This is a genomic window from Stenotrophomonas sp. Steno-Z10-HUANG (assembly GCF_056393075.1).
In genome coordinates this window covers 56,018-110,946 of record NZ_JBWJPA010000010.1, presented here as the reverse complement: position 1 = coordinate 110,946, position 54,929 = coordinate 56,018, and the positions used below count along the sequence as shown (strand labels likewise).

At 70.2% G+C, this 54,929-nt stretch carries 56 protein-coding genes (1 of these 56 cut by a window edge); 31 read left to right on the top strand and 25 right to left on the bottom strand.

Going from position 1 to position 54,929, the window contains the following annotated elements:
- Window positions 1–1,083: 1,083 nt before the first annotated feature.
- The gene (locus tag AC06E6_RS13585) at window positions 1,084–1,839 is read right to left on the bottom strand and encodes a helix-turn-helix domain-containing protein (RefSeq protein WP_104939804.1); all 756 of its coding nucleotides are present in this window, start codon (window positions 1,837–1,839) and stop codon (window positions 1,084–1,086) included.
- A gap of 19 nt (window positions 1,840–1,858) precedes the next feature.
- Window positions 1,859–3,256 (bottom strand): oxygen-independent coproporphyrinogen III oxidase, encoded by a 1,398-nt coding sequence (gene hemN / locus AC06E6_RS13580; protein WP_240212446.1) that lies wholly within the window; start codon window positions 3,254–3,256, stop codon window positions 1,859–1,861.
- Between the two features lie 206 nt (window positions 3,257–3,462).
- Here hemN and rocF point away from each other — a divergent pair, with 206 nt between their 5' ends.
- From rocF to AC06E6_RS13560, 4 genes are all read left to right on the top strand, one after another.
- Window positions 3,463–4,383, top strand: a complete 921-nt coding sequence (rocF, locus tag AC06E6_RS13575; RefSeq protein WP_104939802.1) for an arginase — start codon at window positions 3,463–3,465, stop codon at window positions 4,381–4,383.
- A gap of 127 nt (window positions 4,384–4,510) precedes the next feature.
- Window positions 4,511–4,663 carry an entericidin A/B family lipoprotein gene (locus AC06E6_RS13570; RefSeq protein ID WP_054667986.1) on the top strand — a complete coding sequence of 51 codons (153 nt, stop codon included), beginning with the start codon at window positions 4,511–4,513 and terminating at the stop codon, window positions 4,661–4,663.
- 55 nt (window positions 4,664–4,718) lie between these two features.
- Window positions 4,719–4,853, top strand: coding sequence for an entericidin A/B family lipoprotein (locus AC06E6_RS13565; RefSeq protein ID WP_054667984.1), 135 nt, complete (start codon window positions 4,719–4,721; stop codon window positions 4,851–4,853).
- A gap of 200 nt (window positions 4,854–5,053) precedes the next feature.
- Entirely contained in the window at window positions 5,054–5,275 is a 222-nt protein-coding gene (locus AC06E6_RS13560; protein ID WP_054667983.1) for a CsbD family protein, read from the top strand.
- A gap of 70 nt (window positions 5,276–5,345) precedes the next feature.
- Here AC06E6_RS13560 and AC06E6_RS13555 read toward each other — a convergent pair whose 3' ends face one another.
- A complete protein-coding gene (locus tag AC06E6_RS13555) occupies window positions 5,346–6,137 on the bottom strand; it encodes a hypothetical protein (RefSeq protein ID WP_478061686.1) in 792 nt (263 codons plus the stop codon).
- A gap of 109 nt (window positions 6,138–6,246) precedes the next feature.
- Between AC06E6_RS13555 and AC06E6_RS13550 the strand changes: the two genes are divergently transcribed.
- The 6 genes from AC06E6_RS13550 to rarD all read left to right on the top strand — a co-directional run bounded on the left by AC06E6_RS13550 (window position 6,247) and on the right by rarD (window position 12,845).
- Window positions 6,247–7,539 (top strand): tryptophan--tRNA ligase, encoded by a 1,293-nt coding sequence (locus AC06E6_RS13550; protein ID WP_161615356.1) that lies wholly within the window; start codon window positions 6,247–6,249, stop codon window positions 7,537–7,539.
- A gap of 79 nt (window positions 7,540–7,618) precedes the next feature.
- Complete coding sequence (locus AC06E6_RS13545) at window positions 7,619–7,918, top strand: hypothetical protein (protein ID WP_161615355.1); 300 nt, start codon at window positions 7,619–7,621, stop codon at window positions 7,916–7,918.
- Window positions 7,919–8,036: 118 nt separating this feature from the next.
- Window positions 8,037–8,969 carry an MBL fold metallo-hydrolase gene (locus AC06E6_RS13540; RefSeq protein WP_478061684.1) on the top strand — a complete coding sequence of 311 codons (933 nt, stop codon included), beginning with the start codon at window positions 8,037–8,039 and terminating at the stop codon, window positions 8,967–8,969.
- A gap of 114 nt (window positions 8,970–9,083) precedes the next feature.
- Complete coding sequence (locus AC06E6_RS13535; RefSeq protein ID WP_240212553.1) at window positions 9,084–10,736, top strand: M28 family metallopeptidase; 1,653 nt, start codon at window positions 9,084–9,086, stop codon at window positions 10,734–10,736.
- A 301-nt stretch (window positions 10,737–11,037) separates the two neighbouring features.
- The gene (gene yedA, locus AC06E6_RS13530; protein ID WP_240212442.1) at window positions 11,038–11,937 is read left to right on the top strand and encodes a drug/metabolite exporter YedA; all 900 of its coding nucleotides are present in this window, start codon (window positions 11,038–11,040) and stop codon (window positions 11,935–11,937) included.
- On the top strand, window positions 11,934–12,845 hold the full coding sequence (gene rarD, locus AC06E6_RS13525) for an EamA family transporter RarD (RefSeq protein ID WP_104939796.1): 912 nt from the start codon (window positions 11,934–11,936) through the stop codon (window positions 12,843–12,845). Before yedA ends, rarD begins: the two co-directional genes overlap by 4 nt.
- Here the strand turns inward: rarD and AC06E6_RS13520 are convergent.
- From AC06E6_RS13520 to AC06E6_RS13495, 6 genes are all read right to left on the bottom strand, one after another.
- Window positions 12,819–14,021: an alpha/beta fold hydrolase gene (locus AC06E6_RS13520; RefSeq protein WP_240212441.1), complete on the bottom strand. Its 1,203-nt coding sequence runs from the start codon at window positions 14,019–14,021 to the stop codon at window positions 12,819–12,821. The two genes, rarD and AC06E6_RS13520, sit on opposite strands and share 27 nt — an antisense overlap.
- Window positions 14,022–14,217: 196 nt before the next feature.
- The gene (locus tag AC06E6_RS13515) at window positions 14,218–17,073 is read right to left on the bottom strand and encodes a TonB-dependent receptor (RefSeq protein WP_240212440.1); all 2,856 of its coding nucleotides are present in this window, start codon (window positions 17,071–17,073) and stop codon (window positions 14,218–14,220) included.
- A 241-nt stretch (window positions 17,074–17,314) separates the two neighbouring features.
- Entirely contained in the window at window positions 17,315–18,796 is a 1,482-nt protein-coding gene (locus AC06E6_RS13510; RefSeq protein ID WP_240212439.1) for an ABC transporter permease, read from the bottom strand.
- 10 nt (window positions 18,797–18,806) lie between these two features.
- The gene (locus AC06E6_RS13505; RefSeq protein WP_478061680.1) at window positions 18,807–19,967 is read right to left on the bottom strand and encodes an ABC transporter permease; all 1,161 of its coding nucleotides are present in this window, start codon (window positions 19,965–19,967) and stop codon (window positions 18,807–18,809) included.
- Window positions 19,968–20,050: 83 nt separating this feature from the next.
- The gene (locus AC06E6_RS13500; RefSeq protein ID WP_478061679.1) at window positions 20,051–20,737 is read right to left on the bottom strand and encodes an ABC transporter ATP-binding protein; all 687 of its coding nucleotides are present in this window, start codon (window positions 20,735–20,737) and stop codon (window positions 20,051–20,053) included.
- 949 nt (window positions 20,738–21,686) lie between these two features.
- On the bottom strand, window positions 21,687–22,937 hold the full coding sequence (locus AC06E6_RS13495; protein ID WP_104939791.1) for an efflux RND transporter periplasmic adaptor subunit: 1,251 nt from the start codon (window positions 22,935–22,937) through the stop codon (window positions 21,687–21,689).
- A gap of 203 nt (window positions 22,938–23,140) precedes the next feature.
- Between AC06E6_RS13495 and AC06E6_RS13490 the strand changes: the two genes are divergently transcribed.
- From AC06E6_RS13490 to AC06E6_RS13475, 4 genes are read left to right on the top strand one after another with little or no spacing between them, the layout of a single operon-like run.
- Window positions 23,141–24,067 carry an ABC transporter ATP-binding protein gene (locus tag AC06E6_RS13490; RefSeq protein WP_478061676.1) on the top strand — a complete coding sequence of 309 codons (927 nt, stop codon included), beginning with the start codon at window positions 23,141–23,143 and terminating at the stop codon, window positions 24,065–24,067.
- Window positions 24,067–24,852: an ABC transporter permease gene (locus AC06E6_RS13485; protein ID WP_478061674.1), complete on the top strand. Its 786-nt coding sequence runs from the start codon at window positions 24,067–24,069 to the stop codon at window positions 24,850–24,852. Before AC06E6_RS13490 ends, AC06E6_RS13485 begins: the two co-directional genes overlap by 1 nt.
- A 36-nt stretch (window positions 24,853–24,888) precedes the next feature.
- Window positions 24,889–26,067, top strand: a complete 1,179-nt coding sequence (locus tag AC06E6_RS13480; protein ID WP_478061673.1) for a sensor histidine kinase — start codon at window positions 24,889–24,891, stop codon at window positions 26,065–26,067.
- On the top strand, window positions 26,064–26,666 hold the full coding sequence (locus tag AC06E6_RS13475) for a response regulator transcription factor (protein WP_104939788.1): 603 nt from the start codon (window positions 26,064–26,066) through the stop codon (window positions 26,664–26,666). The genes AC06E6_RS13480 and AC06E6_RS13475 overlap by 4 nt, the downstream gene beginning before the upstream one ends.
- Window positions 26,667–26,742: 76 nt before the next feature.
- Here the strand turns inward: AC06E6_RS13475 and AC06E6_RS13470 are convergent, their stop codons facing one another.
- The 10 genes from AC06E6_RS13470 to AC06E6_RS13425 form a co-directional block, all read right to left on the bottom strand.
- Complete coding sequence (locus tag AC06E6_RS13470) at window positions 26,743–27,279, bottom strand: cytochrome b (RefSeq protein WP_240212432.1); 537 nt, start codon at window positions 27,277–27,279, stop codon at window positions 26,743–26,745.
- On the bottom strand, window positions 27,276–28,382 hold the full coding sequence (locus tag AC06E6_RS13465; protein WP_478061671.1) for a catalase family peroxidase: 1,107 nt from the start codon (window positions 28,380–28,382) through the stop codon (window positions 27,276–27,278). The genes AC06E6_RS13470 and AC06E6_RS13465 overlap by 4 nt, the downstream gene beginning before the upstream one ends.
- Window positions 28,383–28,523: 141 nt before the next feature.
- Complete coding sequence (locus AC06E6_RS13460) at window positions 28,524–29,906, bottom strand: leucyl aminopeptidase family protein (RefSeq protein WP_104939785.1); 1,383 nt, start codon at window positions 29,904–29,906, stop codon at window positions 28,524–28,526.
- A 44-nt stretch (window positions 29,907–29,950) separates the two neighbouring features.
- The gene (locus tag AC06E6_RS13455; protein ID WP_478061669.1) at window positions 29,951–30,610 is read right to left on the bottom strand and encodes a DUF1294 domain-containing protein; all 660 of its coding nucleotides are present in this window, start codon (window positions 30,608–30,610) and stop codon (window positions 29,951–29,953) included.
- Window positions 30,611–30,614: 4 nt separating this feature from the next.
- On the bottom strand, window positions 30,615–31,310 hold the full coding sequence (locus tag AC06E6_RS13450) for an HAD family hydrolase (RefSeq protein WP_104939783.1): 696 nt from the start codon (window positions 31,308–31,310) through the stop codon (window positions 30,615–30,617).
- A 38-nt stretch (window positions 31,311–31,348) separates the two neighbouring features.
- Window positions 31,349–32,458: an AI-2E family transporter gene (locus AC06E6_RS13445; protein ID WP_478061667.1), complete on the bottom strand. Its 1,110-nt coding sequence runs from the start codon at window positions 32,456–32,458 to the stop codon at window positions 31,349–31,351.
- 47 nt (window positions 32,459–32,505) lie between these two features.
- Entirely contained in the window at window positions 32,506–32,937 is a 432-nt protein-coding gene (locus AC06E6_RS13440) for a protein sip-5 (protein ID WP_478061665.1), read from the bottom strand.
- Window positions 32,934–33,431: a phage holin family protein gene (locus tag AC06E6_RS13435; RefSeq protein ID WP_430543493.1), complete on the bottom strand. Its 498-nt coding sequence runs from the start codon at window positions 33,429–33,431 to the stop codon at window positions 32,934–32,936. The genes AC06E6_RS13440 and AC06E6_RS13435 overlap by 4 nt, the downstream gene beginning before the upstream one ends.
- Before the next feature lie 7 nt (window positions 33,432–33,438).
- On the bottom strand, window positions 33,439–33,798 hold the full coding sequence (locus AC06E6_RS13430) for a hypothetical protein (protein ID WP_104939780.1): 360 nt from the start codon (window positions 33,796–33,798) through the stop codon (window positions 33,439–33,441).
- A 97-nt stretch (window positions 33,799–33,895) separates the two neighbouring features.
- Window positions 33,896–35,320 (bottom strand): Do family serine endopeptidase, encoded by a 1,425-nt coding sequence (locus tag AC06E6_RS13425; RefSeq protein WP_104939779.1) that lies wholly within the window; start codon window positions 35,318–35,320, stop codon window positions 33,896–33,898.
- A gap of 461 nt (window positions 35,321–35,781) precedes the next feature.
- On the opposite strand from AC06E6_RS13425, the gene AC06E6_RS13420 reads away from it, so the two are divergent.
- From AC06E6_RS13420 to AC06E6_RS13365, 12 genes are all read left to right on the top strand, one after another.
- Window positions 35,782–37,935 carry an adenosylcobalamin-dependent ribonucleoside-diphosphate reductase gene (locus tag AC06E6_RS13420; RefSeq protein WP_161614906.1) on the top strand — a complete coding sequence of 718 codons (2,154 nt, stop codon included), beginning with the start codon at window positions 35,782–35,784 and terminating at the stop codon, window positions 37,933–37,935.
- Between the two features lie 142 nt (window positions 37,936–38,077).
- A complete protein-coding gene (locus tag AC06E6_RS13415; RefSeq protein WP_104939777.1) occupies window positions 38,078–38,764 on the top strand; it encodes a hypothetical protein in 687 nt (228 codons plus the stop codon).
- 76 nt (window positions 38,765–38,840) lie between these two features.
- Window positions 38,841–39,605 carry a TSCPD domain-containing protein gene (locus AC06E6_RS13410; RefSeq protein ID WP_054667934.1) on the top strand — a complete coding sequence of 255 codons (765 nt, stop codon included), beginning with the start codon at window positions 38,841–38,843 and terminating at the stop codon, window positions 39,603–39,605.
- Window positions 39,606–39,768: 163 nt separating this feature from the next.
- Window positions 39,769–40,485: a DUF429 domain-containing protein gene (locus AC06E6_RS13405; protein WP_240212425.1), complete on the top strand. Its 717-nt coding sequence runs from the start codon at window positions 39,769–39,771 to the stop codon at window positions 40,483–40,485.
- Window positions 40,486–40,681: 196 nt separating this feature from the next.
- Entirely contained in the window at window positions 40,682–41,392 is a 711-nt protein-coding gene (locus tag AC06E6_RS13400) for a hypothetical protein (protein ID WP_240212424.1), read from the top strand.
- Between the two features lie 151 nt (window positions 41,393–41,543).
- On the top strand, window positions 41,544–42,668 hold the full coding sequence (locus AC06E6_RS13395) for an alpha/beta fold hydrolase (protein WP_478061661.1): 1,125 nt from the start codon (window positions 41,544–41,546) through the stop codon (window positions 42,666–42,668).
- A 132-nt stretch (window positions 42,669–42,800) separates the two neighbouring features.
- Window positions 42,801–43,229, top strand: a complete 429-nt coding sequence (locus tag AC06E6_RS13390; protein WP_240212422.1) for a hypothetical protein — start codon at window positions 42,801–42,803, stop codon at window positions 43,227–43,229.
- 256 nt (window positions 43,230–43,485) lie between these two features.
- Window positions 43,486–43,755 (top strand): hypothetical protein, encoded by a 270-nt coding sequence (locus AC06E6_RS13385; protein ID WP_104939773.1) that lies wholly within the window; start codon window positions 43,486–43,488, stop codon window positions 43,753–43,755.
- Between the two features lie 49 nt (window positions 43,756–43,804).
- Complete coding sequence (locus tag AC06E6_RS13380; RefSeq protein WP_240212421.1) at window positions 43,805–44,368, top strand: DinB family protein; 564 nt, start codon at window positions 43,805–43,807, stop codon at window positions 44,366–44,368.
- Between the two features lie 47 nt (window positions 44,369–44,415).
- Window positions 44,416–45,708, top strand: coding sequence for an adenosylmethionine--8-amino-7-oxononanoate transaminase (gene bioA, locus AC06E6_RS13375; protein WP_240212420.1), 1,293 nt, complete (start codon window positions 44,416–44,418; stop codon window positions 45,706–45,708).
- Window positions 45,705–46,355: a dethiobiotin synthase gene (gene bioD, locus AC06E6_RS13370; RefSeq protein ID WP_240212419.1), complete on the top strand. Its 651-nt coding sequence runs from the start codon at window positions 45,705–45,707 to the stop codon at window positions 46,353–46,355. The genes bioA and bioD overlap by 4 nt, the downstream gene beginning before the upstream one ends.
- 124 nt (window positions 46,356–46,479) lie before the next feature.
- Entirely contained in the window at window positions 46,480–46,608 is a 129-nt protein-coding gene (locus AC06E6_RS13365) for a hypothetical protein (RefSeq protein ID WP_256363880.1), read from the top strand.
- Window positions 46,609–46,684: 76 nt separating this feature from the next.
- Here the strand turns inward: AC06E6_RS13365 and AC06E6_RS13360 are convergent, their stop codons facing one another.
- A complete protein-coding gene (locus AC06E6_RS13360; RefSeq protein ID WP_104940287.1) occupies window positions 46,685–47,074 on the bottom strand; it encodes a DUF6165 family protein in 390 nt (129 codons plus the stop codon).
- 143 nt (window positions 47,075–47,217) lie between these two features.
- On the opposite strand from AC06E6_RS13360, the gene AC06E6_RS13355 reads away from it, so the two are divergent.
- The gene (locus tag AC06E6_RS13355) at window positions 47,218–47,652 is read left to right on the top strand and encodes a hypothetical protein (RefSeq protein WP_240212418.1); all 435 of its coding nucleotides are present in this window, start codon (window positions 47,218–47,220) and stop codon (window positions 47,650–47,652) included.
- 93 nt (window positions 47,653–47,745) lie between these two features.
- Here the strand turns inward: AC06E6_RS13355 and AC06E6_RS13350 are convergent, their stop codons facing one another.
- Window positions 47,746–47,943 (bottom strand): heavy-metal-associated domain-containing protein, encoded by a 198-nt coding sequence (locus AC06E6_RS13350; RefSeq protein ID WP_104939768.1) that lies wholly within the window; start codon window positions 47,941–47,943, stop codon window positions 47,746–47,748.
- A 230-nt stretch (window positions 47,944–48,173) separates the two neighbouring features.
- Here AC06E6_RS13350 and AC06E6_RS13345 point away from each other — a divergent pair, with 230 nt between their 5' ends.
- From AC06E6_RS13345 to AC06E6_RS13335, 3 genes are all read left to right on the top strand, one after another.
- Window positions 48,174–50,648 (top strand): heavy metal translocating P-type ATPase, encoded by a 2,475-nt coding sequence (locus AC06E6_RS13345; protein ID WP_240212417.1) that lies wholly within the window; start codon window positions 48,174–48,176, stop codon window positions 50,646–50,648.
- A gap of 27 nt (window positions 50,649–50,675) precedes the next feature.
- Window positions 50,676–51,158: a Cu(I)-responsive transcriptional regulator gene (gene cueR, locus AC06E6_RS13340; RefSeq protein ID WP_428999407.1), complete on the top strand. Its 483-nt coding sequence runs from the start codon at window positions 50,676–50,678 to the stop codon at window positions 51,156–51,158.
- A gap of 135 nt (window positions 51,159–51,293) precedes the next feature.
- The gene (locus AC06E6_RS13335; RefSeq protein WP_240212416.1) at window positions 51,294–51,869 is read left to right on the top strand and encodes an OmpO family porin; all 576 of its coding nucleotides are present in this window, start codon (window positions 51,294–51,296) and stop codon (window positions 51,867–51,869) included.
- A gap of 104 nt (window positions 51,870–51,973) precedes the next feature.
- Here the strand turns inward: AC06E6_RS13335 and AC06E6_RS13330 are convergent, their stop codons facing one another.
- The gene (locus tag AC06E6_RS13330) at window positions 51,974–52,444 is read right to left on the bottom strand and encodes a YehS family protein (protein ID WP_104939764.1); all 471 of its coding nucleotides are present in this window, start codon (window positions 52,442–52,444) and stop codon (window positions 51,974–51,976) included.
- Between the two features lie 239 nt (window positions 52,445–52,683).
- Here AC06E6_RS13330 and AC06E6_RS13325 point away from each other — a divergent pair, with 239 nt between their 5' ends.
- Entirely contained in the window at window positions 52,684–53,007 is a 324-nt protein-coding gene (locus AC06E6_RS13325; protein WP_161614919.1) for a DUF6122 family protein, read from the top strand.
- Between the two features lie 33 nt (window positions 53,008–53,040).
- Here the strand turns inward: AC06E6_RS13325 and AC06E6_RS13320 are convergent, their stop codons facing one another.
- The 3 genes from AC06E6_RS13320 to AC06E6_RS13310 all read right to left on the bottom strand — a co-directional run.
- Window positions 53,041–53,475, bottom strand: coding sequence for a hypothetical protein (locus tag AC06E6_RS13320; protein WP_161614920.1), 435 nt, complete (start codon window positions 53,473–53,475; stop codon window positions 53,041–53,043).
- 97 nt (window positions 53,476–53,572) lie between these two features.
- Window positions 53,573–54,784, bottom strand: a complete 1,212-nt coding sequence (locus AC06E6_RS13315; RefSeq protein ID WP_240212414.1) for an NAD(P)/FAD-dependent oxidoreductase — start codon at window positions 54,782–54,784, stop codon at window positions 53,573–53,575.
- Window positions 54,785–54,805: 21 nt separating this feature from the next.
- Window positions 54,806–54,929, bottom strand: the 3' portion of a protein-coding gene (locus AC06E6_RS13310; protein ID WP_240212413.1) for a lipocalin family protein. Its footprint extends 368 nt past the window's final position; the window shows 124 of its 492 coding nt (coding positions 369–492); its start codon lies off the right edge, out of view; it ends in the stop codon at window positions 54,806–54,808.

Sequence of the window (54,929 nt, the reverse complement as noted above, 5' to 3'; positions counted from 1 at the left end):
ATGCCGGTGATTGCGGTCCGGACACCCTGGCGAGAGCTTCATGCCGTTGCCGTTGCCGTTGCCGTTGCAGTTGCAGTTGCAGTTGCAGTTGCCGTGATCTTGCTCTGCTCTTGGCTTTTGACTTTTCACGGCCGTAGAGCGAGCCGAGCACCGCAGCGGGGCAGGGGGCGAAGAGGCGCACGTGTCTGAGCGAAGCGAGTTGTGCGCCGTCCCCCTGATCCGCGAGGAGCACAGGGAACCGGCGGGTGCAGCCCGACGGATCGCGTCCCGGCCCGTGTTTCTCTTGGTTACTTCTCTTTGCACGAGCAAAGAGAAGTAACTCGCGCCCCGAAGGGGAGCGAAAGCTCTTGATTCTGCCCTTGCTGTTGCTTCAGCTTTCCAGAACTACACGACAACAGCCAAGACGCAGAGCCAAAGCGGGAGCCTGAAAGCAGAGCTTTCACTCCTTCTTCGCAGGAGCGAGCCACCTTGACCTGCCATTCGGCTGTTGAAGAGCTCTTCTTTGCTCGTGCAAAGAAACGTGGCCCAAAGAGGCGCTTTTCAACAGCCGGATGGCTGGTCAACACGCCCTGCCTACGCGCCCGACGCGCTACGCGCGCCGGGTCCACTCCGCCAGCGGGATTTTTCGACGAGACCCAGCTGCGATGCAGCTGGGGCCGGGGCAGTCGCCTCACGGCGCCAGCCCGCTCACCGGGGCGAAGCAGTGCTTCGCCTGTTTCCGGTTCGCCCCTGTCTCGTCGAAAAACGACGTGCTCGCCCGCTTCGCAGCCGAGTCCGGGGCAGGCGCCGTGCGGCGCCCGCCCGTCCGGCGGGGCGAAGCAGTGCTTCGCCTGTTTCCGCCGAACCCATGCTCGCCGCCCCTGCGGGGTCTTGTCCGTCGGCTCCGTCGCTGCGGAAGGGGATCCGGAAGTCAGAAGCCAAGGCAGAAGCCAAGGCAGAGGCAAACGCAGAGGCAAAGGCAGAGGCAAAGACAAAGGCAAAGGCAAAGGCAGAATCAACGGCAACGGCTGCAATGACAGGAGCCCGCACGGGGCGGGCTCCAGGGGGCTTCGGGATGCGCGGAAAGCGTAACGCCAGGCAGGCTCAGTCGCGCAGGACCGCCAGCGCCATCGCCTCCAGCCGCGGCAGGTCGAGGATCTCCACGTCGCGCTGCTTGATGTGCAGCAGCCCGTCCTGCTCGAACCGGCGCAGCACCCGGCTTACCGTTTCCGGCGCCTGGCGCAGGTAGTTGGCGATATCGGTGCGGGCCATCGTCAGCTGGAACCGGCGCGGCGAGAAGCCGCGCGCGGCCAGGCGTCGCGACAGGCCGATCAGGAATGCCGCCATGCGCTCATCGGCGCTGTTGTCGCGCGCGAACAGCGAGGCCACGCCGATGTCGCGGCTCATCAGTTTGAACAGGTGTTGCTGCAGGTTGGGCAGGCGCGTGGCCAGCAGCGCGATGCGCGGGAACGAGAAACGGCACAGCATCACCGTGTCCAGCGCCACCGCATTGCAGGGATAGCGGTCGCCGTGGATCGCGTTCAGGCCGATCACCTCGCCCGGCAGGTGGAAGCCCAGCACCTGCTCGTGGCCGTTGCGGTCGGTCTGGTAGGTCTTGACCGTGCCGGCGCGGACCGCGGCGATCGCGCCGAACGGGTCGCCCTCGCGGAATACGTGCTCGCCGGCGCGCAGCGGGCCGACATGCTCGACCAGCACGTGCAGGTCGGCCAGCGCGCCCTTGTCCATGCCCTCGGACAGGCACGCCTGCGAGAACGCGCAGGTGGAACAGAACGTCAGGGCGTCGCCGTCGTCGGCGACGATGCGCGCGTCGGTACGCGGAAAGACCAGCGGCGAACTCATTCGGGCACTCCCGTCGGGGTTACACCGTACGCGAGAAGCACGGCGTCGCTGCGGCGGCGGTGGGCAGGTGGCGGTCGAAGCACATGGCGATGATACGCAACAGCAGGCGCCCCCGCGAGGTCGCCGCCAGGCCGTTGGCGGACAGCTCCACCAGCCCGTCCTGCTGCAGCGCCTGCAGCCGCTGCAGCGCCGTTGCGAAATAATTCGGGAACTCGATCACATGCCGCCGCTCGATGTCGCCGAAGTCCAGGGTGCCGTGGCACATCAGCTGCTGGATCACATCGGCGCGGATCAGGTCGTCTTCTTCCAGGCGCAGGCCGCGCCAGACCGGCAGGTGGCCGCGGTCGATGGCCTGCTCCCAGCTGCCGAGGTCGCGCGGGTTCTGGCTGAAGCTGGGGCCGATGTGGCTGATGGCGCTGACCCCCAGGCCGATCAGGTCGCTTTCGGCATGGGTGGTGTAGCCCATGAAGTTGCGGTGCAGGCTGCCATTGCGCTGGGCCACCGCCAGGCTGTCGTCGGGCAGGGCGAAGTGGTCCATGCCGATGTAGACGTAGCCGGCCTGGCCGAGCCTGTCGATCGCGCACTGCAGCAGCGCAAGCCTGGCCTCTGGCGCGGGCAGCGCGCTGGCGTCGATGCGCTGCTGCGGGCGGAACATCGACGGCAGGTGCGCATAGCCGTAGATCGCCAGCCGCTCCGGGCGCGCCTGCAGGGTGATGTCCAGGGTGCGCGAGAAGCCTTCCAGGGTCTGCCGCGGCAAGCCGTAGATCAGGTCCACGTTGACCGAGCGCAGCCCATGCCGGCGGCAGGCGTCGATGACCGCCAGGGTCTGTTCCACGCCCTGGATGCGGTTGACCGCGCGCTGCACCTCGGGGTCGAAGTCCTGCACCCCGAGGCTGGCGCGGTTGAAGCCGGCCGCGGCCAGTTCGCCGATCTGTCCGGGGCTGATGAAGCGCGGGTCCAGTTCGATCGAGCAGTCCAGGCGCGCGGCCGGGGCGAAGGAGAAATGCCGGCGCAGCACGTCCATGGCCTCGGCGATCTGCGCCGGGGCGAGGAAGTTGGGGGTGCCGCCGCCGAAGTGGACCTGCTCGACGTCGCGGTCGCGGTCGAACAGCGTGGACATCATCGCCATCTCGCGGTACAGCCGGGTCAGGTAGGCGGCGCCGCGCGCGGTGTCGCGGGTGATGATGCGGTTGCAGCCGCAGTAGAAGCAGGGGCTGGTGCAGAACGGGATGTGCAGGTACAGCGACAGCGGGCGCGGGATCGGGTCGCCGTTGCTGGTCGCCGCCATCTCCAGCAGGTCGATTTCCTGGAACCCCGGGGTGAACTGCGGGGCGGTCGGATAGGAGGTGTAACGTGGCCCCGGTGCGTCGTAGCGCCGCAGCAGTTCGGGGTCGAACAGGGGAGACGGAGTGTCCATTGCGGCAGCCTAGGCAGGCACCGGCGGCTTGTCCTTGACGTGCGTCAACCGCGCCGCGCCGGGCCCCTGTCGCAGGCCACGGAGGGCGCCGGTTCGCCCCGGCCCGCACGGCGGGCGCGCCAGCCCCGGCGTGCAGGCTGCTGCGTTGCCGCAGGCGACGGTCACATGCGCCCGGTAAACTGCTTTCATTTGCAACCGGAGGAACCATGGCCACTCATCGTCCCGTTTCGCTGATCGGTGTGCCCACCGACGTCGGTGCCGGCCACCGCGGCGCGCGCCTGGGACCGGAGGCGCTGCGCATTGCCGGGCTGCCCGAGGCGCTGGCCGCGCGTGGCGTGGCCGTGCGCGACGTCGGCAACCTGCAGGGGCCGCGCAACCCATGGACCGAACCGGTGGGCGGGTACCGTCACCTGGACGAGGTGGTGGCGTGGAACCACGCGCTGATGGAGGCGACCCTGGTCGAACTGCGTGACGGGCGCCTGCCGATCATGCTCGGTGGCGACCACTGCCTGGGCATCGGTTCGATCACCGCGGTGGCGCGCTGGTGCCGCGAGCAGGGCAAGCAGCTGCGCGTGCTGTGGCTGGACGCGCATTCGGATTTCAACACCTCCGAAGTCACCCCATCGGGCAACATCCACGGCATGCCGGTGGCGTGCCTGTGCGGGCTCGGCCCGGAGGCGCTGACCCGGCTCGGCGGCGACGCACCGGCGATCTCGCCGCAGCAGGTGCGGCAGATCGGCATCCGCTCGGTGGACCAGGACGAGAAGCGCCTGATCAAACAGCACCAGGTGGACGTGTACGACATGCGCTACATCGACGAGAGCGGCATGAAGCGGGCGATGGAGGCCGCGCTCGAGGGCGTCGACGCCAATACCCACCTGCACGTCAGCTTCGACGTGGATTTCCTCGACCCGAGCATCGCCCCGGGCGTCGGCACCACGGTGCCCGGCGGGGTCAACTACCGCGAGGCGCAGCTGGTGATGGAGATGATCGCCGACACCGGATTGATGGGCTCGCTGGACATCGTCGAGCTCAACCCGTTGCTGGACCGCCGCAACCGTACCGCCAAGCTCGCGGTCGACCTGGTCGAGAGCCTGTTCGGGAAATCGACCCTGATGCGCGATTGACGGCGGCACGACGTCGCTGAACCCGCACCGGCGGCGTTCACGCCCGCTGCACGTGAATGCCGCCAGATTCCTCTCCACACGCGGCGTCGCCACCCGGCGGCCGCCAGTCGAGCAGAGGAGAAACCTGATGAAGCGAGTACTGATGCTGGCCCTGCTGGCAATGTTTTCGGCGGGAACGCTCAGCGCCTGCAACACCGTCGCCGGCGCCGGCAAGGACATGCAGAAGGCCGGTGAGAAGGTCGAGGACAAGGCCCACGACTGCAGCGACGGCAAGTGTTGATCCCCGCCGCGGTCCCTGCGGGCCGCGCCATCCAAGAGCCACCCAGGAGATAGACATGAAGCGCATGGTTGCCCTGATGATGCTGTCGCTGTTCTCGATCGCGGTGCTGTCCGGCTGCAATACCGTTGCCGGTGCCGGCAAGGACGTGCAGAAGGCCGGCGAGAAGGTGGAGGACGCAGCCAAGCGCTGACCCACGGCGATTGGTGTACGTGGAGAAGGCCGGCATCCTGCCGGCCTTTTTCGTTACCGGATCCGGTGCAAGCTGAAGCGCCGTTCAAGAACATCAGCGCTTGCACACAAATCGTCGATGCCCTGCCAACATTCGCGCCTGCATGCTGTCCGTGCGGCGGAGCTGCCGCCATTCCCCCGAAGAAAAGCAAGGAGACACGCATGAACAAAGACATCATTTCCGGCAAGTGGAGCCAGCTCAAGGGCAAGGCGCAGGCCAAGTGGGGCGATCTGACCGACGACGACTTCAAGGTGGCCGAGGGCAACGCCGAGTACCTCGCCGGGCGCCTGCAGGAGCGCTATGGCTGGGCCAAGGACCGCGCCGAGAAGGAAGTGCGCGACTTCCAGGACACGCTGCACCGGGATCATCCGGACTGGCGCTGAACCAGCGCGCCACCTCCCCCCGCAGCATCCGGACGGGCCGCATCACGCGGCCCGTCCGGCGTCTGTGCGATCAGCGCCAGCGCGGCGGCGGGTCGGGCACGAAGCCGCCCGGGAACGCTCGCGGCGTGGAATCCCGGCGCTGGCCCGGCACGATGCCCATCCGTGCCAGGCGCGCCCGCGTGTCGTAGCGGACCTGGGTGACCTGGATGGGCGCGTGGCTGGCGCGCTCGAAGACGGTGGCGTGGCTGGCCGATGCCTCGCGCCCGCCATGGCCGGTGCCCAGTTGCTGGCGTTCGCGGCCGGCGGCAGCGGCCGCCGATGCCGGTGCGTCCATCGCGCGCCCGGCCCGCGCGTCCTGGGCGCGCAGCGGCGCGGGCCGTGGCGCCGGCGCCGCGGCGATGGGCAGCGGCCGCGCTTCGGCGAACACCGCAATGCCGACCACACCGACATCGGCCGGTCGGCCGGTGCGGCTGGCGTAGCTGTCGCCGCGGTCGGTGAACACGAACTGCGCCACCTCCGCCGACGACTTGCGCCAGCCGGTGATTTCGCTGTCCTGCCAGGGCTCGAGCACGTAGCCGGCCTGGTCCGGCGCCGCGGTCTGGCCGCTGATGGCGTTGACCCCGTCCACCGACAGCACCACCAGCACGCGCTCGCCGCTGAGGTTGCGCAGGCGCACCGCATAGCGGTGCCCCGGGGTGCCGGCGACCCACTGCTGGCCGCGATGCAGGTACGGCGTGGCTTCATCGCCGCTGTCGCGGTCGACCAGCGACAGCGCCACCGGCATCGGCGGAGGCAGCGGTGGCGCCGGGCGGAAGCCGCACAGGGCGAGGATGGCAAGCAGGCAGACGGGGAAGCGGTACATGGCGGGCTCCGTTGGCGGGGACGCGGCCATGAACGGATGGGTGCGGGCGGCGGGGTTGGCGCGCGGCGGTTACACTGGGCCGGTTAATCCGTCCGTCACGTCTGCGTTCATGACTACCCGCGTCCTTACCGGCATCACCCCCTCCGGCACTCCCCACCTCGGCAACTACGTCGGCGCCATCCGCCCGGCCATCGCCGCCAGCCGCGCGCCGGGGATCGAAAGCTTCTTCTTCCTGGCCGACCTGCACAGCCTGATCAAGTCGCAGGAGCCCGAGCGCACCCAGCGCTCGACCCTGGAGATCGCCGCCAGCTGGCTGGCCTGCGGCCTGGACCCGGACTCGGTGTGGTTCTACCGGCAGAGCGACATCCCGGAAACCACCGAGCTGATGTGGTTCCTGACCGTGGTCGCCGGCAAGGGCATCCTCAACCGCGCCCACGCCTACAAGGCGGCCGTGGACAAGAACCGCGAGGAGCAGCTGGACGACGATGCCGGCATCACCGCCGGGCTGTTCATGTACCCGGTGCTGATGGCCGCCGACATCCTGATCTTCAATGCCCACAAGGTGCCGGTCGGCCGCGACCAGATCCAGCACATCGAGATGGCGCGCGATTTCGCCCAGCGCTTCAACCACATCTACGGCAAGGAGTATTTCACCCTGCCGGAAGTGATCATCGACGAGCAGGTGGCGACCCTGGCGGGCCTGGACGGCCGCAAGATGAGCAAGAGCTACCACAACACCATCCCGCTGTTCGTCCCGCGCGAGGAGCTGAGGAAGCTGGTGTTCTCGATCGTCACCGATTCGCGCGCGCCCGGCGAACCCAAGGACACCGAGGGCTCGGCGCTGTTCCAGATGTACCAGGCCTTCGCCACCCCGGAACAGACCGCCGCGTTCGCGCAGGCCTTTGCCGCCGGCATCGGCTGGGGCGATGCCAAGCAGCAGCTGTTCGAGCGCATCGACGGCGAACTGTCGCCGCTGCGCGAGCGCTACAACGCGCTGATGGCCGAGCCGGAGAAGATCGAGGCGATCCTGCGCCGCCGCGGCCAGCAGCTGCGCGAGCAGTTCGCCATCCCGCTGCTGAAGGAACTGCGCCACGCGGTGGGGCTGCGCGACCTGTCCAGCGCCGGCGACGCGCCGAAGGCCGTGGCCGCGGCCAAGGCCGCGCTGCCGCTGTTCAAGCAGTACCGCGAGAAGGACGGCCGGTTCTACTTCAAGCTGCTCGACGGCGAGGGCCAGCTGCTGGTGCAGAGCGAAGGCTTCGATTCGCCGCGCGACGCCGGCCAGCTGATCGCCGTGCTCAAGCAGGCCGAGCAGGGCGATGCGCTGCAGAGCGAGCTGTTCCGCCTGGAGGCCGGCGTCGAGCCGGTGCTGGCGGCATTGCGCCAGTTGCGCGAAGCGGACTGACACGGACACGGCGCCCCGCGCCGCCCACCACCCGCCATGGCGCGCGCCCGTCCGGCGTGCGCCGCACATGGAGCTGACGATGGCCTGGTTGTCGTTGTTGCTGTTCCTGCCCTGGTTCGCGGTGATGGCCGCGCTGTACTGGTGGTTCCCGCGGCATCCGCGGCACCGCGCGCGCACCGTGTACGACACCGCCATGCTGGTGCTGGCACTGCTGGTCAGCATCGGCCTGATGCATTGGGGCTACCGCATCGGCGCGGCCGAGATGGATGCCGACAGCCTGTGGCGGCAGATCCTGGCGGTGCTCTATGCCTATGGCGGTTTCCTTGCGGTGATGGTGCTGGCGCTGCTGCTGCGGCCGCGGGTGCTGCGCCACGCCTGACCTGGGGTGGCCACGGGCGCGACGACAGCCGTGGCCGCCGGCGCCCGCGCGACGAAAGCCGTATTGCGGTGCCCGCCATGCCGGTGACAGCATCGGCGTGCCACCCGGGAGCCGACACATGCCTGCCGCGCACGCCATCCACGTCATCGACACCGCCTTCCAGCGCGACCACTTCGATGCCGCCTATCTGCTGGTGAACAACGGCCGCGGCGCCTTCATCGACTGCGGCACCAGCCATGCGCTGCCGCGCCTGCTGGCGGCCATCGCCGACGCCGGGCTCGGCGTGGACGCCATCGACTGGGTGATCCTGACCCACGTCCACCTGGACCACGCCGGCGGCGCCGGTGCGCTGATGCGGCAGCTGCCCAACGCACGCCTGCTGGTGCACCCGCGCGGCGCGCCGCACATGATCGACCCGGCGCGGCTGGTGGCCGGCGCCACCGCGGTCTACGGCGAGGCGGAGATGGCGCGCAGCTACGGGCAGATCGTGCCGGTGGCGGCCGAGCGCGTGGTGGTGGCCGAAGACGGCCATCGCCTGTCGCTGGGCGGACGTGAACTGCTGTGCATCGACACCCCCGGCCATGCCCGCCACCACCTGTGCGTGTGGGATGCGGCCAGCCGCAGCTGGTTCACCGGCGACACCTTCGGCCTGTCCTACCGCGAACTGGACAGCGCCCGCGGCGCGTTCATCATCCCCACCACCTCGCCGGTGCAGTTCGAACCCGATGCGCTGCACGCCTCGATCGAGCGGCTGATGGCGCGGGCCCCGCAGGCGATGTACCTGACCCACTATGGCCGCGTGCAGGACGCCGCGCGGCTGGCCGCCGACCTGCACGCGCAGATCGACGCGATGACCGCCATCGCCCGCGCCTGCGATGGCCGCGGCGACCGCCACCGCGCGCTGGTGGCGGCGCTGGGCGCGCTGTACCTGGAGCGCGCCCGCGCGCATGGCTGCCGGCTCGACGACGCCGGCGTGCTGCGCGTGCTCGAGATGGACATCGAGCTCAACGCGCAGGGGCTGGCGTGCTGGCTGGACCGCGCGAAGCCGTAGCTGCCGGGCGCGCCCGGCACGGGGCATCGTCGTTGCAGCTTCATGCGCGGCAAGCCCCGCATCTACGGGTAAAATCCCGCAATCCTCCTGTTGTCTGGTGCCGCCGTGAATCCGATGCGCATGCTGTTGCTGTCGTCCTGCCTGTTCGTCGGCGGCATCGCCAGCGCCGCCAACGACCTGCCCGGCGGCGGCATCGACCCGGCGGCGCTGTCGCGGCATGTGCGCATGCTGGCCTCGGACGAGTTCGAAGGCCGCGCCCCGGCCACCGCCGGCGAGCAGCGCACCGTCGATTACCTGGTCGAGCAGTTCCGCCTGGCCGGCGTGCAGCCGGGCGGCAAGGACGGCAGCTGGGTGCAGGAGGTGCCGCTGGTGCGCGCGCAGGTCGACGGCGCGGTCGACGCCAGCCTGCGGCTGGCTGGCAAGCGCCTGCCGCTGGCCAACGGCGAGGACGTGACCCTGCAGAGCCTCAGCCCGCTCGGCGCGGTGGATCTGAAGGACGTGCCGATGGTGTTCGTCGGCTACGGCATCGACGCGCCGGAACGGCGCTGGAACGATTACAAGGACGTCGACCTGCGCGGCAAGATCGCGGTGGTGCTGATCAACGACGCCGATTTCGAGGCCGACGCACCGGGCGCGTTCGACGGCAGGGCGGTGACCTACTACGGCCGCTGGACCTACAAGTTCGAGGAAGCCGCGCGGCGTGGCGCCGAAGGCGTGCTGATCGTGCACGAGACCGCGCCGGCGGCGTATCCGTGGGCGACGGTGAAGGCGTCCGGCACCTCGCCGCTGTTCGACATCCAGCGCAGCGAGGCCGATGCGCGCGCGCTGCACACCCCGCTGCGTGGCTGGATGCAGCGCACGCTGGCCGAGCGCATCTTCGCCGCGGCCGGGCTGGATTTCGACGCGGAGAAGCGCAGGGCGATGCGCGCCGACTTCCACCCGGTGGAACTGGGCGACGCACGCCTGTCGGCGCGCTTCAAGGTCAAGCGCGAACCGGTGGTCACCCGCAACGTGGTGGCGAAGCTGGAAGGCGCGACGCATCCGGACGAATCGGTGATCTTCTCCGCGCACTGGGATGCGTTCGGCATCGGCCAGCCCGACGCCAGCGGTGACACCGTGCGCCATGGCGCCATCGACAACGCCACCGGCGTGGCCTCGGTGCTGGAACTGGCGCGGGTGTTCGCCGCCGGCCCGCGCCCGCAGCGCACGCTGTACTTCATCGCCCTGACCGCGGAGGAAAAGGGCCTGCTGGGTGCCAGCTACTACGCCGAGCATCCGCTGGCGCCGCTGGAGACCACGGCCGCGGTCCTGAACATCGAGATGTTCAGCCCCGACGGCGAGACCGCCGACATCGCCACCTGGGGCAAGGGCCGGGTTTCGCTGGAGGCGGACGTGGACCGCGTCGCGCGGGCGCGCGGCCGCCGCTGGTCGCCGGACCCGAACCTGGAAGCGGGCTTCTTCTACCGCGCCGACCATTTCGCCTTCGCCCGCAAGGGCGTGCCGGCGATCACCGTCGGCGCCGGCCTGGACAAGCGCGACGGCGGCGTCGCCGCCGGGCGCGCGCTGCGCGATGCCTATTTCGCCCGCTGCTACCACCAGGCCTGCGACGCATGGTCGCCGCAGTGGGACCCGCGTGGCCTGGCCGCCGACACGCTGCTGGTCTACGACCTGGGCCTGGAGCTGGCCAACAGCCGGCGCTGGCCGGCGTGGGACCAGGGCGCGGAGTTCGAGGCCGCGCGCGAAGCGAGCGACACCGCCAGGCGCTGACCGCAGGCATGCCGCGGCGCGTGCCTGCGCCTGCTCCGCGGTTGCGTCCACCCGGCGGAACGTGCGCCCGGCGGGCAGGCATCGCGCATGCACGCGGGCGCCTGCGGTTGCGCCTCGCTCCACTGGCCGGCGTGCCGCCGGGTGCGGCTGCGCAGGGGCCAATGCGCAGCCCGGAAAGTAGCGGCGTGGGCGACGCATGCCGGGGGCCGGCCGCGGCGGATACAGCATGCCGTTTTTCGGGCTGATCGGCGGCGTCGTGGTGCCCTAGAATCCGCATTCCCCGGATGGCGGTACCTGCCCCATGTCTGCGCCCCCCACCACATCGGCTGCTCCACGGAGCGGCCTTGTCGTACTGGCCCTGCTCCTCGTGTACGTGGTCTGGGGTTCGACCTATCTCGGCATCCACCTGGCGCTGGAAGGCGGCATGCCGCCGCTGTCGGTGATCTCCGGCACCCGCTTCGTGATCGCCGGCGGGGTGCTGTACGCGCTGCTGCGCTGGCGCGGCGTGCCCGCGCCGACGCGCGCGCAGTGGCCGACCCTGGCGGTGATGGGCTTCAGCCTGCTGTTCCTGGGCAACGGCATGGTGGTCATGGCCGAGCGCGACGTGTCCTCCGGGCTGGCCGCGGTGGCGGTGGCCTCGGTGCCGTTGTGGATGGCGCTGTTCTCCGCCTTCCGCGGACAGAAGGTGACCGCTGGCGAATGGCTGGGCATCGCGGTCGGTTTCGCCGGCGTGCTGTGGCTCAACGCCGGCAGCAGCCTGACCGCGACCCCGGCCGGACTGGTGTTCCTGCTGGTGGCACCGCTGGGCTGGGCGGCCGGCTCGATCTGGTCGCGCGGGCGCGACCTGCCGTCGCCGTTCATGACCGCCGCCGCGCAGATGCTGTGCGGTGGCGCGATTCTGGTGGTGGCCGGGCTGCTGCGCGGCGAGCGCATGGACGGGCCGCCATCGCTGCAGGGCATGCTGGCGGTGGGCTACCTGACCGTGTTCGGTTCGATCGTCGCCTTCACCGCCTACGTGTGGCTGCTGCACAACGTGCGCCCGGTGCTGGCCAGCAGCTATGCCTACGTCAACCCGGTGATCGCGGTGGCGCTGGGCGCGTGGATCGCGCACGAGCGCTTCAGTGCGGCGGACATCGGTGCGATGGCGGTCATCCTGGCCGGCGTCGTGGTCATCACCCTGGCCCGGCTGCGCCGCGCATGACGCCCGCGCACGAGCACCGCAACGGCCTGCTGGCGACCACCCTGGCGTTCGTCATCTGGGGGCTGTTCCCGCTGTACTGGCGGTTGCTGATCGAGGTGCCGTCGTTCCTGATCATCGCCCACCGGGTGATCTGGAGCGCGGTGCTGCTGGTCGGCGGCCTGGCCATCGTGCGTGGCTGGGGCTGGCTGCGCGAGGTGTGGGCCACGCCGCGGCGGTTCTGGCTGCTGGGCCTGTCGAGCCTGCTGATCGGCGCCAACTGGAGCCTGTACATCTGGGCGGTGAATGCCGGCCACGTGGTCGAGACCAGCCTGGGCTACTTCATCAACCCGCTGCTGAGCGTGGTGCTGGGCGTGGTGGTGCTGCGCGAGCGCCTGGGCCGCCTGCAATGGCTGGCGGTGGCGCTGGCGGCGCTGGGCGTGGCCTGGCTGACCTGGCAGAGCGGGCGCGCGCCGTGGATCGCCATCGGGTTGTCCATCACCTTCGGCCTGTACGGACTGCTGCGCAAACTGGTGGTGGTCGAGGCGGTGACCGGGCTGGGCGTGGAAAGCCTGTTCATGCTGGCGCCGGCGCTGGCCTTCGCGCTGTGGGCGGAGAACGGCCATGGCGGCGGCTTCATCTCCGGCTGGGGCTGGCGCAACGACGCGCTGCTGGTGCTGGCCGGCGTGGTCAGCGCGGTGCCACTGATCGCCTTCGCCTACGGCGTGCGCCGCATCCCGTTGTCGGTGGTCGGGCTGCTGCAGTACATCGGCCCGACGCTGCAGTTCCTGATAGGTGTGCTGGTCCTGCACGAACCGTTCGCGTCCTCGCAGCTGGTCGGCTTCGGGTTGATCTGGGCCGGGCTGGCGGTGTTCGCCGTCAACGGCGTGCGTGCGGCCGCGCGCTCACGAACCCGGGCGCCCGCCGCCTAGGCCCTGCCGCCCGCCAGGGGGCGGCCGCGCCGGTGCCGGCGCTCCTCGACGGCGCTCCGGCGTGAGCGCTGCCGCGTCCGCCCGGTGCGTCCACCCCGAGGCGGGCGCGGCGGGCAACGGACACGGCCCGCCGTCGTTGCCGGCGCGCGCGAACCAGTCCTCGACCACGCCGGAGAGGCGATCCAGCCGCAGCGGCAGGGTCAGGTGGTCCTCGCCCGCCAGTTCCAGGTAGCGCGCGCGTGGCGCGGCGGCGGCCAGCGCGCGGCCCTGCGCCACCGGGATGTGGGCATCGTCGCGGCCGTGCAGCAGCAGCACGCAGGCCGGCACCTGCGCCAGCGCCTGGCCCACGTCCACGCGGTCCAGGTCGAGGCCGAGCCGGCGGTCGGCGGCGGCGATGGCCTGGTCCAGCCCGCTGCCGCCGTACTGCCAGCGCGCCAGCGGCAGCGCCAGGTAGTCGCCCAGGCGCTCGGGCGGCCGCGACAGCATGTGCGGCACCATCGCGCGGATCGCCTGGCCGGCGTTGTCGAAGGACTCCATCGCCACCACGCTGCGCAGCCGCGGGCCGAGCTCGCGCGCGGCGAAGATGGCGGTGGCCGCGCCGTAGGACACGCCGAGCAGGTGCACCGGGCCGCTGATCTCGCCGCGGGCATCGAGCGCGCGCAGCGCGGCGGCCACATCCTGGCCCTCGCGCGTGCCGTAGCCGGACGGCGCCTGTCCGGAGCGGCCGTGGTTGCGCAGGTCCAGGGCGATGGTGCGGTAGCCGCCCTGCGCCAGCTGCAGCGCCCAAGGCAGCAGCGAGCCGCCGTCCATCATCCAGCCATGCAGCAGGATCACCGTGCCGCGCGGTGCGGGCGGGGCCGCGCCCGCCGCCGGCGCACTGGCCTGCATCGAGAACTCGGGGAAGCGTTCGCCCTGGCCGAGGTAGCGGTAATGCAGGCGGTAGTCGCCCGGATCGAAAGCGAGCCAGTGCAGCGCCACGCCGCCGTCGCCGGGCACCTGGCCCTGGCGGTGCGGCAGGCGCGCGAGCAGGGCATCGATGCGCGCGCTGGGCACCATCGGCGAGGTGCCGCCGGGCGCGGCCAGGCGCGCGCTGAGCGACAGCGGCGGCATCGGCGAAGACAGGGCGAAGCCGGCCAGCATCACGCAGACGCCGGCCAGCGCCAGCGAACGCAGCATGGCGGAGATCCAAAAAAAAAATGGGAGGGTCGCCACGGTAGCGGCTGCGCCGCGGCGGCTCTACCGCGCGTCGATGACAAATGCATGACCGTTGTGTGGTGTTTGGTTTCGCGCCGCGCCGGGCGGGCCGGGCGCCGGAAAAGGCAAAGGCACCTTGCGGTGCCTTTGCCGGTTGCAACGGGTCGGGATCCGGGGATCAGAAGCGCTGCTGGTACTTCATGTACATGAAGCGGCCGATGTCGAAGCCGCCGTAGTAGGTGAAGCTGCTGTTGGGCTGGCTGTACATCACCGGGCCGACGTGCTTGAAGACGTTGTTCACGCCCAGCGACACGGTGCCGTTCCACGGCAGGCTGTAGCGCACCTGCAGGTCATGGAAGGTGTTGGCGCCGACCTTGCGGCTGGGCTGCACGTCGGTGTACGCGGAACGGAAGTCGGGCAGGTTGCACTCCGGGCCGCCATCCAGATCGTACGAGCACTTCTCCTTCATGCCCGAGTAGTAGCGCGTGGTCCAGCCGATGCCCAGGTCGCCGTACTGCCAGTCGAGGCTGAGGTTGGAGCGCACGCGGAAGTTGCCGCCCCAGCCGGTGAATTCCTCGACCGGGGTGCTGTCCACATTGTCGCTCTTGCGCGACAGGTAGTCGACGTAGGTGGTGTTCCAGCTGACCGCGAAGCGGCCGATGGCCAGTTCCGGCAGGCGGTAGCGCACGCCGAGGTCATAGCCGGCGGTTTCCTGGTAGCCGGCATTGTTGAGCGAGCGGTTCATGCCGCTGACCTGGCCCTTGTTGCTGCCGGAGGTGTAGCGGGTGAAGCGCGAGCATGCCGAGGCGATGCCCTGCACGTAGCACTGGTTGAGGATGTCGGTGGCCGACTCGCCGACGATGACGTTGTCGATGCGGATCTTCCACCAGTCCAGGCTCAGGTCCAGGCCGCTGACGAAGTCCGGGCTGTAGACCACGCCCACGGTCCAGGTCTTGGCGGTCTCGGGCTTCAGGTCCGGGTTGGAGCCGGAGGTGAAGTCGGTCACCGCCTGCACGCCGGAGGTGCTGGCCAGTTCGCCGTCGCCGGTCTTCTGGCGGAAGCCGGCGCCCAGGCCGGCGGCGGTGCAGCGCGCGGCCACTTCGGCATTGCGCGCGGCGGCGCCGAACGCGCGGTCGCACGGGTCGGTGATGCGGTCGCGGGTGGTCACCGTGCCGCCGTACAGGTCATCCACGGTGGGCGCGCGGAAGCCGGTGCCGTAGGTGGCGCGGACCAGCAGGTCGTCGACCGGCTTCCACTTCAGGCCGAACTTGCCGTTGGTGGTGCCGCCGAAGTTGTCGTAGTCCGAGTAGCGCCCGGCCACGTCCAGCGACAGCTCGCGCGCGAACGGCAGGTCGGCCAGCAGCGGCACCTGCAGTTCCAGGTAGACCTCGTCCAGCGTGTAGTCGCCACGGGTCGGCTGGCCGCTGGTGCCGGCGATCTCGCCGTTCTGCACCATCAGGTCCGGGGTGTAGCTGGCTTCCTCGCTGCGGTGCTCCACGCCCATCGCGGCCATGATGTCGCCGGCCGGCAGGCTGAACAGCGAGCCGGAGATGTTGGCGCTGACCACCTTGGTGGTGCTCTGGATGTCATCGACGAAGCTGCGGAACAGGTAGTCGCGCACGGCCGGGTCGCCGCTGAGCGAGCCGGGGCTGTTGCTGCCCATCGGCGCCAGCGGGTTCCACGGCACGCAGCCCTGGATCACGTTGTCCGGGGTGCCGCAGCGGGCCACGCCGTTGGCATCGATGAAGGAGGCGCCCACCGCCTTGTTGACGTTGGGCTGGTACATGCTCTGCAGCGTGCGGCGCTCGCCCTCGTTGCGGTTGAACATGTAGCCCACGTTCCAGTCCCAGAAGCGCGAACCGGTCTCGAAGCTGCCTTCCAGGCCGACGCTGGCGCGCTTGGTGGTCAGGCTGTTGTTGGTCGCGCGCGGGAACTCCTCGGTGCGGTGCGAGAACAGCACGTCCTTGCCCCAGTGGTTGAACGCACTGTCCTTGGACAGCATCGCGCGGGTGCCGCTGGCGGCCTGCGCCGAGGACACCGAGTACGGGTAGCCGGCCAGCTGCTTGACCGACTCGCGCTCGCTGTACAGCACGTCGGCGACCACGCGCAGGTCGTCGCTGATCTGGAAGCCGCCGTTGGCGAACGCCGAGCGGCGCTCCAGCCCGGACAGCAGGGTCATGTTGGTCTTGGTGTTGGCGTAGGCCGAACGGTCGAGCGGCTTGAAGTCCTCCACCTTGGACGGGTCGCCGCCGGGGCCGACGCTGAGCACCTTGCCATCGACCGTGACCGAACCCCAGGCGGTGGTGCCGTTGAGGCCGTCGGTGGGGTGGTAGGGGCCGTTCGGATAGGCGGTGAACTCGCGTGCGCCGCCCAGCACCGGGTCTTCCTTCACCTTCTCGGCGCCGATGGTGACCCAGCCGCGCGCGAAGGTCTTGCCCCAGGTGGCGCTGTAGGAACGCTTCTGGCCGTCGCCTTCGCCGTACTGGCCGACATAGGCATTGGCCTGGCCGCCGTCGAAGTTCTTGCGGGTGATGATGTTGACCACGCCGGCGATGGCGTCCGAGCCGTACAGCGCCGAGGCGCCGTCGGTCAGCACTTCAACGCGCTCGACGATCGCCGACGGGATCGAACCCACGTCGGAGTAGCCGCCGGCGCTCACGCCCATGCGGCGGCCGTCGACCAGCACCAGGCTGCGCTCCGGGCCGAGGTTGCGCAGGCTGACGAACATGCCGCCGTAATCGCGCGCCGAGGACAGCGCCGAGGCGCGGCTCAGCGCCGGCGCGCCGGCCGCGGTGACGTCCTGCAGGATGTCGGCGACGTTGACGTAGCCCTTCTTCTCGATCTCGGCGCGGCTCAGCGCGATGACCGGCTTGGCGGTCTCGACGCTGGCCTGGCGGATGCGCGAGCCGGTGATCTCGACGCGGTCCAGGGTGGTGGTGCCGTCATTGCCGGACTGCGCCAAGGCGGGGGCGCTGCATGCGGTGGCCAGGGCCAGCGCGATGGCGGAGCGAAGCGGGGTCGACTTCAGGTACATCGGTTTTCCTTTACTGACTACGAAAAAAAGGCGCCCGGGAAGGGCGCCCTGAACAGATGCGATCACCGTTGGGGGAGGGACGCGGCATCCGTGCCATGCAGCTGCGCTGCCCGCCGGGTTTCCAGCGGGCGCGCATCATGGACCAAACGGATCGATGCGTGAAGAGGCAAACTCCGCCATTGCCGGCCGATCGCCGTAGTCGCCAAAGGGGCGGCGCGCGCACGCGCCGCCACCGTGGCCGTCAGGTCTCGCGCAGCGCGGTGGTGATCGGCAGCCGCGCCGCGCGCAACGCCGGGAACAGGCCGCCGACCAGGCCGATGCCCAGTGCCCACTTCAGCCCGCTCCACAGCAGCTCGGGCGAGACGTGGAACTTGAACACCACCGCGCTGAAGTTGCTGCCGATGGTGGACACGCTGTAGCCGTTGAACACCAGCCACGCCACCGCGCAGCCGAGCAGGCCGCCGACCAGCGCCAGCAGCATGGTCTCGAGCATCACCGCGGTCACCACCGGCAGGCCGCGGAAGCCGATCGCGCGCATGGTGGCGATCTCGCGGGCACGGGTGGCCACGGCCGCGTACATGGTGTTGAGCGCGCCGAACACCGCGCCGATGGCCATGATCGCGCCGATCACCTTGCCGAGGATGCTGATCAGCGTGTTCAAACCGCCGCCCTGCTTGCGGTAGTAGGCGCGGGTGGTCTCCACGTCCAGCTTCAGCCGCGGGTCGGCCGCCACCGCCGCCTTGAACTGCTCGAAGCCGGGCTTGCCCTCGGTACGCACGCTGATCGACTGGTAGGCGCCACGCTGGTAGGTGGTGGCCAGGGTCTGCACGTCGGTCCACAGCTCCGAATCGTGCGCGTCGCCGGAGGCGAAAACGCCCACCACCGTCCACGCCTGGTTGCCCAGGGTGAGGGTCTTGCCCACTTCCATGTCACGGAACTGGCCCTGCGCGCCCTCGCCGACCACGATCTCGCGCAGGCCCGGCTTGAACGGGCGGCCCTTTACGATCCTGACCTTGTCGTGCACCGCCCAGCCCATGTCGCCGACGCCGCGGAACTGTGCGTTGACGTCGGTGCCGTCGGCACGCGAGACCAGGTTGACCACCTGCGACAGCTCGGCCGACAGCAGCGGCCGCCCCTGCGCGTCGCGCGCCACCCCCGGCAGCGTGCCCAGCAGCGGCACCTGGTCACGGGTGATGACCGAGTTGGTCTCGGCCTGCGAGCCGCCGCGCAGCACGATGGCGGTGGTGTCATCGCCCGTGCTGTTGAGCGTGGCCTGGAAGCCTTCGCCCATCGCCAGCATCGCCACCAGCACCCCGACCACGCCGGCGATGCCGACCACGATCACCGACGACGCGCCCCAGCGCTGCGGCAGGCTGGAAATGCCGATGCGGGTGGCGGCCAGCGCCAGCCGCCCGCTGCGGGTGAGCGGCAGCCACAATGCGATGGCGACCGCCACGGCCAGCACGCCGACCCAGGGGAGGGCGATCCAGATGCCCAGGCCGATGGCGAGCAGAACGATGGTGAGCAGATTCCATGCCCAGCTCCATGTCTGTCGCCGTGGCTGCGCCGGTCGCACTGGTTTTGGTCCGCGCCACCATTGCAGGGCGCCGTGGATGCCACCGGTGATCAGTGCCAGTCCGAACAGCGAGAACGGACGAGCGGTGAAGCTCACCAGTGCGATGCCCAGCAGTAGTGCCAGAAAGATCGAGAGTTTCTTGATCATGTCGTTCTCCTCAGCGCCCGGCCAGTGCGTCGACGATCTTCAGCCGCTTGGCGCGCAGCGCCGGCAGCACGCCCACCACCAGGCCGATCAGCACGATCAGCCCCAGCCCCATGAACCAGGTCTGCAGTGGTACCTGCGGCGGCAGCATGCCCATGGTCTTGGGGGCCATCAGCGGCAGTGCCAGCGCCGCCAGGCTAAGGCCGAGGGCGCCGCCCAGGCCGACCAGCAGCACCGATTCGACCATCACCAGCATCAGCACGGTGCCGTCCTTGAAGCCCAGCGTCTTCAGCGTGGCCAGCTCCGGGATGCGCTCGCGCACCGCCTGCGCCATGGTGTTGCCGGTCAACAGCAGCAGGGTGAAGAACACCGCGCCCATGATCGAGGTGACGATCATGCCGATGTCGGCGAACTGCTTGATGAAGGCCTGCTGGAATGCCGACTCGGTCTGGCTCTTGGTCTCGTGGTCGGAATTGGCCGAGATCGCGTCGATCGCCTGGGCCACGCGCGAGGCGTGGTCGGCATTGTCCAGCGTGACCGTGTACCAGCTCACCTGGTTCTTGATGTAGTCGTTGGATTCGTCGAAGTACTTCCAGTTCATCATCAACTGGCGCTCGTCGTTGGCGGCGGTGGCGGTGTTCTTCGAGTGGAACACGCCCACCAGCTGCAACGGCCAGTCGTTGCTGCCGCCACGCGGGAAGATCGTGGCCTGCAGCGGGATGGTGTCGCCGATCTTCCAGCCGAACTGGTTGGCCAGCGTCGCGCCGACGATGGCGCCGGTGCGGGTGTTGTGGAACGCGTCCAGCTGCTCGTTCGGGATCTCGAACTCGCGGTAGACGTCGAAATAGTTGGGCGCCACCGAGAAGTTGGGGAAGAAGTTCTTCGGGTCCTGGTAGATGCCGCCGAACCACATGCCGTAGGTGACGTCGCGCACGCCCTGTACCTGGCGGATCTGCGATTCCAGGCGGATCGGCAACGACTGGGTGATCGACAGCCGCGAGGCGACGACCAGGCGGTTGGCGCCGGCCACGCTGCTGCCGCCGCTGCTGAAGGCCACGCGGACCGAATCGAGCATGCCGAACAGCAGGAATGCGGTGACCACCGACAGCAGCGTGAACAGGGTGCGGGTGCGGCTGCGGAACAGCTGCGCCCAGATCAGCGAGAAGTACTTCATGGCCTGCCCTCCTGCGCGCCGTGGCGCGGGCGGCGGTGCGCCGAAGCGCGGCGATCGTGTCGAATGTTCATGGCCGGGCTCCTTCAGTGCACCGGGGCGTCGACCAGCTCGCCCTTGTCCAGATGCACGGTGTGGGTGGCGTACTCGGCCGCCTTCGGGTCATGGGTGACCATGATGATGGTCTTGCCGTGCTCGCGGTTGAGCAGCTGCAGCAGGCCCAGCACCTCCTCGGCACTCTGCCGGTCGAGGTCGCCGGTGGGCTCGTCGCAGATCAGGAACATCGGGTCGGAGACGATGGCGCGGGCGATGGCCACGCGCTGCTGCTGGCCGCCGGACAGCTCGTTGGGGCGATGGTCGCGGCGGTCGGCCAGGCCGACCAGGGCCAGCGCGATCTGCGCGCGGCGCCTGCGTTCGCCGGCCGACAGGTTGGTCAGCAGCAGCGGCAGCTCCACGTTCTTCTGCGCGGTGAGCATAGGCATCAGGTTGTAGAACTGGAACACGAAGCCGACGTGGTGGCTGCGCCAGGTCGAAAGCTGGCCGGCGCTGAGCTGGTCGATGCGCTGGCCTTCGATGGCGATCTCGCCGCCGCTGGGCGTGTCCAGTCCGCCGATCAGGTTGAGCAGGGTGGTCTTGCCCGAACCGGACGGACCCATCAGCGCGACGAAGTCGCCGCGGTCGATGTCCAGGTCGATGCCGTGCAGCACCTGCACCTTCTCGGGGCCGCGCTGGTAGGTCTTGGTGATGTTGCGGAGGGTGACGAGGGCGGTCATGGGTGGTCCTCTGCGGGTAATGCGGTGGGTGGCGCTGCCGCGCCGTTCTGCTTTTTTCTCCCGCGTGGGCGGGAGCGGTGAATGGGGCGATGCTTGGGCGGTTGCGGTTGCGGTTGCGGTTGCGGTTGCGGTTGCGGTTGCAGTTGCAGTTTTCTTTTGACTTCTTCAGGCCGTAAAGCGGGCCGAGCACCGCAGCGGGACAGGGGGCGAAGAGGCGCACGTGTCTGAGCGAAGCGAGTTGTGCGCCGTCCCCCTGGGCCGCGAGGAGCGCAGGGAACCGGCGGGCGCAGCCCGGCGGATCGCGTCCCGGCCCGTGTTTCTCTTGGTTACTTCTCTTTGCACGAGCAAAGAGAAGTAACTCGCGCCCCGAAGGGGGAGCGAAAGCTCTTGATCCTGCCCTTGCCGTTGCTTGGGCTTTGCTCTGGAAAGAAACAACAACCCAAGCGAGAGCTTGAAAGCAGGGCTGTCACTCCTGCTTCGCAGGAGCGAGTCACTTCTCTTTGCTCGTGCAAAGAGAAGTAACCAAGAGAAAGCACGCCCTGCCTACGCGCCCGACGCGCTACGCGCGCCGGGTCCACTCCGCCGGCGGGATTTTTCGACGAGACATCCCTGTCTCGTCGAAAAACGACGTGCATCCATGCACGTCGCCCTTCGGGTTTTTCCCGCCGGCTCCGTCGCTGCGGAAGGGGGCCGGAAGTCAAAAGCGAGAGCAGAGTCGCGAGCAACAGCAACAGCAACAGCAACAGCAATAGCAATAGCGGAGATCAGTTTTCAGGCCCCTCGCCCTCCGGGGGGAGAAGGCGCGGCCTGCGTGCCACTGGCGCGTGTGCCCTGGAGCGGGGCTTGCGGTGAGGGGCGATGGAACCCGGATGGATCAGCCATCCCCGGCGCCATGCGTCCTCATCCGCCATCCGGGCACCTTCTCCCCCCCGGGGAGAAGGGCACCCGGTCATTGCGCCGCGTCGCTGGCCAGTGCCACCTTGTCGCCGTCCTTCAGTGTCGGCGGCGGGTTCACCACCACCGTCTGTCCCGCCGACAGGCCCGACAGCACCTGCCGGTCCTTGCCCATTTCCATGCCGGTCTTCAGCGCCTGCGCCTGCACCGTGTCGTCGCCGCCGACCACGAACGCCACCGTGTCCTGCCCGCGTTGCACGATCGCCGTCGCCGGCACGCGCACGCCCTCGGGCTTCTTCTCACCGGCGGCCGCCGGCTTTTCCAGGAAGCTCACCCGCACGCCCATCTCCGGCACGATGCGCGGGTCCTTCACCTTCAGCGCCACGCGCACCTTGACCGTGGCCTTGCCGCGGTCTGCGGTGGGGATGATGGCGATCACTTCGGCCGGGATCTTCCAGTCCGGGTAGGCGTTGAGCACGGCTTCGACCGGCATCTTCGGCTGCACGCGGCCGATGTAGGCCTCGCCCACCTCGACTTCGATCTCCAGCGAATCCATGTCGACGATGGTGCCGATGCCGGTGCGGGTGAAGCCGCCGCCGGCCGACAGCGGCGAGACGATCTCGCCCGGCTGCGCGGCCTTGGCGGTGACCACGCCGGCGAACGGCGCGCGCACCACGTTGTTGTCCACGCCCAGGTCGGCGATGGCCAGCGCGTCGCGGGCGACGGTGGCGTTGTGGCGGGCGGTGGCCAGCTGCGCGCGCAGGCTGTCGCGCTGGGCCACGGACTGGTCGTACTGCGAGCGCGACACCAGCTGCCGGCCGACCAGCTGCTGCAGGCGTTGGGCGTCGGCCTCGGCCTGGCGCAACTGCGCCTGCAGGCCTTCGACCTGGCTGCGCGCGGCGTCGAGCTGGGCGGCGTTGAGCGCGCGCTGCGCGTTGGCGTCGATCGGGTCGAGGGTGGCCATGACCTGGCCCTCCTCCACGCGCATGCCTTCCTCGATCATCACCTCGCGCACCTTACCGGTGATCTTGGCCGACACGGTGGCCATGCGCCGCGCCACCACGTAGCCGCTGGCGTCGAGCACCGATGCACTGGCGCTGTCCTGGCCGATGGCGACCACCGCTGCGGTCTCCACCACCACCGGCTTGCCACGGCTGAAGAAAATGCCGGCGACGACCGCGAGCACCAGCAGCGCCAGCAGCCCCAGCACCCACCACAGCCAGCGGCGCGGGGCGGCGGGGCCGGTCGGCGGCGGCGCCGAGCGGTCGATGCGGAGTTCCTTGAGCAGGTCGGCGGAGGTGTTCATCGGTACCGGAACGGGAGGCGGGAAGAAGTGACGGAAGGTAACCCAAACCGGCGCTGGCGGGCGGCCGGTGGCGGGGACCGATTCTAGGTGGCGCGCTTCCACCGCGCAGGTGACGGGTGTCACCCGCCTGGCCTGACCGCCGCCACTGCGCGCCGGCGGCGCGGCTGGATACCGTGGCGCCATCGATCAGCGGAGGTGGGTGGATGGACGCGAGGGGGCAAGTACTGGCGAGCCTGCGCGGGGTGCGCAAGCGCTATGGCGCGCTGCAGGCGCTGGATGGCGTGGACCTGGACCTGCATGCCGGGCAGGTGCTGGCCTTGCTTGGGCCCAACGGCGCCGGCAAGACCACCACCATCGGCCTGCTGCTGGGCCTGCTGCGCGCCGACGCCGGCCAGGTGCGCCTGTTCGGGCGGGACCCGCAGCAGATGGGGTCACGTCGCGGCATCGGCGTGATGCTGCAGGACGCGGCGCTGCCGCCGACGCTGAAGGTCGGCGAGCTGCTGCGGCTGACTGCCAGCTACTACCCGGCGCCGCGGCCGCTGGCCGAGAGCGCGGCGCTGGCCGGGATCGAGGATCTGCTCGGGCGGCCCTACGGCAAGCTGTCCGGCGGGCAGCAGCGGCGCGTGCAGTTCGCCATCGCCCTGTGTGGACGCCCGCGCCTGCTGTTCCTGGACGAACCCACGGTGGGCCTGGACCTGCCGGCGCGGCAGCGGCTGTGGGCCACCGTGCGCACGCTGGCCGGCGAAGGCGCGGGCGTGGTGTTGACCACGCATTATCTGGAGGAGGCCGGGCACCTGGCCGACCGCGTCTGCGTGCTCATGCGCGGGCGCATCGTCAGCGACGGCAGCGTCGACGCGCTGCGCGCCCGGGTACAGACGCGCCGCATCCGCTGCCGGTCCACGCTCGCGGCCAGCGCCGTGGCCGGCTGGCCCGGCGTACGCCAGGTCGATCACGATGGCACCTGGCTGCAGGTCTCCAGCGACCAGGTGGAAACCGTGGTGCGGCGCCTGCTCGAGGCCGATCCGGCACTGGCCGGCCTGGAAGTGCAGGCCGCCGGCCTGGACGAGGCGTTCTGTGACCTGACCCGCGACGACCGCGTCGCCTGCTCCGTTCTGCGCGAGGCCGCCTGATGGACACCGTGCCTGCCTGTTCCGCCACCCAGCCGCCGATGCCGCGTGGCCGCGTGGTTGCCGCCTACCTGCAGGAGACGCGCGCCGAATGCCTGCGTTACCTGCGCAGCCCGTCGTTCCTGCTGCCGACGCTGCTGTTCCCGGCGGTGTTCTTCGTGATGTTCGCGGTGGTGCTGGGCGGCCGCGGCGCGGCCGAGGCGCCGCGCTTCCTGCTGGCGTCGTATTCCACTTTCGGGGTGATGGCGCCGGGCCTGTTCGGCTTCGGCATGTCGCTGGCGCTGGAGCGCGACAACGGCCTGCTCACCCTCAAGCGCGCGCTGCCGATGCCGCCGGCCGCCTACCTGCTCGGCAAGACCGCGATGGCCATGCTGATGGCGGCGCTGATCACCTGCCTGCTGCAGGCGCTGGGGCTGACCCTGGCGCACGTGCAGCTGCAGGCGGCGCAGATGCTGCGGCTGGCGCTGGTCTGCATCCTCGGCGCGGTGCCGTTCTGCGCGCTGGGGCTGCTGCTGGGCACTTTGGTCAAGGGCCAGGGCGCGCCGGCCATGGTCAACCTGCTGTACCTGCCCATGGCGTTCCTGTCCGGGTTGTGGTTCCCGTTGCAGATGCTGCCGCCGCTGCTGCGCGCGCAGGCGCCGCTGTGGCCCAGCTACCACCTCAACGCGCTGGCGCAGTCGGCGCTGGGCCTGGGCACCGGCGGCGCCGCGCCGCACGTGCTGTGGCTGGCCGGGTTCACCGCCGTGTTCCTGGCGTTGGCCGTGCACCGCCTGCGCCGCCATGGCTGATGGCATCATCGACGCCTGCGCGACAGGAACCGCCCCGTGAACCACCGCCATATCCCCGCCTGGCTGACGCCCGCCCCCGATTCGGTGGTGGCCGACAACCTCAAGCTCGGCAAATGGCCGTGGATCGACGCCGTGCACCTGCTGTGGACGGTGTGGGTGTTCCTCACGCCGATGTTCGGCGGCGGCTTCACCCTGCGCTGGGTGCTGATCACGCTGTGGTCGTACCCGCTGTTCCTGGTGCTGTTCGTGATGACCCTGGTGGCGTCGCGGCGCAACGCACCGCTGTTCGCGCTGGCGATGATCGTGCTGTCCATGGCGCTGCTGCGCAGCTATCCGTCGGGCATGAACTACTTCGTGTTCGGCTGCGTGATGCTGCGCTCCAACCGCTGCATCAGCGTGCGCCGCTACCTGCTGGAACTGGTGCTGCTCAACACCGGCTTCGTCGCGCTGGCCGCGTGGATCGGTTACCCGTGGCAGGTCGTCGCCTGGATCCCGGCCTTGACCGTGATCATCGGCCTGATCGTCAACGTCGAGCGCGCGAGCAGCGAGAAGGACGCCGCGCTGCGGCTGTCGCACGAGGAGGTGCGCCGGCTGGCGGCCACCGCCGAGCGCGAGCGCATCGGCCGCGACCTGCACGACCTGCTCGGGCACACGCTGTCACTGATCACGCTGAAAATGGAGCTGTCGCGCAAGCTGTTCGAGCGCGACCCGGCGCGTTCGCGCCGTGAGCTGGCCGAGGCAGAGCAGATCGCGCGCGACGCGCTGGCGCAGGTGCGCAGCGCCGTCACCGGCTTCCGCGCCGCCGACATGGCCGCCGAGCTGGCCTCGGCGCACCTGCTGCTGGAGTCCTCGCGGGTGCACCTGCGGCACACACCCCCACCGCCCATGCCGGCCTGGATCGAATGCGGGCTGGCCATGGTGCTGCGCGAGGCGGTCACCAACATCGCGCGCCACGCGCAGGCCAGCGAGGCGCTGATCGCGCTGCGGGTGGAGGACGGGGCGGTGGTGCTGGAGGTGGCCGACGACGGCCGCGGCGGCGTATCCGCCAACGGCAACGGCCTGGCCGGCATGCGCGAACGGGTGGCGGCACTGGGCGGCAGCCTGCGCATCGACTCGCCGCGTGGCGGCGGCACGCGGCTGGCAGTAACCGTGCCGCTCGGCGAACCCGGCGCCGCGCCCGAGGCACCCGCAGCGGCAATGGAGGCGCGCGCATGATCCGCATTCTGCTGGCCGAAGACCAGGCCATGGTGCGCGGCGCCTTGTCGGCGCTGCTGAACCTGGAACTGGACATCGAGGTGGTGGGCACCGCGGCCGACGGCGAGGCGGCGTGGCGCGAGCTGCAGCGGCTGGCCCCGGACGTGCTGGTCACCGATATCGAGATGCCGGGGCTGACCGGGCTGGAGCTGGCCCAGCGGGTGCAGCGCCATGGGCTGGCGGCGAAAGTGGTGATCGTCACCACCTTCGCCCGCGGCGGCTTCCTGCGCCGCGCCCTGGACGCCGGGGTGCAGGGCTACCTGCTGAAGGACGCACCGGCGGAAAAGCTGGCCGAGGCCCTGCGCCAGGTGCACCGCGGCGGCCGCGCCATCGATCCGCAACTGGCGGTGGAAGCCTGGTCCGAGGCCGACCCGCTCAACGACCGCGAGCGCCAGGTGCTGCGGCTGGCGGGCGAGGGCCGCTCGGCCAACGAGATCGCCGAACAGCTCGGGCTGTCGCACGGCACCGTGCGCAACTACCTGTCCGACTGCATCGGCAAGCTGGGCGTGGCCAATCGCATCGAGGCGCACCGGCTGGCACGGCAGAAGGGCTGGCTGTAGTGGGGATCCGCCGCCACCGGTCGCCAGGTGGCGATACCTGAGGCGACGGCAGTGCGAGGCTTTCCGCGGTGGAACCTCAGTCCCTGCCGCGGGCCATCGCCTGGAACACGCCGTCGCGGCGCACCCACAGGTGGAACAGCGCGGCGCCGACGTGCGCCAGCACCGTGGCGAACAGCGCATAGGCCAGCACGCCGTGGGCAGCGCGCAGCGCCGCGTACAGCGCCGGCGTATGCGGCACGATCGCCGGCAGGTGCACGCCGCCCCACAGCACGATGGGATAACCGCCGGCCGACAGCATGGCCCAGCCGATCAGCGGCATCGCCAGCATCAGCGCGTACAGCACCGCGTGCGAGGCCCTGGCCGCCAGTGCCTGCCATGGCGGCAGGTCCGCCGGCAGCGGTGGCGGGCGGTGGCGCAGCCGGTTGTACAGGCGCAGCAGCGCCAGCACGCCGATGGCGATGCCCAGCGGGCGGTGCAGGTCGATCAGCAGCGGCCGCAGGTGCAGCGAAGCGACCATGCTCACGCCGATGAACAGCATGGCCACGATCATCAGCGCCATGGACCAGTGCAGCACCCGCGCCAGCAGGTTGAAATGGCCGTTGCCGGTGCTCATCGCGTGGCCTCCTGCGGCTGCGCCGGGGCGCCGGCGGCGCGTTCGCGCTCGCGGCGGTTGAACGACTGCGAATAGATCGCCGAGCGTGCCGCCAGCACCGGGTCATCGCTGCCGCGCATCCCGGTGGGCAGGATCAGCGGGTCGAAGTTCAGTTCGCCGCAGGCGCCCTGTTCCTGCGACTGCATGTGCTCCAGGCTGAGGACGCCGGCCATCACTTCCGGACGCGACGCCGGCCACGGCACCGAGGGATCGTCGACCGCATCGCCGGGGCCGGCGAGGCTGACCACCAGGTTCCAGCGCAGCGGACCGGCCGCCAGCCGGCGCTGCAGGTCCTGGCTGAGGAAATCCGCGTCCGCGTGCTTGCGCGCCTGTGCGTCGAGCTCGACCACCGGCGCCTGCGGCTGCCAGCGCCAGCGCACGGCACGCGCCTGGCCCTGCGCATTGGTGAACCAGAAGCTGTTGATGCCGTTGAACGTGGTGTTGGCCCAGCTGTCGGTCCACGGCGCGGTCCGCGCCCACTGCTGGAACGCCTGCGCGCTGGGGTATTTCGCCAGCACCGCGGCCATTTTCGCCGGGTCGGGCTTGCCGGTGGCCGGATCCGGCACCTGCGCGCGGGTCTGTTCGTAGAACGCCTCGGGCGTGGGCACCGCGAAGAACGGGAAGCTGTTCATCGCCATCCGCCATTCCTGGCCATCGTCGCTGGCCAGGCGCAGGGCGATGCTGCGCACCCGCGCATTGCCGTCGGCGCCATGCGGATCGCCGCCGCCGATCGACAGCCGGCCGAGCACCGGCACCCGCGGCTGCGTGAACACGCGCGCCCGCGACAGCGACGGCGCCTGCGCGCTGGGTTCGAACCAGCCGCTCACGCACACGCCCTTGCTGTGCGCGCGGCGGAAGCCGGGATGGGCCGCGCCGGTCGCCTCGATGGTGTCGGTGAAACGCTGCGCGGTCAGCCGTTCGCGGCCGATCCAGCCGGCCAGCCAGGCGAAGGCCAGCGCGGCGGCACCCAGGATCAGCGCGATCAGCGCGATCCAGGGCAAGGCGGTGTGGCGGCCGGGCGCCTGTGGATCCTGGCCTGCAGGGGGAGGGGGGAGCAGTGGCATGTCGCGGTCCTGCCTGGGTCGAGCATGGGAAGGGCCCGCACATCGTCGCAGAACCGGGCAGCCGGAAAAATTCAATTTTTCGTCAGATATTCCCCGCCCCGGGCAGCGCCGGCCGGACCGCTCCCGCCGGCAGTGCCGGCATCAGCCGTAGCGGGCCTTGAGCATCGCCCACGCCGAGCGCAGCGCCAGTGCCTCGCCGCCGGCCGGGCGCCCCGGGCGGTCGCTGTCGTTCCAGGCGTAGACGTCCAGGTGCGCCCATGCGCGGCCCTCGTCGACGAAGCGCTCCAGGTACAGCGCCGCGGTGACGCTGCCGGCCATGCGCGAGCCGGCGTTGGCCATGTCTGCGATGCCACTGTTGAGGTAGCGCTGGTACGGCCGCCACAACGGCATGCGCCACACCGGGTCGCGGGTCTGCTCGCCGGCCTCCAGCCACTGCCGGGCGAGCGTGTCGTCGTTGGCGAACAGCGCCGGCAGGTCCGGGCCCAGGGCGATGCGCGCGGCACCGGTCAGGGTGGCGAAATCGATGATCGCGTCGGGCTGCATCTCGCTGGCGTAGGCCAGCGCGTCGCACAGGATCAGGCGGCCCTCGGCGTCGGTGTTGTCGATCTCCACGGTGATGCCCTTGCGCGTGGTGATCACTTCGCCCGGGCGGAACGCATCGGGGCCGACCGCGTTCTCCACCGCCGGCACCACCAGGGTCAGCCGCACCGGCAGCTTCTGCGCCATCACCAGCCCGGCCAGCGCCAGCGCATGCGCGGCGCCGCCCATGTCCTTCTTCATGTTGCGCATGCCGTCGGCCGGCTTCAGGTCCAGCCCGCCGGTGTCGAAGCACACGCCCTTGCCGACCAGCGCCAGGTGCGGGGCGGTGTCCTGGCCCCAGCGCAGCACGATCAGCCGCGGCGCGCGGTGCGAGGCGCGGCCGACCGCGTGGATGGTGGGGAAATTCATCTCCAGCAGTTCGTCGCCGGCGATCACTTCCAGCGTGCCGCCGTGGGCGTCGGCCAGCGCGCGCGCGGCGTCTTCCAGGTGCTGCGGGCCCATGTCCTCGGTCGGGGTGTTGACCCAGTCGCGCACGCGCAGGCACGCGGCAAGCACGTCCTGTACCTCCGCCGACGGCGTGGCCAGCAGTTGTGCCGGTTGCCGTGCCGGCTTGCGGTAGCGGGCAAAGCGGTAGCTGCCCAGGCCCCAGCCCAGGTGCAGGTTGGAAAGCCCGGCGGCATCGAGCGCGCTGGCCAGCTGCCAGCGGCTGCCGGCCGGCAGTGCGAACGGGGCGTGCGCGTAGGCATGGGCATCGGCGCGGTCGCCGACGCCCAGCACCGCGCCGGCCAGCCCGTCGTCGCCGGGCAGCAACGCCACGCTGCCCGGCGCGGCGGTGAACTGCTGGCTCTTCAGCCACGCCTGCGTGGCCGCCGGCTGGGCGTCCAGCCACGCAGCGAACGACGCCTTGTCGAGCACGTGCAGCGGCAGGGCGTTGTTGGCATCGGAGGTGAAACCAATGGATGGCGAAGCAGACATGGGGGTCATTCCTGGTAATGGGGGGCGGTGGCGCGGTGGCCGGCCGCCCGTTGTCATGATGCCGTTCCGATACGTGGAAGCAGCCAGTAGAGGGCGGCGCAGTTCAGCACCGCGCTGGTCCAGAAACCGAGCTGGAAGCCGATCTTGCGGGTCTTGTGGCGGAATGCCTGCTGCGCCAGCAGGCCGCCCGGCCAGCCGCACAGCAGGTCGAAGGCGTGCAGGGTGCTTTCGCGCGTGCGCCATTGGCCGTTGCCGGCGGCGTTCTTGTCCCGGGCATAGGCGAAGAACGACACTGTGCCCATCGCCATATAGGCCAGCGTTACCGGCAGTGGCCAGAGCCGCAGCGCGCCGCCGGCGGCCAGCGCGATGAGCGCACAGGCAAGAATGCAACGCTGCACGGCGTCGATCGGCGCGGCCGCGGCACGCCGCTGGCGGGCGGTGGTCTTCGCCACCACGCGCCGCTGCGTCCGGGTACACATCACCGCGGCATTGACCAGCGTGACGTCCACCGCGTTCAAACGGCCGCGCGCATCACGCTCGCAGTCGTAGCGGATGAGGTCGCCATCGGCGGGGCGGCGGCCGGCCCCTGCAATCGCCTTGATGTGGACGAAGGCGCGCGCCGCGTCGCCGGCACCGGCCTGCGATTGCAGCGGGCGCACGAACCCATGGCCCTTGCCGTCGTTCCAGTGCTCGATGCGGCCCAGTTGCGGCATGGCCTCACTCCTGCGCGTCCAGCCAGTCGGCCAGCCCGGTGAGGGTGTCGAACTGCAGGTCCGGCTGCAGGCCGGCGTGGGTCCAGGGGTGCGATTCGCGGTTGATCCAGCAGCCGCGCAGGCCCGCGCGGATGGCCCCGGCCACGTCCATCTCGGCGTGGTCGCCCACGTGCAGGACATGGGTGCGCTCGACACCCAGCCGGGCGCAGGCGGCGTGGAAGATGCCCGGGTCCGGTTTGGCCGCGCCGAACTCGCGCGAGCCCAGCTGGAACGCGAACAGGTCGCCGATGCCGATGCGCTGCAGGTCGGCGTTGCCATTGCTGACCGCGGCCACCGGCACGCGCGCGGCGATGCGCCGCAGCGCGTCCAGCGCGTCGGGGTAGAACTCCACCTGGTTGCGTGCGGCGTAGAACGCCTCGTAGGCCGGTTCCAGCAGCGCCAGGCCGGCACCGCTCTTTTCCAGCGCTTCGGCCAGGGTGAGGCGGCGCAGCGCGCTCAGGTCGTAGTGCAGGTGCGGGTTGTCGTCGAAGGTGCGCACGCGCAGTTCGCGCATGGCCTCCACGGGGTACATCGCCGCCGTGGCCGGGCTGTGGACGCGCATCCAGTCGTGCAGCACCTGGTCGATGCGGGCACCGATGGGTGCGAACGGCCAGAGCGTGTCGTCCAGGTCGAGGGTGATGGCTAGGACAGGAAAGTTCACCGGGCCATTTTACGGCAGCGCGGCACGCGGCGCCTTGCCTATTCCAGCAGGCGCGCCCAGCCCTGCATGCCGTCCAGCCGCGCCAGCACCAGCTTGGCGCAGACCAGCAGCGGTACCGCCAGCAACAGGCCGACGATGCCCCACAGCCAGCCGAACAGCATCAGCGCCAGGACCAGCATCAACGGCGAGATCGCCATGCGCCGGCCGAGCACGATCGGGGTGACCAGCTGTCCCTCCAGCGTATGCAGCGCCAGGTAGGCCAGCGCCGGCGCCGCGACGGCCAGCGGCTCGCGGAACTGGGTCAGGCCGACCAGCAGCATCAGCGCGATGCCGATCAGCGGGCCCACGTAGGGCGCGAAATTCAGCAGCATCGCCACCGTGCCCCACAGCAGCGCCTCGGGCGCGGCAATGCCCAGCAGCACCAGCACCCCGGCCAGGGCCAGCCCGACCAGGGCATTGATGATGGTGATGGTCAGCACGTAGCGCGAGATCTCGCGCTCCATCGCGCGCAGGATGTCGGTGGTGAAGCGTTTCTGCTGGCGGTTGGGCAGCAGCGCGATCACGTGCCGCTGCAGGGTTTCGCCGTAGATCATGAAGAACAGGGTCAGCAGCACCACCGCCAGTGCCGAGGCGGCCAGCCGCGGCGTGCGCACCAGTACCTTGTACGGGTCGTCGAGCCGGGTGCGGATCACTTCCACCTTGCGGTTGTCCTCGCCGCCGGCGGCGCGGGCGAAGCTCTCGGCGGCCTGGTTGGCCTGCTGCACCGGCCGCACCAGGTCGCGGACCTTGCGCGACACCTCGCGCAGCTGCTGCGGCGTCTCGGCGAACCAGTCGGCCGCCGGCCCGGCCAGTTGCACCGCCAGCGCGCCGGCACTGGCCAGGCCCAGCACCAGCACCAGCAGCGCGGCCAGGAAGCGCGGCAGGCGCAGTTTCTGCAGCAGGCGGATGATCGGGTTGCCGACCAGGGCGAAGAACATCGCCAGCAGCACCGGCAGGACCACGTCCTGCGCGGCCCACAGGGTCGCGCCGACCGCCAGCGTGGCCAGCACCAGTAGGGCGGTGGAGGCGCGCGGGCGCGGCGCCGGCGCGGCCGGTTCGGTGGTGGCGGCGGTGTCGGGCGCAGCGGTGTCGGACGGCAGTGCGGACATCGGGCGGCACTCCGGTGCGGAAGGGGCGTGGCCGGCGGCCACGCGGCTCAGGATTCTGACAGTTCGGTGGCGGCGGCGGCTGCCTGCGGCGGCGTGCCCGCGGTCGCGGGCGTCGCCCCTGCTGCCGGCGTGGGCGGGTCCGCCTGCGGGGCGTCGTCGCCGGCCGCTTCCGCGGTCGCCGCGGCGGCCGCGGCCAGCCCGGCCTCCTGCAGCGTGGCGATCGAGGCCTGCGCCGAGGCGACCAACCCGGATACCGAGCCGATCATCTGCAGCCAGCGCGCGCCGCTGAAGGCGCCGCCGGGTTCCAGCCTGCCGGCGACAAAGCCACCGGCGAGCCCGGCGATGAGGATGCGGCCCGGCGTCCAGCTGCGGCGCCAGGCCGCTTCCAGCGTGTCCCATTGCCGCACGGTCTCGTCCATGCGTACCTGCACGACGGCTTCGGCGCGGCGCACGCGGCGCTGCAGGGCATCGAAGTTCATGGCGTCCGGTCCCCGGGGATCTCGACATCGGCGTCGGGGTCGTCCTCGGCCGGTTCGTCGAACAGGCCCAGTCGCGACAGCTGCCGGCGGGTGGCATGCATGCCGGTGTGGTGGAAGAAGTAGCTGACCCGCCAGATCGCATAGCCGGTGACCGCCAGGCTGGCCAGCGAAGTGACCAGCAGCGACACGAACCAGGACAGGCCCAGCGCGTGCAGCAGGGCGATCAGCGTGGCCGCCAGCAGCAGCCACGCCGAGGCGCCGAACACGATGGCCACGCCGCTCCAGGCCAGGCCACGGCCGAAGGCGCTGCGGGCCAGGGCGAAATCGGCCGAGGCCAGACGCCGCAGCGAGCGCAGCGTGTGGGTCGCCGCATCCAGCGTCTGCCGGCCGGCGCTGCCGACCTCGCGGATGCTCTCCTCCAGCCCGGGCGCTGCCTTGCCGGCCTCGTCGTTGCCGTTTCCGGTGGCGCCCGATGGTGGCGCGTTGTCGCCCACGCCCGCGTCAGTCGTTGCTGCGGGCGAGCTTGGCGATGATCCAGCCGGCGGCGAACGCCACGCCGAACGAGGCCAGCGGGCGCTCGCGGATCAGGTCGGCGGCGCTGTCGATCAGGTCCTTGCCCTTGTCCATCAGCGCGTCCATCTGTTCCTTGGCGGCGGCGCCCGACAGCTCGGCCGCGGCCAGCCCGGACAGGGCGCTGTCGGACAGCTCGGCCTTCACGTTGGCCTTGCCCAGGCGCAGTTCGTCGCCGGCCAGGCCGGCCGCGTCCTTGACCGCCGTGCCGGCGGCGCGCGCGGCCGATTTCAGGTGCGATCCGGCGTCGCCCAGGTGGTCCTTCATGGTGTCGGTGTTCGTGGGGCTCATTGTTTCGTCTCCTTCGGTTCGGGGGGACGCCAGCGGGGCGGCGCAGGGAAAGCAATACCAGCGGCCGGGTGTAAGGAACGTTACGAGCGCCGGCCGATCAGCGCATCACCAGTTGTCCCTGGGTGGTGCCGCGCACGATGCGCAGCACCAGCTGCGGCGGGCGCGGGCTGAAACTGGCGCGCCAGCTGGCCAGGTCGACGAACTCGCCGCTGCTCGCGGCCAGCACGATATCGCCGCTGGCCAGGCCGGACTGCGCGGCGCGGCTGCCACGCGCCACCTCACTAACCAGGACGCCGTTGAGGCCGGACTGGCGCGCGGACTCGGGCAGGTCGACGAACGTGGCGCCGGACAGGCGAGGGTCCAGCGTATCACCGGTCACCGCGCGCGGCTGTTCCTTGAGCGTGGCCTTGAGCTGCAGCGGCTTGCCGTCGCGGCGCACGTCGAGCTCGACGACGCGGCCGACCGGCTGCAGGCCCTCGAAGTTGTGCAGTGCCTGGGCGTTGTCTACGCGCTGGCCGTTGATCGCGGTGACCACGTCGCCGGCGCGCAGCCCGGCCGCCGCCGCGGCCGAGCCGGCCAGCACGCGGGTGACCAGCGCGCCGCGCGCTTCGGCCAGGCCCAGCCCCTGCGCGATCTGCGGGCTCAGGTTCTGGGTTTCCACGCCCAGCGTGCCGCGCACCACCACGCCCTTGGTGATCAGCTGCTCGACCACGTCGCGGGCGAGGTTGGAGGGAATGGCCAGGCCCAGGCCGATGTTGCCGGCCATGCTGCCCTGCGGGTTGAAGCTGGCGGTGTTGATGCCGACCAGTTGCCCGGCCAGGTTGACCAGCGCGCCGCCGGAGTTGCCCGGGTTGATCGAGGCGTCGGTCTGGATGAAGTTCTGGTAGCCCAGCCCGCGGATGCCGCTGCGGCCCACCGCCGAGACGATGCCCGAGGTCACCGTCTGGCTGAAGCCGAACGGGTTGCCGATGGCCACCACGAAATCGCCGGTGCGCAGCTGGTCGCTGTCGCCCAGCGGCAGCGCGGTGAGCTTTTCGGCGGGAATGCGGATCAGCGCGATGTCGGTGTCGCGGTCCGACCCGAGGAATTCGGCCTTGACCGTGCGCCCGTCGGCCAGCGTCACCTGCACGTCGTCGGCGTTCTCGATCACGTGGTGGTTGGTCAGCACGTAGCCCCTGGCCGCGTCGATGATCACCCCCGAGCCCAGCGACTCGTTGATGCGCTCCTGCGGTACCTGCGGGAACAGGCGGCGGAAGAACGGGTCGTCGAAGAACGGGTTGCGCACCCGCACCACCTGCTTGGTGTTGACGCTGACCACGGCCGGCATCACCCGTTCCAGCATCGGTGCCAGCGACGGCACCGGCTGGCCGGCGACCGCCGCCGGCAGGGCCGCGGTGGCGGGCAGCATGGCGCCGGTGGAGGCCTGGGCGCGGTTGTCCAGGTGGGCGTTGATGGCACTGGCGGTGAAGCCGCCGAAGGCGGCGGCCAGGGCAAGCGTGAGCAGGGTCGGGAGCGGTCGCATAAGGGCCGGGGTTCCATGCGGGGACGCCGCGCGGGGCGTCCGGGTGGGGCGGGAGTGGCTGAATGGAGTGTGGCGGCAGCGACCTAAATCGACAATGAAACATTCCGCGCCGCCGCAATCGCAGGGGGCGCAAGCCCTGCGCGGATTGCAAGATGCCGGGGGCAGATTTTTCGTTTGACATCACCCAAGCGGTGGGTAAGCTTGGCATCGCCATCAGCCACTAGATGTTGGGTTGATGTGAAATGCGTCCCCAAGAAGTAGGGTTGAGGCCCGGGGTGCAGGCACCCCATAGGAAGGCGTGCAATGACGACGGAAGCGATGCAGATCCCCGGCCCTCGCCGGACCAATCCCCGCCCGCCCGCAGGCGCGTGACCACGCGCCGGCATCGTCGTCGTTGCAGCCCCGCCCGACCGGGGAAACGGTAAACGCACCGCAAGGTGCACAAGGAGAGTTCCACCATCATGAGCACGGTGCGTCTGGAAGTGGTCAGCAACCCAACCCGATCGGACCTTATCCCCCTGCAGCCCGCCTCGCAGGACATCTGGGACAAGAAGTACCGCCTCAAGACCAAGGCCGGGCAGGCGCTGGATGCCGATATCGACGGCACCTACCAGCGCGTGGCCCGCGCCCTGGCCGACGCCGAAGGCAGCGACGACAAGCGCGCCTACTGGTACGAGCGTTTCGTCTGGGCGCTGCGCCGCGGCGCGATCCCGGCCGGCCGCATCACCTCCAACGCCGGCGCGCAGGAACACAAGCCGGCCACCAGCACCATCAACTGCACCGTGTCGGGCACCATCACCGACTCGATGGATGGCATCCTGGAGAAGGTCCACGAGGCCGGCCTGACCCTGAAGGCCGGCTGCGGGATCGGCTACGAGTTCAGCACCCTGCGCCCGCGCGGCGCATTCGTGGCCGGCGCCGGCGCCTACACCTCCGGGCCGATGTCCTTCATGGATATCTACGACAAGATGTGCTTCACCGTGTCCTCGGCCGGTGGCCGCCGCGGCGCGCAGATGGGCACCTTCGACGTGTCGCACCCGGACGTGAAGGACTTCATCCGCGCCAAGCGCGAGGACGGCCGCCTGCGCCAGTTCAACCTGTCGCTGCTGATCACCGACGGCTTCATGGAGGCGGTGGACAAGGACGCCGACTGGCCGCTGGTGTTCCCGATCAACACCAAGGAGCAGGCCGAGCTGGATCCGGCCAGCGGCGAGGAAGTGGTCTGGCGCGAATGGCCGACCCACGAGAACTACATCGTCCGCGACGACGGCCTGGTGGCCTGCAAGGTGTACGGCCACATCCGTGCCCGCCACCTGTGGGACATGATCATGGTCTCGACGTACGATTACGCCGAGCCGGGTTTCATCCTGATCGACCGCGTCAACGAGATGAACAACAACTGGTGGTGCGAGAGCATCCGCGCCACCAACCCCTGCGGCGAGCAGCCGCTGCCGCCGTACGGCGCCTGCCTGCTGGGCTCGGTCAACCTGACCAAGTTCGTGCGCGACCCGTTCACCGACAAGGCCTCGTTCGACTGGGACGAGTACAAGGAAGTGGTGCGCGTGTTCACCCGCATGCTCGACAACGTGGTCGAGGTCAACGGCCTGCCGCTGGAACAGCAGCGCAACGAGATCATGCGCAAGCGCCGCCACGGCATGGGCTTCCTCGGCCTGGGCAGCACCCTGACCATGCTGCGCATGAAGTACGGTTCGCCGGAGTCGTGCGAGTTCACCGAAGCCATTGCCCGCGACATGGCCGTGGCCGGCTGGGAAACCGGCCTGGAACTGGCCCGCGAGAAGGGCCCGGCGCCGATCATGGAGGAGACCTTCGAGGTCACCGCGGCGATGCTGCGGCAGCGTCCGGAGATGCGCAAGGACGGCTGGAAGGTCGGCCAGAAGATCCAGGGCAAGGTGCTGCACGCGCGCTACAGCCGCTACATGCAGCGCATCGCCTCGGTCGCCCCGGAGCTGGTGGACGAACTGGCCGAGACCGGTGCGCGCTTCACCCACCACAGCTCCATCGCGCCGACCGGCACCATCAGCCTGTCGCTGGCCAACAACGCCTCCAACGGCATCGAGCCCTCGTTCGCGCACCACTACAGCCGCAACGTGATCCGCGAAGGCAAGAAGACCAAGGAGAAGGTGGATGTGTTCTCCTTCGAGCTGCTGGCCTACCGCGAACTGGTCAACCCCCGGGCGATGCCGTTCGCCGAGGACGCCGATTCGCGCCTGCCGGACTACTTCATCGCCGCCGACGACATCTCGCCGAAGGAACACGTGGACGTGCAGGCGGCCGCGCAGAAGTGGGTGGACAGCTCGATCTCCAAGACCGCCAACGTGCCGACGGACTACCCGTACGAGCAGTTCAAGGACATCTACCGCTACGCCCACCAGCAGGGCCTGAAGGGCTGCACCACGTTCCGCTTCAACCCGGCCGCCTTCCAGGGCGTGCTGGTCAAGGAGGCGGACCTGGAGAACACCACCTACCGCTTCGAACTGGAAGACGGCCAGGTGGTCGAGGTCAAGGGCAACGAGCAGATCGAGTACGACGGCGAAATGCACACCGCCGCCAATCTGTTCGACGCCCTCAAGGAAGGCTACTACGGCAAGTTCTGAGGTCGCCTTCGCACGCCGTCCCGCCGCCGCGCGGGACGGCGACGGTGGCCGCCACCACCGGGTTGTCGCCTGTGTTCCATGCCCCACCCGCTTCATTCCGCATCGCCAACGTGACCGATCCAATGCCCTTAAGGAGGGCTTTATGAGCAATGGCAATGGTGTGACGGCGACCGTGTCCCAGGTTGCCGAGAACGTGAAGGAAACCGCAGCCAACCTCGGCGACGCCATGGCCGCCACCGCCGGCGATGCCGTTGCCGCGGTCAAGACCCGCGCGCGCAAGGTCGAGGCCGGCGCCACGCGGCAGGTCGCCAAGGTGAAGAAGGCGGTCAAGAAGGCCGAGAAGGTCGTCGCCAAGAAGGCCGCCGCGGCGAAGAAGGAGGTCGGCAAGACCGTTTCCAGCGTGCGCCGCAAGCTGGAGGCCGCCAAGGCCAATGCCAAGGCCGAGGCCGCGGCCCTGAAGAAGAAGGGTGCCGGCAAGCAGGCCGCCGCCAAGAAGGCCGTCGCCGCCGCCGAGAAGAAGGTGGCGAAGAAGGTCGCCTCGGCCAGGAAGACGGTGAAGGCCGCGGAGAAGAAGGTGGCCAAGGCCGTGGCCAAGAAGACCGCCGCGGTGAAGAAGGCGGTGGACAAGGCCGGCAGCAAGGTCGCCAAGAAAGTCGCCACCCGCACCGCCGCCACCCGGAAGGCGGTGAAGAAGGTCGAGAAGACGGTGGCCAGGAAGACCGCTTCCGCAAAGAAGACCGTGGCCAAGAAGGCGGCTTCGGCGAAGAAGACGGTGGCCAGGAAGACCACCGCGGTGAAAAAGGCGGCGAAGAAGGCCGCCCGCAAGTAAGCCGCACCCGCGTCCCCGCCCGCCGCGGGCGGGGGCGCCGCAACCCGCACCACAACGCATAACCAGGACCCGCACCATGGCCGTCAAGATCGACAAGAAAATCAAGGGTTATTCCGTCATCACCCCGGACGACAAGGCCCGGGAAGCGACGGCCAAGGCTCCGGTCGCACAGGCGCAGGACGATGCCCAGGACAGCAACATCGTGCACATGCACGAGCGCATCGAGCGCCCCGACGTGCTGATCGGCAGCACCTACAAGATCAAGTCGCCGCTGGTGGAACACGCCTTCTACGTGACCATCAACGACATCGTGCTCAACGCCGGCACCGAGCACGAACTGCGCCGTCCGTTCGAGATCTTCATCAACTCCAAGTCGATGGAGCATTTCCAGTGGATCGTGGCGCTGACCCGCATCATGTCGGCGGTGTTCCGCAAGGGCGGCGACGTCACCTTCATCGTCGACGAGATGAAGGCCGTGTTCGACCCCAAGGGCGGCTATTTCAAGGCCGGCGGCGTGTACATGCCGTCGCTGGTCGCCGAGCTGGGCTCCATCGTCGAAGACCACATGAAGTCGATCGGCCTGCTGCACGATCCGGAAATGAGCGCCCACCAGCGCGCGCTGATCGCCGAGAAGCGCAAGCAGTTCGAGGACCGCTCAAAAAAAAACACTGACGCCGTAGTCGCCGCCCCCGCCGGGCGCGATGAGGACGTCCAGGTCACCGGCGAGGGCACCAGCTTCCCGCCCAGCGCCACCATGTGCCACAAGTGCAGCACCAAGGCGCTTGTGGTGATGGACGGGTGCGCCACCTGCCTGAACTGCGGCTACAGCAAGTGCGGCTGACCGGTGGCAACGCCGGATGAGACCGGGGCCGGTGTGCGCGAGCACCCGGCCCTTGTCTTTTCCGCCGGCGGGGAGCAGCCGACGGGGCTGCTTTGCGAGTTGGTGTGGACGCAGGCGTGCTTGGGCGGCTGCGTCGTCCTGTGACCAGTGCCCGGGGGGAAGCATGGAACAGTTCAAGGGGTGTGTCGGCGTGGATGGCGCCGGCAGCGGATGGATCGCCGTCTGGTGGGGCGGGGGCGGGCTGGTGCATGCGCTGCACCCCGACGCCCAGCAACTTTTCCATACGCACCGGACGGCCCGGGTGATCGCGGTGGATATTCCGATAGGGCTCTGCGAGCAGGGTGGCCGCCCGGCCGATCGCGAGGCGCGCTGCTTCGTTGGCGGCAAGCGGGCCAGCAGTGTTTTTTCCACGCCCGTGCGCGGCATTCTCGATGCGGGCTCGCAGCCCGAGGCATCCCGCCGCCACCGGGAGATCGACGGGCGCGGCTTCGGCGCGCAGTCGTTCGCGATCCTGCCCAAGATCCGCCAGTGGGACCAACTGCTCCAGGGGGACGTGGATGCACGGCAACGGGTGCGCGAGATACATCCGGAGGTGTCGTTCGCTGCGCTCAATGGTGGAGCGGGGCGCGGCCTGGCGGATGGCAAGCGCACCTTCGCCGGTGCACAGAGGCGCGTCAGCCTGTTGGCGGACATCTACGGCCAGGACGCAGTGATGGCGCTGCTGCGTGCGGTGCCGGCGCGCCAGGCCGCGACCGACGACGTACTGGATGCCCTGGCGGCGTTGTGGAGTGCCGAACGCATTGCCGCTGGCCGCGCGCGATCGCTGCCGGCGCAGGTGCAGCCGGACCGCACCGGGTTGCCCGCCGCGATCTGGTACTGATCCCCGTGGGAGCACGCGTCGAGGGTGTACCGGCGGCCAGGCGGCGGCCGGTGGACCACCCGCGGTAACGTCCGGCGCTGGCGGCCCGCGCGCCGGCAACGGCGCCTGAACCTCCCGGGCGCGGCAAACCAATGGCAGGGGTGGCGGTCCGCGCATGCGCTCTAGCATCCGCCCATCGCCCCTGCTGGATACGGTCATGCGCATCACTGCCCCGGTCGCGGTCTGCTTGCTGCTGGTCCCGCTGCTGCCGGCCTGCACGCCCGCGCAGATGCGCATGCCCGACGGCTTCACTGCCGATGCGGTGGCCTACGAGGTCAGCGGCCACTCGCCGCGGCGCTTCAACGAACCGGTGCGGTTCGGTCCGTACAGCGCCCTGCGGATGCGCGAGGGCTCGACCTTCTCCTGGCGCGTGCCCTTGCCGGCATTCGACGTGGGCCGCACGTCCCGGCCCTACGATTACACGATGGTGGCGCGCGACCAGCCACCGGTGCAGGTGCAGTGCCGCACGCAGGCATGGACCGCGGGCCGGGGGAGCGAATCACACCGGCTGACGGTCGACCTGACGGCGATGGCCGGGCCGCTGCTCGCGTGCGGGCTGCGGATGGATGGCCAGCCCATGCAGGTGCTGGAGGTGAGGCGCGAGGGCGAGGGCCTGGGCGGGCGCCTGCAGTCGCCATGGGGCAGCGACTACGCGGTGCGCGCCGTGTATGCCTACCAGGGCACGCCGGTCAGGGGCATGACACCGACCGGTTACGTCATCGCCGGCGATGGCGGCACGCGCGCCGTGGTCGACGTGCTCAACCGCGGCCGGGTGCACCTGGACCGCCGGCTCGACGATGACCAGCGCGTGTACTTCGCCGCGGCCGCCGCCGCGCTCCTGTTGCTCGACCCGGAACTGGGCGAATGAGCCGCTGCCGTCGCCGGCGGGCAACGCGGATCGGGAACGGTCGACCACCGATGTCCGGCGGCGCGGTGCATGACCGCCGCGGTCCAGCCGCGGCGGGCGCCAGCATGCCGCGTTCGGCGGTGCCCACAATCCGGCCTGGAGGCCAATGCCGATGAGCGCATACCGTTTTCGCCTGCCTGCAGCGCTGGTCCTGGTGCTGGCGCCGCTGCTGGCGGCCGCGCAGGATGCCTGCCCGGACCGTTCCAGTTACGCGCCGGCGCGCGGGATCATCGCCGACCTGGGGCGCATCGTCGCGCCCAACGGCGTGCAGGAGGACTACGCGGCGAAGATCGGCGGCATCGCGCAGTGGGTCAACGTGCGCGGCCAGGACCGCGACAACCCGCTGCTGCTGTTCGTGCACGGTGGGCCGGCATCGCCGGTGATCCCCACGCTGTGGCAGTTCCAGCGCCCGCTGGAGGAGTACTTCACCGTGGTCAACTACGACCAGCGCGGTGCCGGGCGGACGCTGCTGCTCAACCCGCAGCAGGAGGTGGCCGGCACGCTGCGCATCCAGCGGTACGTCGACGATGCCATCGAACTGGCCGACTACCTGCGCAGCCGCTACCACAAGCGCAAGCTGGTGCTGGTCGGGCACAGCTGGGGCACCGTGGTGGCGATGCAGGCGGCGCTGCAGCGCCCGGACCTGTTCCATGCGTATGTCGGCATCGGCCAGGTGATCGACGTGCGCACCAACGAGCGGGTCAGCTTCGATTACGGCCTGCGCACCGCGCGCGAGCGCGGCAACGCCGAAGCGGTGCGCGAGATGGAGGCCATCGCGCCCTATCCGGGCGACGCGCCGCTCACCCGCGAGCGGATCGTCGTGGCCCGCAAATGGCCACAGCACTACGGCGGCCTGAGTGCGTTCCGCAGCGAGTCGAACTACTTCTTCCAGGGGCCGCGGTTGTCGCCCGACTACGACGATGCGGCACGCTGCGCGATCAACGCCGGCAGCGAATTCACCCTCGGGCGGTTGCTGGATGAGTTCCTGCAGGTGGACTACCGCGGGGTGAAGCGGTTCCCCATCCCGGTGCTGATGTTCATGGGGCGCCACGACTACACCACGCCCTCGGAACCGACCGCGGCCTGGTTGGCGCAGGTGCGCGCGCCGTACAAGCGCGGCGTCTGGTTCGAGCATTCGGCGCACATGATCCCGTGGGAGGAGCCGGGCAAGACCCTGGTCAGCCTGCTGGAGCAGGTGCGTCCGCTGGCGCTGCAGGGTGAGGCCGGCGAGCGCTGACCACGCGCGTTGCGCTGCCCGCCGCCACTGGCCCGCCGCCCGCGCACGCTATGATCGGCGTTCCCACGGATGAAGGAACACTGCATGGCATGGGCATGGCGGCATGGAAAGGCATGGGCATTGGCGGGCGCGATGAGCGTACTGGCCGGCTGCGGCGCGCAGGACACGCCGGCGCAGGCCACCCCGGCGGATGCAGCGGCGACGGCGGCCCCAGCGGATGCGGCCCCCGGTGTCGCCGCCACGCACGCGTGCATGATCGCCGGCGAGTTTTCGCTCCTCGGCCAGGTCATCCGTTCCCGCGACTGCGTGCAGACCGCGGGTGCCTCCACCGAAGCTCAACTCAAGCGCGTGTGCGAGGGGTTGGCGCAGACCTCGGCGCAGATGGGCGGCAAGGCGGGCGAGATCACTTACATGGACGCCTGTCCAGCGCCGGCGCAGGGCAGTTGCCGGCGCCTGTTCGGCCAGGATTTCGACGGCTTCTACTACGAGCGTTCGGCCGACGACCTGGCCGGCCTGCCGGCCAGCTGCGCACAGGGCGGCGGTACCTGGAAGGCCGACTGACCGCGGCCGCGCCGGCACCGCACGGCCGGCCGCTGCCTGCCTGGCGCCATTGCCGCGGCCCGTGCCGAGCCGTGCGCGTGGCTGCCCGCGCCCCGGGAATGCTGCCGCTGCGGTGCGCCGGCCGCGTTCAGCCGCGCGGCGGCGTACCTGGCCGACAACGCCACGCCGGCGACGGCGCGGTGAACCGGTGCGCCGCGATTGCGTTGGCCATGCGCTTCGCGCAAGCTCTGGGCTTCTTCATTCCTGGTGACCGTCCATGCAAGACAACATCATCCAGATCATGCCCGCGGCCGGCTGGGTGGCCGTGTTCGACGAGGACGGCGAGGAGAGCGCGCAGGGCGTGGTGTGCTTCGCGCTGGTGGAAAGCGCGATGAAGCGCGAGGTGCGGGCGATGATCGCCGACGGCGCCCAGATCGGCTTCGCCGATGCACTGCCCAACTTCGTGCGGGTGCAGGAGCTGGACGCGTTCGAGGAAGAAGACGACGAGGACGAGGAAGACGAGGACGAGGAAGAAGACGAGGCGTGATGCCCGCGTCGTACCTTTTTCCCCGCGCCATCGCCGGCCCACCCCGGTGATGCCATCGCCTGCCCCGGCGTCGGACACGTTGTTCGACGATGCCTTCGCCTACAAGCGCTGGGCGATGCAGCGCACGCTGGAGGCGATACGCGCCGTGGACGCACGGGCGTTCCCCGCCAGCGTCGCCTTCGCGCGGCAGCAGTTGAACCACATCGTGATCGTGGAGGAACTGTTCCGCGCGCGGCTGCTGGGCGAGGCGTCGCCGCATGCGGCCACCAACAGCGCCGAAGTACCGGCCCTGGAGGCGCTGGCCATGCGCCTGGAAGCCTCCGACCAGTGGTATGCGGCCCATCTGGCCGCGCTGGCGCCGGCGCAATGGGACCAGGCGCTGCGCTTCCGCTTCGCCGATGGCCGCGACGGCTGCATGACGCGCCGCGAAATCCTGTTCCACGTACTCAACCACGCCACCTACCACCGCGGCGCCATCGGCCATGCGCTGGACCTGGCGGGGGTGCCGCACCCGGGCGATACCTATACGGTGTTCACCCACCAGGCCCAGCCGCAGCGACGCGCCGGCACGATGCCCGCCGATCCGGATGCAGGCCCGCGGACGACGCGGTAAGGTACGCGCCCGCACGCCGCCGCGCCGGTGTCACGACACACCCGTACATGCTGACCGATCCATTCGACAGGGAGCACCTCTGGCATCCCTACAGCGCGCTGGGCCATGCGCCGCCGGCGCTGAAAGTGGCGCGTGCCGATGGCGTGCTGCTGGAGCTGGCCGACGGCACCCGGCTGATCGACGGCATGGCCTCGTGGTGGTGCGCGATCCACGGCTACAACCATCCGCAGCTGAACCAGGCGGCGATCGAGCAGCTCGGGCGCATGGCGCACGTGATGTTCGGTGGGCTCACCCACGAACCGGCCATCGCCCTGGGCAGGCAGCTGCTGGCGATGGTGCCGCAGCCACTGGATGCGATCTTCTATGCCGACTCCGGCTCGGTGTCGGTGGAAGTGGCGCTGAAGATGGCGATCCAGTACCAGGCCGCGCGCGGCCGACCCGGCCGCCACAACATCGCCACCACGCGCTCGGGCTACCACGGCGATACCTGGAACGCGATGTCGGTGTGCGACCCGGTCACCGGCATGCACGGTCTGTTCGGCGCGGCGCTGCCGTCGCGGCGCTTCGTGCCGGCGCCGGTCACGCCGTTCGACGGGGCCTGGGATCCGGCCGAGATCGCACCGCTGGAACGCCTGTTCGCCGACCACGGCGACGAGCTGGCCGCATTCATCATCGAGCCGGTGGTGCAGGGCGCCGGCGGCATGCGCTTCTATCACCCGCAGTACCTGCGCGAACTGGCACGGCTGTGCCGCGCCCACGACGTGCTGCTGATCTGTGACGAGATCGCCACCGGCTTCGGCCGCAGCGGCCGGCTGTTCGCCTGCGAACATGCCGGCATCACGCCGGACATCCTGTGCATCGGCAAGGCGCTGACCGGTGGTTACCTGACCCTGGCCGCGACCCTTACCCGCCGCGACATCGCCGACACCATCGCGGCCGGCGAGGCCGGCGTGTTCATGCACGGGCCGACGTTCATGGCCAATCCGCTGGCCTGCGCGGTGGCGCTGGCGTCCACCCGACTGCTGCTGGCGCAGGACTGGCAGGGCAACGTGCAGCGCATCGAACAGGTCCTGCGCGAACGGCTGGCGCCGGCGCGCGCGCTGCCGCGGGTGGCCGACGTGCGCGTGCTCGGCGCCATCGGCGTGATCGAGCTGACCGCGCCGCTGCGGCTCGAGCGCATCCAGCGGCGCCTGCTGGACCTGGGCATCTGGCTGCGTCCGTTCGGGCGGCTGGTGTACGCGATGCCACCCTACGTGATCGACGACGAACAATTGCGGCGGCTGTGCGACGGCATGGTCGCGCTGGTGGAAGGACTGCAGGACGAGGACATGCGGGCATGAACGGCGAGGTGATTTTCGTCGGTGGCATCGACACCGAGATCGGCAAGACCGTGGTCACCGGCTGGCTGGCGCGGCAGTGGCTCGACCAGGACGGCGAGGTGATCACCCAGAAGCTGGTGCAGACCGGCTGCGTCGGCGCGTCGGACGACATCCTGCTGCACCGGCGGCTGATGGGCTGTGGCCTGTTCGAGGAGGATCGCGACGGCACCACCATGCCGGCGCTCTATGCCTACCCGGCCTCGCCGCACCTGGCGGCGCGGCTGGAGGGGCGCGCGCTGGACCTGGACGCCATCGGCGCCGCCACCGCGCGCCTGCGCGCGCGCTACGCCACGGTGCTGGTGGAGGGCGCCGGCGGGCTGCTGGTGCCGCTGACCCCGGACCTGCTGACCCTCGACTACGTGGCCCGGCAGGGCTGGCCGGTGCTCCTGGTCACCTCGGGGCGGCTGGGCAGCATCAACCACACCCTGTTGTCGCTGGAGGCCATCGCCGCGCGTGGCGTCGCCCTGCACGGCATCGCCTGGAACAGCCGCGACGACGGCAGCGACGAGGTCATCGCCGCCGAAAGCCGCCGCTACCTGCGTGGCTGGATGCAGGCGCGCTTCCCGCAGGCGCGCTGGTACGACGTGCCGCTGCTGGCGCTGGATTGAGCCTCCCGCGCGCCGGAAATGCCCCCGGCCCTTGAAAAACCCGGTGGTCGTCGCGATATTGCAGGATCGAGCAACGACAAAGAGAGGGCTTATGGAAGCCGTCACGACTGGAATGGTCCAGTGCATGAAGTGCAATACGGTGTATCAACCCGCGATCAAGGTGCTGGAGAGCGTCTGCCCGATGTGCCTGTCGATCAAGACCGCACCGGTGCCGGCCGAACAGGCACGCGGCACCCCGGCCGCCCTGCACTGAACCGCAACTGCGCTGTATCCCGCGGGCCAGGTCATCGACCTGGCCTTTTCATTTGCATCGCGCCGTGCCGGGCGGCTTACTCGCCCTGGTACTGCTTTTCCTCGACCAGCGCCGAGCCGGCGACGTGGTTGATCGCGTTCTTGACCGCCACGCGCTCGCCGTTGGTGCCGTAGACGCCGCGCGCCAGGGCGATGAACGCCTCGCCGAAGTCCTGCGCGGTTTCCTTGGCCCGCAGCTGGTCCTGGATGTCCCACATGCGCTCGTTGATCGCCTTGAGCTGCTGCTTGAGCGCGGCCAGTTCCGGGCGCGCGGCCTGCTGCTGCAGCCACAGCGGCCACAGCCCGTCGAGTTCGGTGCGCACGTTGTCCAGCTTGGCCGCGTCGGTGATGCGCTCGGCCTTGATTTCGAGGATGGTGATCTTGTCGATCAGTTCGCCGATCGATACCGGGGTGAGGATGGTCTGCACGTGCATGCCGCCGAAGAAAGTACGGGCGCCATGATAGCGCCCCGGCCCACGGCCCCGCCCGGGCGGAAGTTGCCGATGAACCGATGCCGGCGGCGCCGCGTCGATGCCGGCACAATGCCGCTTTGCCCTGTGCGGAGATCCCGATGCCGATGCCCCCGATCCTGCGGCTGCCCGCCGCCGTGCTGCTGCTGTGCGTGGCGTCCCCCGCCTGGGCCACCGCGGCCACCGACCTGGCGCGACTGCAGGGCGCGTGGCAGCTGCGGTCGGGCGAGTCGCTCGATGGCGACGGCGCGCGCATGGACTATGCCAGCCAGGGCCTGGCCGGCACCAAGGTACTGGCCGACGGGCGTTTCGCCTTCACCAGCACCCGCAACGGCGCGTTCTGGGCCGCGGGCTCGGGCACCTACGAGGGCGACGCCACGCGTTACCTGGAGCGGCCGCTGATGGCGTCCTATCCGCTGCAGAACGGCGGCAGCTACGAATTCCGCTACACGCTGGAAGGCGACACCTGGACGCTGGAGCGCTGGGACGGCGGGCGCATGGTCGAGCGCGAAGTGTGGACGCGGGTGGGCCGGTAGCGCCGATCGCGCCGGTGCCGGTCGGGCGGATGCGTGGCTTGCCGCGCATGGGGCTTCGCCGGGAATGCCTGATGCGGGGGCAGGCCCCCGCCTTCAGGGGTCCTGCCGTGGCGGAAAGCCGGCGTCGTCCAGCGCCGCGGTGAAGCGTTCGGCCGGCTGCGCCGATTCGATGTGCACGCGCTTGCTGGCCAGGTCGATCGTGACCGTCGCGGCCGGGTCCACGTCCTTGATGGCGGCGGTGACGCTGCGCGCGCAGCCGCCGCAGGTCATGTTCTCGATATGCAGGTTCATGGCGGTTTCTCCTTGAGGGGAGGGCAGTCTGGGGCTTGCCATGGTGGCAAGGTCAAGGGGCGGGGCGAGGAGTGAGTGAAGAGGAGTGAGAAGTGAGAAAAAGCCAAAGCGCAAGCAATGCCGCTCTCTCTCATCTCTCACTCCTCTTCACTCACTCCTCGCCCCTTGACCTTCCCATGATGGGAAGCTTCAAGATGCCGCCATCATGGACAACGCCAGGTGAGCCGGTGATGACCCCGAACAGCCAGAACCCCGCCGCCGAGGGCGGAATGACGCAGACCCTAGCGGTCGAGGGCATGACCTGCGCGTCGTGCGTGGGCCGGGTGGAGCGCGCGCTGGCCGCCGTGCCCGGGGTGGCCAGCGCCGCGGTCAACCTGGCCACCGGCCGCGCCACCGTGCGCGGCGACGCCGTGGACCGGCAGGCGCTGGTGCGCGCGGTGGAGAAGGCCGGTTACGCGGTGCCCGCGCCGGCGCCGCTGGAACTGGGCATCGACGGCATGACCTGTGCGTCGTGCGTGGGCCGGGTCGAGCGCGCGCTGGGCAAGGTGCCCGGCGTGCTTTCGGCCAGCGTCAACCTGGCCACCAGCCGCGCGCAGGTGCATGGCGACGCCTCGCTGGATCCGGCCGCGCTCCTCGCCGCGGTCGCCAGGGCCGGTTACGAGGCGCGCGTCCTGCAGGCGGCCGTGGACGAGGACCGGGAAGCGCAGCGTCGCGACGCGGAACTGCGCGGACTCAGCCGCGACCTGCTGCTGGCCGCGGCGCTGACCCTGCCGGTGTTCGTGCTGGAAATGGGGGCGCACCTGGTGCCGGCGTTCCACCACGCCATCGCCAGCACCCTGGGCACGCGCAACAGCTGGCTGCTGCAGTTCGCGCTGACCACGCTGGTGCTGGCGATCCCGGGCCGCCGCTTCTACCGCGCCGGCATTCCCGCGCTGCTGCGCGCCGCGCCGGACATGAACTCGCTGGTCGCGGTCGGCACCCTGGCCGCCTATGGCTTCTCGCTGGTGGCGACCTTCCTGCCGCGGTTGCTGCCGGCCGGCACGGTCAACGTGTACTACGAGGCGGCGGCGGTCATCGTCACCCTGATCCTGCTCGGGCGCATGCTCGAGGCGCGCGCCAAGGGCCGCACTTCCGAAGCGATCAAGCGCCTGCTCAGGCTGCAGGCCAGGACCGCGCGGGTGCGCCGCGACGGCGGCGCGGTGGAAGTGCCGCTGGCGCAGGTGGCGGCCGGCGACGTGATCGACGTGCGTCCCGGCGAGCGCATCGCCGTCGACGGCGAGGTGGTCGACGGCGACAGCTACGTGGACGAATCGATGATCACCGGCGAGCCGGTGCCGGTGGCCAAGGCGGCCGGGGCGCGCGTGGTCGGCGGTACCGTCAACCAGACCGGCACGCTCGGGGTGCGCGCCACCGCCGTCGGCGGCGCCACCGTGCTGGCGCAGATCATCCGCCTGGTGGAACAGGCGCAGGGCGCCAAGCTGCCGATCCAGGGCCTGGTGGACCGCATCACGATGTGGTTCGTGCCGGTGGTGATGGGCCTGGCGCTGCTGACCTTCGCTGTGTGGTGGGCATTCGGTCCATCGCCGGCGCTGACGTTCGCCCTGGTCAACGCGGTGGCCGTGCTGATCATCGCCTGCCCGTGCGCGATGGGCCTGGCAACTCCGACCTCGATCATGGTCGGCACCGGCCGCGGCGCCGAACTGGGCGTGCTGTTCCGCAAGGGCGAGGCGCTGCAGCTGCTGAAGGAAGCGGCGGTGGTGGCGGTGGACAAGACCGGCACCCTGACCGAAGGCCGGCCGCTGCTGACCGACCTGCACGTGGCCGGCGGTTTCGACCGCGAACGCGTGCTCGCGCAGGTGGCCGCGGTGGAAGACCGCTCCGAGCACCCGATCGCGCGCGCGATCGTGGGCGCCGCGCAGGCCGAGGGCCTGGCGCTGCCCCCGGTGCAGGCGTTCGAGTCGGTCACCGGCCAGGGCGTGCGCGCGCAGGTGGACGGGGTGCGCGTGGACGTCGGCGCGGACCGCTTCATGCGTACGCTGGGGCTCGACGTGGCGGCGTTCGCCGAAGTCGCCACGCGGCTGGCCGGCGAGGGCAAGACCCCGCTGTACGCCGCCATCGACGGCACCCTGGCGGCGATCATCGCCGTTTCCGATCCGGTCAAGGCCGACACCGCCGCGGCCATCGCCCACCTGCATGCGCTGGGACTGAAGGTGGCGATGATCACCGGCGACAACCGCCGTACCGCCGACGCCATTGCCCGCCAGCTCGGCATCGACGAGGTGGTCGCCGAAGTGCTGCCGGAGGGCAAGGTCGAGGCGGTCAAGCGGCTGCAGGCCGCGCATGGCCGCCTGGCCTATGTCGGCGACGGCATCAACGACGCGCCGGCGCTGGCCGCGGCCGATGTGGGCCTGGCCATCGGTACCGGCACCGACGTGGCGATCGAGGCGGCCGACGTGGTGCTGATGTCCGGCAGCCTGCAGGGCGTGCCCAACGCCATCGCGCTGAGCCAGGCGACGATGCGCAACATCGGCCAGAACCTGTTCTGGGCGTTCGCCTACAACACCGCGTTGATCCCGCTGGCGGCCGGCGTACTGTATCCGTTGTGGGGCGTGCTGCTGTCGCCGGTGTTCGCCGCCGGCGCCATGGCGCTGTCCTCGGTGTTCGTACTGGGCAATGCGCTGCGGCTGCGGCGCTTCGCGCCCTGATCCTGCCCGGCGGCGACGGAGACGACGATGCAAGACGTGATGAACATCGGCCAGGCCGCCAGGGCCACCGGCATCTCGGCCAAGATGATCCGCTACTACGAGGACAACGGGCTGATCGGCCCGGTCGCGCGCAGCGGGGCCGGCTACCGCGTCTACGGCCCCCGCGACATACACACCCTGGGCTTCATCAAGCGCTCGCGCGACATGGGCTTCAGCGTCGAGCGCATCGGCGAACTGCTGCAGCTGTGGCGCGACCGTTCGCGCCACAGCGCCGACGTCAAGCGCATGGCGCTGGAGCACGTGGCGGTACTGCAGCAGCGCATCGCCGAGCTGCAGGACATGGTCGCCACCGTCCGCGCCCTGGCCGACTGCTGCGCCGGCGACGAGCGCCCGGACTGCCCGATCCTGAGCGATATCGCCAGCGGCGCCCCGCTGCACCGCCGCTCGCGGCAAAGCACGCGGCCGGCGAACCGTGGCACGGCGCGCGCGTGCCAGAAAACGCCTGAATAGAGGCCTAAAAACGCGTTGCAGTGCGCCTCGCGATTTCAGGAAGGGTTGGGCTGGATAACGGAAAAATTACATCCGGACGCAGGCAGCCGACGAGCCGCCGCGCCACCAGACAGTAATTCCTGAAGGTGTACCCCCATGAAGACGTCCCTGATTGCCCTGGCCCTGGCGGCCGCCCTCCCGTTCGCCGCTTCCGCTGCTGACAACCTTTCCTACAACTATGTCGAAGGCGACTACGTCAAGACCGACGTGTCCGGTCCCGACGCCGACGGCTGGGCGCTGAAGGGCTCCTGGGCCTTCCACCCGAACTTCCACGTGTTCGGCGACTTCACCCAGCAGAAGGTCGACCACACCGACGCCAAGTTCGACCAGTGGCGCATCGGCGCCGGCTACAACCGCGCCATCGCGACGAGCACCGACCTGGTCGCGCGCGTGGGCTACCAGAAGTTCGACCGGCACCACAGCAACCTGGACTTCGACGGCTACAACGCCGAAGTGGGCCTGCGCAACGCATTCGGCGAGCACGTCGAGGTGTATGCCTTCGCCGGCTACCAGGACTACACCAAGAAGCACGGCGTCAACCCGGACGGCGCGTTCTACGGCCGCCTGGGCGGCCAGGTGAAGTTGAACCAGAACTGGGGCATCAACGGCGACATCAAGATGGACCGCCACGGCAACAAGGAATGGTCGGTCGGCCCGCGCTTCAGCTGGTAAGCAGCCCGCACATGGCGTAACAGGAAAAGCCCGGCGATGCCGGGCTTTTTCCTTCATGCACGTGGCCTGCGTACGCAGCGGCGACGCGCCGGTTGTTGCTGCCGTTATGCGCCGCGCACGCGCGCGGTCAGGCCCTTGAGGAAGTTGCGCAGCAACTGGTCGCCGCAGGCGCGGTAGTTCTTGTGGTCCGGCTGCCGGAACAGCGCCGACAGCTCCGGCTTGGACAGCGGAAAGCCGGCCGCGGCGAAGATCGCGTGCATGTCCACGTCCTTGAGCTGGAAGGCGACGCGCAGCTTCTTCAGCACCAGGTTGTTGGTGATGCGGGCCTCGGGCGCGCGCTGCGGCTGCGAATCGTCGCGGCCACGGAAGTGGTAGATCAGCCCGTCGAGGAAACGTGCCAGCGCGGCATCCGGGCAGGGCTCGAACAGCGGCTCGTCGTCGCGCCGCAGGAAGTCGTGCACCTGCGCCGGGTCGACATCGAACGCCGGGTCGGCCAGGTGGATCAGGTCCACCACGTGCCTGTCGCCCAGGTCGAGCATGTAGCGGATGCTGCGCAGTACGTCGTTGTTGATCATCACCACTCCGGAACGGCCGTGGCGCCACTGCCCGGCAAGATGCACAGTGTAACGCCGGCGCCCGCCGGCGGCCGGTACACTCGCTGGCCGATCGCCTTGCCGCCGCGTCATGCACCCACCCGTTCCTGCTGCTTTTTCCACCGCCGTTGCGGCACCGTCCCGCGCCTGGCGCACGCCGCGCGCGGGCCAGGCGCGCCGTCCCGCCGCCGGCGTCGGCCAGCCCATGGGCACCTGAGCGGATGGGACTGCGCGCGATTCTGCACGTGTGCCTGCACGCGGCGGTGCCCGCACTGCTGGCATGGATGTTCTGGCGGCCGCGGTTCGGCCGCGCCTGGGTGCTGTTGCTGCTGGGCTGGGTGATCGACCTGGACCACCTGCTGGCCGATCCGATCTACGCGCCGGACCGCTGCAGCATCGGCTTCCACCCGCTGCACACCGCGCCGGCGGCGGCCGTCTACGCGGGATTGCTGCTGCCGCGCCGCACCCGGCTGTTCGGCATCGGCCTGCTGCTGCATCTGGCGCTGGACGCGATCGATTGCGTCTGGATGCGCTGCGGCGGTTGAGGCCGGCCGTGCCGGCTGCCGGGCAGCGCGGGCTTACCAGCCGTACCAGGGGCCCGGGCCGTAGCCGAACGGACCCACGCCCTTGCCCTGGCTGACATGGATGTTCAGGTCCACCCGGCGGGTCTTGCCCTCGTCGGTGGTGTAGTTCTTGCCGAGATTGATGTCGGCCGCGCTCCAGTGGCTGTTGCCGAACGCCTTGGAATAACCGATGCCGGTGCTGAGGGTGCCGTGCACCTGCAGCTTGTCGTCGGTGACGGTCGCGGCGGCCGCGTCGCGTCGCGGCTGCGGACCGCTGTGGTCGCCGTAATAGGTGCCCGGCGCGTCGGCCTGGTAGGACGGATCGTTGAGGTAGCGCAGCGGCGCCTGCGGCACGCTCAGGTCCAGCGCGCCCGGCGCGGTGTCCGCCGGCTGCGCCGCCGCCAGCGGCGAGGCCAGCAGGCAGGCAAGCATGATGGGGAACCGGTTCATCGCGCGGGTGCTCCTGGCGGGGGCGGTCATGGTGGCAGGTGGGACACGCCGACGCTAGCGCGGCGGCGGTGAACCGGGGCTGTCGCGGCCGGGTGGCTCAGCCCAGCCGCCCGAACCCGAACAACCGCGCCAGGCGGTGCCGGCGCCGCTCGATGGCGGCGCGCAGCAGGCCGGCGCCGAGCATCGAGTAGGTGATGCCGTTGCCGCCGTAGGCCATGGCGAACAACACCCGCGGCCCCCACTGCGGATGCGCGCCGAAGAACGGCAACCCGTCGCGGGTTTCAGCGAAGGTCCCGGCCCAGGCGAACGCCGGGGTCAGCGCCAGCTGCGGGAACAGCCGCTGCAGCTTGTCGGCCAGCCGCCGCGCCTTGCGTTCCACCCGCGTGTCGCGGCGCGCCGGGATGTCCAGCGCGTCGTCCTCGCCACCCACCAGCAGCCGCAGGTCGGCGGTGCTGCGCAGGTACAGGTAGGGGCGCGCCGATTCCCACAGCATGGTCCGGCGCAGCGGCCCCAGCGCCTCGGCCGGCAGCGGGTCGGTGACGAACGCGTAGCTGCTGCGGTTGCGCGCCACGCGCTGCTCCAGCCACTGCTGGTTGGCATAGCCAGCGGCCAGCACCACGTGCCCGCATCGCACCTGGACACCGTCGCTGGTGGTGGCCACCACCCCGCGCGAGGTCGCGCGCAGGGCGCTGATGGTGGTGCGGTCGAACACCTGCATCCCGTTACGCTGCAACCGCGCAAGGAGCCGGTGCGCCATGCGGTAGGGGTCGATGCTGGCGGCAAGGTCGCTGAGGATCGCCGCCGGCGCGCTGAACCCGTAGCCGTCCTCGACGTCGCCGGGCTCGAGCCAGCGCACGCCGAAGCCGTGTTTCCTGCGCAGCGCATACTCGGCATGCAGCGCGCTGCGGTGGCGGCGGTGGCTGGCGTAGTACAGGCTGTCGGCACGGCGGAAATCGACCCCGCGCAGGTCCGTGGCCAGCGCCTGCAGCTGGCCGATGGCGTCGGCGCAGGCACCATAGGCCAGCACCGCGGCGTCCTCGCCGTAGTCCGCGGCCAGCTCGGTCATGTGGGTGTCGATCTCGTACTGCAGCAGCGCGGTACTGGCGGCGCTGGAGCCCCAGCCGATGTCGCGCTGCTCGACCACCGCCACCTCGTGCCCGTGCCGGGCCAGCTCGTCGGCGATCAGCGCGCCGGTGATGCCTCCGCCGACCACCAGGACGTCGCAGCGCAGCGCCTGCGCCAGCGGCGGATAGGCGTGCATCAGGCCGTTCCTGACCGCCCAGAAGGGATAACCACTTTTCAGGTCCATGCGCGGGTTCCGCCGGCCGGCTCAGGCGGTGGGGTGGCCGGTATGCGGCGTGTGGATCAGCCGGTCCACGTCGAAGCCCTGCTGGCGCGCATAGGCGATGTAGTGCTGGCGGGTGATCTCGTCCATGCGTGGTTCGCGCGACAGC

Coding starts and splice junctions, on each gene's coding strand:
- AC06E6_RS13355 (WP_240212418.1), top strand. CDS start 47,218: ATGCCGATGCCCCCGATCCTGCGGCTGCCCGCCGCCGTGCTGCTGCTG.
- cueR (WP_428999407.1), top strand. CDS start 50,676: ATGCAAGACGTGATGAACATCGGCCAGGCCGCCAGGGCCACCGGCATC.
- AC06E6_RS13520 (WP_240212441.1), bottom strand. CDS start 14,021: ATGCTGCGTTCGCTGGCGCTGGCCGGCGTCTGCGTGATGCTGGCCGGC.
- rarD (WP_104939796.1), top strand. CDS start 11,934: ATGACGCCCGCGCACGAGCACCGCAACGGCCTGCTGGCGACCACCCTG.
- AC06E6_RS13350 (WP_104939768.1), bottom strand. CDS start 47,943: ATGAACCTGCATATCGAGAACATGACCTGCGGCGGCTGCGCGCGCAGC.
- AC06E6_RS13400 (WP_240212424.1), top strand. CDS start 40,682: ATGCGCATCACTGCCCCGGTCGCGGTCTGCTTGCTGCTGGTCCCGCTG.
- AC06E6_RS13585 (WP_104939804.1), bottom strand. CDS start 1,839: ATGAGTTCGCCGCTGGTCTTTCCGCGTACCGACGCGCGCATCGTCGCC.
- AC06E6_RS13410 (WP_054667934.1), top strand. CDS start 38,841: ATGGCCGTCAAGATCGACAAGAAAATCAAGGGTTATTCCGTCATCACC.
- AC06E6_RS13490 (WP_478061676.1), top strand. CDS start 23,141: ATGGACGCGAGGGGGCAAGTACTGGCGAGCCTGCGCGGGGTGCGCAAG.
- yedA (WP_240212442.1), top strand. CDS start 11,038: ATGTCTGCGCCCCCCACCACATCGGCTGCTCCACGGAGCGGCCTTGTC.
- AC06E6_RS13470 (WP_240212432.1), bottom strand. CDS start 27,279: ATGAGCACCGGCAACGGCCATTTCAACCTGCTGGCGCGGGTGCTGCAC.
- bioD (WP_240212419.1), top strand. CDS start 45,705: ATGAACGGCGAGGTGATTTTCGTCGGTGGCATCGACACCGAGATCGGC.
- AC06E6_RS13565 (WP_054667984.1), top strand. CDS start 4,719: ATGAAGCGCATGGTTGCCCTGATGATGCTGTCGCTGTTCTCGATCGCG.
- AC06E6_RS13395 (WP_478061661.1), top strand. CDS start 41,544: ATGAGCGCATACCGTTTTCGCCTGCCTGCAGCGCTGGTCCTGGTGCTG.
- AC06E6_RS13330 (WP_104939764.1), bottom strand. CDS start 52,444: ATGATCAACAACGACGTACTGCGCAGCATCCGCTACATGCTCGACCTG.
- AC06E6_RS13555 (WP_478061686.1), bottom strand. CDS start 6,137: ATGTACCGCTTCCCCGTCTGCCTGCTTGCCATCCTCGCCCTGTGCGGC.
- AC06E6_RS13380 (WP_240212421.1), top strand. CDS start 43,805: ATGCCATCGCCTGCCCCGGCGTCGGACACGTTGTTCGACGATGCCTTC.
- AC06E6_RS13460 (WP_104939785.1), bottom strand. CDS start 29,906: ATGACCCCCATGTCTGCTTCGCCATCCATTGGTTTCACCTCCGATGCC.
- AC06E6_RS13570 (WP_054667986.1), top strand. CDS start 4,511: ATGAAGCGAGTACTGATGCTGGCCCTGCTGGCAATGTTTTCGGCGGGA.
- AC06E6_RS13415 (WP_104939777.1), top strand. CDS start 38,078: ATGAGCAATGGCAATGGTGTGACGGCGACCGTGTCCCAGGTTGCCGAG.
- AC06E6_RS13315 (WP_240212414.1), bottom strand. CDS start 54,784: ATGGACCTGAAAAGTGGTTATCCCTTCTGGGCGGTCAGGAACGGCCTG.
- AC06E6_RS13445 (WP_478061667.1), bottom strand. CDS start 32,458: ATGTCCGCACTGCCGTCCGACACCGCTGCGCCCGACACCGCCGCCACC.
- AC06E6_RS13505 (WP_478061680.1), bottom strand. CDS start 19,967: ATGAAGTACTTCTCGCTGATCTGGGCGCAGCTGTTCCGCAGCCGCACC.
- AC06E6_RS13345 (WP_240212417.1), top strand. CDS start 48,174: ATGACCCCGAACAGCCAGAACCCCGCCGCCGAGGGCGGAATGACGCAG.
- AC06E6_RS13455 (WP_478061669.1), bottom strand. CDS start 30,610: ATGCCGCAACTGGGCCGCATCGAGCACTGGAACGACGGCAAGGGCCAT.
- AC06E6_RS13545 (WP_161615355.1), top strand. CDS start 7,619: ATGGCCTGGTTGTCGTTGTTGCTGTTCCTGCCCTGGTTCGCGGTGATG.
- bioA (WP_240212420.1), top strand. CDS start 44,416: ATGCTGACCGATCCATTCGACAGGGAGCACCTCTGGCATCCCTACAGC.
- AC06E6_RS13550 (WP_161615356.1), top strand. CDS start 6,247: ATGACTACCCGCGTCCTTACCGGCATCACCCCCTCCGGCACTCCCCAC.
- AC06E6_RS13465 (WP_478061671.1), bottom strand. CDS start 28,382: ATGCCACTGCTCCCCCCTCCCCCTGCAGGCCAGGATCCACAGGCGCCC.
- AC06E6_RS13430 (WP_104939780.1), bottom strand. CDS start 33,798: ATGAGCCCCACGAACACCGACACCATGAAGGACCACCTGGGCGACGCC.
- AC06E6_RS13495 (WP_104939791.1), bottom strand. CDS start 22,937: ATGAACACCTCCGCCGACCTGCTCAAGGAACTCCGCATCGACCGCTCG.
- AC06E6_RS13335 (WP_240212416.1), top strand. CDS start 51,294: ATGAAGACGTCCCTGATTGCCCTGGCCCTGGCGGCCGCCCTCCCGTTC.
- AC06E6_RS13560 (WP_054667983.1), top strand. CDS start 5,054: ATGAACAAAGACATCATTTCCGGCAAGTGGAGCCAGCTCAAGGGCAAG.
- AC06E6_RS13475 (WP_104939788.1), top strand. CDS start 26,064: ATGATCCGCATTCTGCTGGCCGAAGACCAGGCCATGGTGCGCGGCGCC.
- AC06E6_RS13365 (WP_256363880.1), top strand. CDS start 46,480: ATGAAGTGCAATACGGTGTATCAACCCGCGATCAAGGTGCTGGAGAGC.
- AC06E6_RS13515 (WP_240212440.1), bottom strand. CDS start 17,073: ATGTACCTGAAGTCGACCCCGCTTCGCTCCGCCATCGCGCTGGCCCTG.
- AC06E6_RS13540 (WP_478061684.1), top strand. CDS start 8,037: ATGCCTGCCGCGCACGCCATCCACGTCATCGACACCGCCTTCCAGCGC.
- AC06E6_RS13405 (WP_240212425.1), top strand. CDS start 39,769: ATGGAACAGTTCAAGGGGTGTGTCGGCGTGGATGGCGCCGGCAGCGGA.
- hemN (WP_240212446.1), bottom strand. CDS start 3,256: ATGGACACTCCGTCTCCCCTGTTCGACCCCGAACTGCTGCGGCGCTAC.
- AC06E6_RS13500 (WP_478061679.1), bottom strand. CDS start 20,737: ATGACCGCCCTCGTCACCCTCCGCAACATCACCAAGACCTACCAGCGC.
- AC06E6_RS13390 (WP_240212422.1), top strand. CDS start 42,801: ATGAGCGTACTGGCCGGCTGCGGCGCGCAGGACACGCCGGCGCAGGCC.
- AC06E6_RS13535 (WP_240212553.1), top strand. CDS start 9,084: ATGCGCATGCTGTTGCTGTCGTCCTGCCTGTTCGTCGGCGGCATCGCC.
- AC06E6_RS13385 (WP_104939773.1), top strand. CDS start 43,486: ATGCAAGACAACATCATCCAGATCATGCCCGCGGCCGGCTGGGTGGCC.
- AC06E6_RS13485 (WP_478061674.1), top strand. CDS start 24,067: ATGGACACCGTGCCTGCCTGTTCCGCCACCCAGCCGCCGATGCCGCGT.
- rocF (WP_104939802.1), top strand. CDS start 3,463: ATGGCCACTCATCGTCCCGTTTCGCTGATCGGTGTGCCCACCGACGTC.
- AC06E6_RS13440 (WP_478061665.1), bottom strand. CDS start 32,937: ATGAACTTCGATGCCCTGCAGCGCCGCGTGCGCCGCGCCGAAGCCGTC.
- AC06E6_RS13420 (WP_161614906.1), top strand. CDS start 35,782: ATGAGCACGGTGCGTCTGGAAGTGGTCAGCAACCCAACCCGATCGGAC.
- AC06E6_RS13325 (WP_161614919.1), top strand. CDS start 52,684: ATGGGACTGCGCGCGATTCTGCACGTGTGCCTGCACGCGGCGGTGCCC.
- AC06E6_RS13425 (WP_104939779.1), bottom strand. CDS start 35,320: ATGCGACCGCTCCCGACCCTGCTCACGCTTGCCCTGGCCGCCGCCTTC.
- AC06E6_RS13320 (WP_161614920.1), bottom strand. CDS start 53,475: ATGAACCGGTTCCCCATCATGCTTGCCTGCCTGCTGGCCTCGCCGCTG.
- AC06E6_RS13510 (WP_240212439.1), bottom strand. CDS start 18,796: ATGATCAAGAAACTCTCGATCTTTCTGGCACTACTGCTGGGCATCGCA.